The organism is Streptomyces sp. NPDC048504, assembly GCF_043200035.1.
GTDB lineage: Bacteria > Actinomycetota > Actinomycetes > Streptomycetales > Streptomycetaceae > Streptomyces.
Map to the genome: position 1 here is coordinate 54,626 of NZ_JBICXA010000023.1, position 55,571 is coordinate 110,196.

Genomic DNA, 55,571 nt, shown 5'->3' on the forward strand with positions numbered 1-55,571 from the left:
TCCCTTGCCGTGCTGCCGAGCCGAAGCCGGTAAAACCGACGAGCGCGGCACCGGAAAAGCGGGAATCGCACCACACCGTCCGACGACAGACGAGTCCCTCCGGGGCACGGGTGGTCGTGCACGCGCGGGGCGCCGTCGCCATGTCTCAACTCCCTTGCCGTGCTGCCGAGCCGAAGCCGGTAAAACCGACGAGCGCGGCACCGGAAAAGCGGGAATCGCACCACACCGTCCGACGACAGACGAGTTTCTCCGGGGCACGGGTGGTCGTGCGCGAGCGAGGCGCCGTCGCCATGTCTCAACTCCCCTAAGGTGCGACCGAGTCGAAGCCGGTGAAGCCGCTCGGGTCGTGGCGGCCGAAGGAGCCGTGTTCGAAGATGCCGTGGCCGATCTGGCCGTCCAGGCGGAAGCGGGCCGCGTGATCCGTGACGCCGTAGGCGGCGAGCGGGGTGGGTCGGGTGAGGTCGTAGGTGCGGCGGTCGGTCCAGGCGCGGCCGCGCCAGGTGCCGTGCTGCCAGTCGTCGGCGGGTGGGTAGCCGGCGCCGATCGCGAGGGGTGAGGAGGTCAGGATCTCCACGTCGAGTTCCTGCGGTTTGCGTGCGTCGCCGAGATGGACCAGGGCGCGCTCGGGGTGGCGGGTGCCGGAGCGGTAGGTGATCTCGGCCCGGGGCCAGCCGAGTTGGCGGTCGCGGTGGCCGGGGCGGACGACGGTCGCCTCGTTCAGGGTGCGGTAGCCGTCGGCGTCCTCCTGGACGATGACCATGAGGAAGCGGTCCTCGAAGCGGACCGGGCACCAGATCCAGTGGAAGCCCTCGGTGGGGTGGTCCTCGGCGAGCCGGCCGCCCTCCTCACCGGAGATGGGCCGCACGCCCCAACTCCGGTCACGGGTACCGGTCCAGCCGCCTGCGGAGACCCGGAACTCCTCGTCGCCGGCGCGGATCACGCCCTCCACACCGCCCGCCTGGACGAAGCGGCGCCCTTCGAGAGTGAGGCGGTCGCCGCGGTACTGGACGTGATGGGGTTCCCAGAGGGCGGGGAACTCCGCTGTCCAAGTGAGGTCGTACGAGAGGGAGTTGTCCTCGCAGCGGAGGCGGAGGCGGTGCAGCGGCTCCTCCACTTCGATGCGCAGCGGGCCCACGGCGAGGTGCATGCGGTCGTCGCCGAGGGCGTCCGAGGCGCGGACCGCGTGGAGTTCGTCTCCGGTGCGGAGGGTCGCGTAGGCGTCGATCACCCCGACGTTGGGGTAGACGCCGAGGCCGAGGATGAGCAGGGCGCGGCCCTCGTGGTCGAACACGTGGAAGATGCAGCGGTCGTAGGCGTTCCGGTCGCCGGTCGCGACGTGCTTCATCGACAGGGGCACCTGGTGCACGGGGTACTCGTCGAGGGGCACGGGACGGTCGTCTGCCACGGCTAACCTCCCCTGGGGACAGTGGAGGTGACGGTACGTCAGGTGACGTGTGGTCGCCATAGCCGTGACCTGTACTCCGGTGAACTCACGCTCGATTACCGGAGCCGGTGACTTGTCGACATGCCCTTCCGTTGCCTCGGTATGACCCCCACATATGCGCCGACCGGGCGTCAGCGCCGGATCTTCGTCCCCGTAGCCGCAGAATCGGTTCCCCCGGCGCCGCCGCAGCCCCAGGATCCGCCCATCTACCGTGATCTGATCCGGAGTTGGGCCGACCGGGGCCGCACCCTGCCGGGACGTCACGACCCGGAGTGGGCGCGGCTGGCGGCGCCGCCGGCAGGGTCCGCCCGGTGGGTCAGGTCGGAGGGGACCGACGGCGCCTAATCGGCGACGGGGTACTCCCGCACGAGGTTGTTCACGCCAGGGACGCCGGCAGCCGGCGGCTCGGGCCGCAGACGCGTGCCACCCTCCCCCGCGTCGTCGGCCCCTGGGCGGAGCAGTCCGGAGAGGGCGCGGCGAAGGCGCGGGAGCCGGGCGTCGCGTCGCGGCCCGAGGCTCAGGACAGACCTCCGGTGTCAGCCGGTTCGGTGGGCTTCTGGACCCGCCAAGTGGCGGGCGATGACCATCCGTTGGATCTGGTTCGTGCCCTCGACGATCTGCAGGACCTTGGCCTCGCGCATGTAACGCTCGACCGGGAAGTCCGCGGTGTAGCCGTAGCCGCCGAGGACCTGGACGGCGTCGATGGTGGCCTTCATCGCGGTGTCGGTGCAGTGCAGTTTGGCCATGGCGGCCTGCTTGGCGAACGGGCGGCCCGCGTCGCGCAGCCGTGCCGCCGCGAGGTAGAGGGCGCGGCCCGCCTCGATCTGGGTGGCCATGTCGGCGAGCATGAAGCGCAGACCCTGGAAGTCGGAGATCGGGCGCCCGAACTGCTGCCGGCCGCTCGCGTAGGCCACCGCCTCGTCAAGTGCCGCCTGGGCCAGGCCGATCGCGCAGGCCGCGATGCCGAGCCGGCCGGAGTCCAGCGCGGACAGGGCGATCGCGAAGCCCTGGCCCTCCTCGCCGAGGCGGCGCTCGTCGGGGACCCGGACGCCGTCGAAGTGGACCTGGGCGGTGGGCGAGCCCTTCATGCCCATCTTCTTCTCCGGTGCCGCGCCGCTCAGACCGGCCGCGTCACCGGGCACCAGGAAAGCGCTGATCCCGCGCGCGCCGTCCTCGCCGGTGCGGGCCATGACCGTGTAGAAGTCGGCGATGCCGCCGTGGGTGATCCAGGCCTTGGTGCCGTCGATCACCCAGTCTCCCCCAGTCTCGGCTTCGCTCGACCGGGAGGGGCCCCCATCGTCCCTGACCGCTTTTGTGCGCAGGGAGGCCGCGTCGGAGCCGGAGGAGGGTTCGGAGAGGCAGTAGGCGCCGAGGAGTCCGCCGCCGAGCATCGCGGGCAGGTGCTCGACCTGCTGCTGCTTGGTGCCGTAGTTGGCCAGCGCGTGGCAGGAGAGGGAGTGGACGCTGACGCCGAGGCCGACCGTGAGGCGGGCCGCCGCGAGTTCTTCGAGGACCTGGAGGTAGACCTCGTACGGCTGGTCGCCGCCGCCGTACTCGGAGTCGTACGGGAGGCCGAGCAGTCCCGACCGGGAGAGGAGGGTGAAGACCTCGCGTGGGAAGATTCCGGCGTCCTCTTCCTCGGCCGCCCTCGGGGCGATCTCACGCTGCGCGATGTCGCGGGCCAGCGAGATCAGATCCCGGGCCTCGTCCGTGGGCAGTTGCCGGTCCACCGGCTGCGGGGCTCGGTCGGGCATGGCGACGCTCTCCTCCCTGTCGGGCACATCGGCGGGCGTACGCCTGGGGTCGAGGCGACGTGGCCGGGTACCGCACGGATGCGGCCGCTGCTCCTACTCCCGGGTCTCGGAAGCGGCTGACCAGCGGCTCTGCGCTGTGAGTATGCCCGATCGGAGGTCTCGCGTCACCAGTTAACGACCGCTTACTTCAAGAATAGCCCGGTCGTCCGGAACTGGCCGGAAACGCTGATTCAGGCGTCCCTGCGGGCGGGCGGCGGCGCCGGGTGGGCGGGGTCCAGTTCCTCGATGGCGCGCAGGGTGCCGCCGAGGGTCTTCACGAGGATTTCGCGCATCGTCTCGCGGGAAAGGTCGGAGGTGCTGATCCACTCAAGGGTCGCGCCCTCGACGCTGCACACCCAGCCGAATAGGCCCATGCGTGCGATCCGAGAGATGTCGTTACGGCCGTACGCCCCGTCGGCGATGGTCGCGACGATCGCCGCGCGCACCCCGTCGCGGATGGCGTGCACCTCGGTGTCGAAGCCGACGCCGCCGCTCACGATCGTGCGGTACGCGGCCTGGTTGTGCTCGGCCCAGCGCAGATAGCTGTCCATCGTCCGCTGTACGCGGTCCAGTTGGGGCAGTTCGAGACCGCTCGCCGCGAAGTTCACCAGGTCGGCGACCGAGTCGTTGATGATCGCCAGGTAGTAGCCGCGCTTGGACTGGAAGTAGTAGTAGATCAGCCCTTTGGCGACATGCGCCTGCCGCGCGATGTCGTCCATGGACAGCGCGTCGTAGGACGTGTCGGCGAACAACTTCCGGCCGATGGTGATGAGTTCGGCGCGGCGCGCCAAGGAACGCTCGGTACCGCGCGCCCTGGGACGTGGGACGTCACGCTGCTGACTGATTTCCAATTTCGACTCTGGCTCTCCAACTGGGCTGGGTCAACCGCAGTATGGCAGGTCGCGTATGGGTCAGGTCACAGCAGGCCGATTTGGGTCACAAGCATCGCGATCACCACGACAAGGGTCCAGCCCACGATGTGCTCGACGATCTTCGGACCGTCGCCCCTGGGGCCGCCGGTGCGGGTACGGGTGCGGGCGGCGCTGGCTGAGTGTGCGGTCATGGTGGCTCGCAGAGGTCGGATGTGCGGTGGACTCCCCCGTTCTGTCCACCTTGCCATCCCTGTCAGGTTTTGCGCCGGAGACCTTGGTCACAGGGACCTCGGTCTCCGGCACAAGGTCAGCGCACGCCCACCGCCGCGAGGGCCTTGCGCTGGCGGGCGGTCGGGTGCGCGGGGAAGTAGAGGTAACAGACGCCGCCGGTACCGGAGGAGAGCTTGCCGGAGGCGTTGTACCGCTTGGTGCGCAGCCAGATGTTCTCCCACTCGCGCCGGTTGTAGACGCGGCGGACGGCCGGATCGCTGGGCGAGTTGGGGTCGTTGGCGATCACGTCGCCGTCGGCGGTGAAGCCGATCACGGTCATCAGGTGGCCGGAGGTGCCGTAGCCCGCGCCGGTCAGTTCGCTGCTGAGGAAGGACTGGGACGTTATGGCCGGGATGCCCGCCGCGATCAGCGTCTCCAGGTCGCCGAGCGAGCCGAGCCGGGTGACCACGCCCTGGAGGTCCTTGTACGTGGCCGCGTAGGCGGCGTTGAACGGCCAGTTGCCGCAGCCCTGGTACTGGTAGTCGTAGGTGAAGCGGGCCGCGTTGTCGACCTGCGGGTCGGCGTAGGTCGGGTCGACCCAGGCGAGTTGCTCCGGGGTGAGCCGGCCGCCCCAGTACTCGATGATCATCTGCGAGGAGGTGGGGCTGCACCAGGCCTCGCCGCCGTTGTCGTACTCCGGGTACTGGCCGACGTGGATCTCCTGCGAGTACCGCGGGACAATCAACTCCTGGGCCAGGCCCGGAGTTGACGCCGGGACCGTGAACCGGTCCGGGACGTCGGAGCCCATCGCGCCGAGCCGCCACACGGTGGGGGTGAGCTTGGTGCCGGGCTTGCGGTAGAGGGTCAGACGGAGTCGGTACGACGCGAGGCGCAGCCCTGTCGTGGCGTCGTCGATCGCGAAGGTGTCCGTCCAGATCGTGGACTTGCCGTCCGTCTGGTCGTCGACGGAGGTCCGCTTGATGTCCTGGTCGCCGGCCGCCCAGCGGCCCATCACGTACCAGGGGGTGTCCGTGCCGTCGGAGTACGTGCCGTGCAGCTCGATCTGGATCCAGGTGCCGGCCGGGGTGTCCGCGTTCCAGGAGGCGATGGTCTCCGTCGCCGGGACGGAGAGCTTGTGGACGGGGGACGTCCAGGTCGCGTACTCCCAGTTGGCGGTCTTGCCGGTGTGCGGGTCCGCGTAGTCGACGCGGCCGATGGCGGCGCCGATCGCGAGGCCCGGGCGGGGGCCCGCGACGGCCCGGGTGCCCTGGGCGGCGCCGCGGCGCCAGTCGGCGTAGGTGGTCCAGGCGTGGTTGTCGACCGTCGGGGTTCCCTCGCGGGGCCGCGCGTCGAGAAGCGTCGGCGCCCGGTCGGAGTCGGCGGTGTCGGTGGCGGTCGCGGTGTCGGCGGCCGCGGGGCCCGTACCGGCGACCACCGCGGCGGCGACCGCGGCGGCCAGGACGGTTCTGCGGGACGGCTGTTCGGCTCTGCTCATGGGCGGAAGACCCCCGGTGTTCCGAGTCGGGACAGATCCAGTCGGGACAGATCCAATGGACGACTGTGCGCCCACTATGAACACACAGGGCACTCCGCTGCCAGCACTTCGAACCTCGCCACACCCACCAATATTGGTATCGACCAGTGGTATGAGCTGGGGCGGGAGCCACCGCTCCCTACACTGTCCCGGTGACCTGCGGCATCACCCGCCCCACGACCTCCCGGGACCAGCCATGCGCGACCTCGCCCACCGTCTGAGCCGGCTGCCACCGTCCTGCGGCCTGGTCCGGCTCGTCGGCGTCGACGGGCACGCGGGGTCCGGAAAGTCCACGTTCGCCGGGCAGTTGGCCGAGGCCCTGGGCGGCGCCCCCGTCCTGCACCTGGACGATCTCGCGACCCACGACGAACTGTTCGGCTGGACCGGCCGCCTGCTGAGCCAGGTGATCACTCCCCTCAGCCTCGGCAAGACCGCCCACTACGCCCCCTACGACTGGCACGCCCGCCGCTTCGCCGCGCCCCGCGCGCTGCCGCCCGCGCCCGTGGTCCTCGTCGAGGGCGTCGGCGCCGGACGCCGGGCGGTGCGCCCGTTCCTCGCGGGGCTGCTGTGGATGGAACTGCCCCGGGAGGAGTCCTGGGCACGGGGTCGACAGCGGGACGGGGCGGAGCAGCGGGACTTCTGGGACGGGTGGGTCGAGGCGGAACACGAACACTTCGCCAAAGACCCTTCGCGCCCCCACGCGGACTTCCTGGTACGGCAGTTGGGAAAGGGATACGAGGTGCTCGCGGGGCCCTCAGGGACGGTTGGACCGGACCATGAGGTCACCCACGGTGACGGACCGCCCGCAGTGTGCTGAACTTGTGAAGACCCTTTCACTCGAACTTGCTTGAGTGCCTCAACTCGGCTTGACCCAGGGGCCGTACAGGTCTTACGTTCTGAATGTGCGGCCGGTTCGAAGCCGCCCAGAGTCGCGAAGCCCCCGGTTGTTCCCCCGTGATCGGGGGCTTCGTTCTGCTCCCAGCACGTTTTCCGGCCGCTACGAGCCGTGATTTGCTCACCCTGGGTCACCGTCCTGAGTGCGCCCCATCTGCTCCCACCTCGTCAAACGGCCTGTGCGGCACCCTTCGATGGGCGACTGCCCCGCAGGTACGATGCCCAGGGTGCGACCGACGGACGGCTGCTTCGCGCACCACGGCAACTCCCGTCCGCGGCACAGCGGTTCGACCCAGACTGCCGACGGGCGCCGGCCCGGCGGTGAATCAACGGGGGCACGGTTTGTGGGGGGACGTGATGGACTTCGGCACGCAGGGCCCCGAGGCCCCGGCCGACCTCGCGTGGCTGCGAGGCGTGGACGCCTACACGATGGGCGCTTATCCGCAGGCGGAGGAGGAGTTCCGCACCGCGGTACGGATGGATCCCGGGATGGCCGACGGCTGGCTCGGACTGCACGCGCTGCGCGTCGACACGACGACCGCGCTGCTGCGGATGTACCGGCACCGGGAACGCTTCGGGGAACAGCGCACCAGGCACCGCCGTACGCTCAACTCCTGGTACTGGCTGGGCTGGTGGGTGCAGCCCGTGCTGGAGAGCCCGCGAGATCTGCTGCTCGCGCACGCCTCGCACTGGCTGGACGGCCGCCATGTGCCGGAGCTGGACCGGGCGTTGGCGGGACTGCCGCCCGTGGACACCGACCACCAGGTCCGCTTCCTGCACGCGTGCCGCGCCTATCTGGTCAAGGACTGGGAGCAGCTGGTCCGGCACACGGATCCGCTGATCAACGACCAACTCCTGGGCATCGAGGCGGGGTTGTTCGGCGGGATGGCCCGGGTGCGGCTGGAGATGTACGGCCAGGCCGAGCCGCTCCTCTCCTCAGCGCTGATGCGCTGTCGCAGCGAGCAGCCACAGCGCAAGGAGTTGCGGTACTGGCTGGCGCGGGCCCACGAGGGCACCGGCCGTAGCGCCGCCGCGCTCCCCCTGTACCGGGCGGTGCACCGCGTCGACCCCGCGTTCATGGACACCTCGGCGCGGCTCGCGGCGATCACCGACTCCGACGGGTACGACGGCTCCGAGGACGTGACCGACCTCGCGGCGATCACGCTCTCCGGCGGGCAGGACGCGCTGGAGGGGCCGGACGGGCTCGATCCGCTGTTCGGCGCGGAGGGGCGGGATCTGAAGCTTTCGGAGCCCGGTCTTCCGCCGACCGGGCCGTTGCCCGCCGCGGGCGACTCCGTGCGGGAGAAGACCTCCAATCCGGTGCTGCCGCTGCCCACGGGGCCCACCGATCCCGTCTTACTGGAGGAGGCGCTCAACGAGCTGGAGCGCATGGTGGGGCTGGAGCCGGTCAAGCGCCAAGTCAAGGCGCTGTCCGCCCAGTTGAACATGGCGCGGCTGCGGGCCGGGCAGGGGCTGCCGGTTCAGCCGCCGAAACGGCACTTCGTCTTCTCCGGGCCCTCGGGTACCGGCAAGACCACCGTGGCTCGCATCCTCGGGCGGGTCTTCTACGCCCTCGGGCTGCTGGGCGGGGACCATCTCGTCGAGGCCCAGCGGGCCGATCTGGTCGGTGAGTACCTCGGCCAAACGGCCGTGAAAGCGAACGAGTTGATCGACTCCGCGATCGGTGGCGTCCTCTTCGTCGACGAGGCGTACTCGCTCTCCAACTCCGGTTACGGCAAGGGCGATGCGTACGGTGACGAGGCCTTGCAGGTGCTGTTGAAGCGGGCCGAGGACAATCGCGACCACCTCGTGGTGATCCTGGCGGGCTATCCGGAGGGCATGGACCGGCTGCTGGCCGCCAACCCCGGGCTGTCGTCCCGCTTCACGACTCGCGTCGACTTTCCTTCGTACCGGCCGCTTGAACTCACGTCCATCGGTGAGGTGTTGGCGGCGGAGAACGGTGACGTGTGGGACGAGGAGGCGCTGGACGAGCTGCGGTCGATCGCCGGGCACGTTGTCGACCAGGGGTGGATCGACGAGCTCGGGAACGGGCGGTTCCTGCGGACGCTGTACGAGAAGAGCTGTGCGTATCGGGATCTGCGGTTGTCCGTGTATCCCGGGACGTTGTCGCGGGATGATCTGTCGACTCTGCGGTTGCCGGATCTGATGCAGGCGTATGGCGAGGTGTTGTCCGGGCGGGGGCCGGGGCCTGCCGGGATGTGAGCGGGGCGCACTGGGTCGGTTGGATCTGTTGTGTCGCGGCTGCGGGTGCGTTGTGGCTGGTCGCGCAGTTCCCCGCGCCCCTTGGGTGGGCACGGGGAACCGGCGTTAGCCAGGCGCCGCCTGCTTCAGGCCCTCTCAGGCCCCAGCCAGGCGCCGCCGGCTTGAGTTCCCAGGCCGGACACCGCCTGCATCAGTCCTCAACTAGGCACCGCCTGCTTCAGTTCTGCCGTCCTCGGCTGTGTCGGTACCTCTCGGTGGGCCGGGTCAGTGACCTCGCCCACCAACAGCTCCAGCACATCCTCCAGGGCGACCAGCCCCAGCACTTTGCCGGAGGCGTCCGCCACCTGGGCCAAGTGGGTTGCCGCGCGGCGCATGACCGTCAGGGCGTCGTCCAGGGGGAGTTCGGCCCGGAGTGTTGTCATGGGGCGCCAGATCTGTTGGGGGACCGCCCGCTCGGATTCCTCCAGGTCCAGGACGTCCTTGACGTGGAGGTAGCCCATGAAGGCGCCCGTCACCGCCGCGATGGGGAAGCGGGAGTAGCCGGTACGGGCCGTGAGGGCGACGATCTCGCCCGGGGTCACCGAAGGGCTGACCGTCACCAGGTCCTCGCGGCGGAGGAGTACGTCGGTGACCGGGCGGGAGCCCAACTCCAGGGCGTCTTCCAGGCGTTCCTGTTCTTCGGGGTCGAGGAGGCCGGCTTGGCCCGAGTCCTCCACCAGGCGGTTGAGCTGTTCGCTGGTGAAGACGGCCTCGACCTCGTCCTTGGGTTCGACGTGGAAGAGGCGCAGGATGCCCTGGGCGACGGCGCCGAGGGCCACGGTGATCGGCCTGCAGACGCGGGCGAAGGCGACCAGGCCGGGGCTGAGCCACATCGCGGCCTTCTCCGGCGCGGCCATCGCGAGGTTCTTCGGGACCATCTCGCCGATGACGAGGTGGAAGAAGACGACCGCCGCGAGCGCGAGGATGTAGCCGAGGGGGTGGATCATGCCCTCGGGCAGGTGCATCCACTCGAAGACCGGCTCCAGAACGTGTGCGACGGTCGGCTCGGCGACCGCGCCCAGCGTCAACGAGCAGACGGTGATGCCGAATTGGGCCGCCGCCATCATCTGCGGCAGCCGCTCAAGGCCGTAGAGGACCTGTCGGGCCCGGGCGGTGTTGAGGGGTTCGATCTGGCTGCGGCGGACGGAGACGAGGGCGAACTCGGCGCCGACGAAGAAGCCGTTGGCGAGCACCAGCAGGACGGCGAAGAGGAGTTGGAGGACGGTCATCGGGCCGCCTCCATCACGTTCACGGCGGGAGTCGTGCGGACCAGGCGGACGCGTTCGGCTCGGTAGTGGCCCACCTGGCGTACCGAGAGGCGCCAGCCCGGGAGTTCGGCCTTGTCGCCGGGGGCGGGAATGCGGCCGAGGAGGTCGGCGACGAGTCCGGCCACCGTCTCGTACGGGCCCTCGGGGACGTCCAGGCCTATGCGTTGGAGGATGTCGACGCGGCAGCTGCCGTCGGCGTCCCAGGCCGGCTTGCCGTCCTCGGGCGGGGCGGCGGCGAGTTCGGGGACGTCCTGGTCGTCGTGTTCGTCGCGGACCTCGCCGACGAGTTCCTCGACGATGTCCTCCAGGGTGACCACTCCCGCCGTACCGCCGTACTCGTCGACGACCACGGCGATGGGCTGTTCGCTGCGCAGCCGGGCCAGCAACGGTTGCACGGGCAGGGTCTCGGGGACCAGCACCGGGGACTTGGCGATGCTGGTGACGGAGGTGCGCAGGCGGTCGTGCGAGGGAACGGCCAGCGCGTCCTTGAGGTGGACCATGCCGACGATCTCGTCGATCTTCTCGCGGTAGACGGGGAAGCGGGACAGACCGGTGGCGCGGGTCAGGTTGACCACGTCCTCGGCGGTCGCCGACGACTGCAGCGCGCTGACCTTCACGCGCGGGGTCATGACGTGCTGCGCGGTCAACTCGCCCAGCGACAGCGTCCGTACGAAGAGATCGGCGGTGTCCTGCTCCAGCGTGCCGGCCTGCGCCGAGTGCCGGGCCAGGGAGACGAGTTCGCCGGGGGTGCGGGCCGAGGCCAGCTCCTCGGTGGGCTCGACGCCCAGCGCGCGGACGAGCTTGTTGGCGACGGTGTTCAGCGCGGCGATCACCGGGCGGAACAGGCGGGCGAAAGTGTGCTGTGGTGCGGCGACGAAGCGTGCGACCTGGAGCGGTCGCGACACCGCCCAGTTCTTGGGCACGAGCTCGCCGATCACCATCTGCACGGCGGAGGCCAGCAGCATGCCGACGACCACGGCGACGCCGGAGACGGCGCCCTCGGGGATGCCGATCGCGCTGAACGGGCCGTGCAGCAGCTCCGCGAGGGCCGGTTCGGCGAGCATGCCGACGACCAGGGAGGTGATGGTGATGCCGAGCTGGGTGCCGGAGAGCTGGAAGGACAGCTCCTTGAGCGACTCGACGACCGTGGCGGCCCGTCGGTCGCCCTCGGCGGCGGCCTTCTCGGCCTCGGGACGCTCCACGGTGACGAGTCCGAACTCGGCCGCGACGAAGAAGCCGTTGGCCAGAATCAGCAGCATCGCCCCTCCGAGGAGCAACAAGGGGATGGTCATGCCGCCGCCTCGATATGTCGGGAGGGGGCGGCGCAGGTACTACAGGACGATCCGTCCATCGCTGGAGGGAGTCACTCCTCGGGTCGCAGGGGGCCTCTGAAGACAGGGGGGAACATCGGTGGCGGAGGCGAGAAGGAAAAACGCCACCGACAACAGATTAATCAAGACATGGCCCTCTACGGCAGATCCCTCAGCGACCGGTCCTCGGCGAGCGCCCGCAGACTGCGCGCGTCGGCGATGGCCCGCTGCTTGGCGATACCGGGCTGGATGCCGAGCACGGGCAGGCTGGTGCCGTCGCTGAGATTGAGGAAGACCCAGGGGTCGCCGGGGCGCAGATTCACCTGGAGGATCTCGGCCCACGCCAGCCGGCGCCTGCTGACGATGTTCACGACGGTGACACCGGACTCGTCGGCGACGACCTTCACGCGCGCGAGGAGGGCCAGCACGGCGAAGAGGAGGGCTCCGGTGAGGACGAAGCTGAGCTTCTCCCCCGGGGTGAGCTGCTCCAGGAGCATCGCGACGGTCGTGATGACGACGAAGATTGCGATGCCCGCGGTGAGCAGCACGGCACGGGTGCGGCCAGGCCGGAACGTGACCGGCAGGGCGGGGAGTTCGGACATGATCGGCGTGATCCTCGGCGTGTTCCTCAGAGACGGCAGGCGTGGATGGCCGTCGTCAGGATGGCCCGGGCGCCGATGTCGTACAGGTCGTCCATGATCCGCTGCGCCTCCTTGGCGGGGACCATCGCGCGGACGGCGACCCAGCCCTCGTTGTGCAGCGGGGAGACGGTCGGGGACTCCAGGCCGGGGGTGAGCGCGACGGCCTTCTCCAGCTGCTCGACCCGGCAGTCGTAGTCCATCATCACGTACGTCCGGGCGACCAGGACGCCCTGGAGGCGGCGCAGGAACTGCTGGACCTTGGGCTCGGCGGTGTCGTCGGTCTCGCCGCCCGTACGGCGGATGACGACGGCCTCGGACTTCATGATCGGGTCGCCGAAGACCTCAAGTCCCGCGTTGCGCAAGGACGTTCCGGTCTCGACGACGTCCGCGATGACCTCGGCGACGCCGAGTTCGATGGCGGTCTCGACGGCTCCGTCGAGGTGGACGACGGAGGCGTCGACGCCGTTGTCCGCGAGGTACTTGGCGACGATGCCCTCGTACGAGGTGGCGACCGTCTTGCCCTTGAGGTCCGCGAGGGTGTTCGCGGCGCCCGGCTTGGAGGCGAAGCGGAACGTGGAGCGGGCGAAGCCGAGCGGGAGGATCGGCTCGGCGCTCGCGCCGGAGTCGATCAGCAGGTCACGGCCGGTGATGCCGATGTCGAGGCGGCCGGAGGAGACGTAGATCGCGATGTCGCGGGGGCGGAGGTAGAAGAACTCGACCTCGTTGACCGGGTCGACGATCCGCAGTTCCTTGGACTCCCGGCGCTGCTGGTAGCCGGCCTCATGCAGCATGTCCGCCGCAGGTCCTGACAGGGAACCCTTGTTGGGGACGGCGATGCGCAGCATGAGGTCGGCTTCCTTCGCGTGAAATGGGGTGAGTGTCGGAACTGGGTTTACAGGTGGGCGTAGACGTCGTCCAGCGAGATTCCGCGGGCGACCATCATCACCTGGACGTGGTAGAGCAGCTGCGAGATCTCCTCGGCGGCCGCCTCCTTGCCCTCGTACTCGGCGGCCATCCATACTTCGGCGGCCTCTTCCACGACCTTCTTGCCGATGGCGTGGACGCCCTTGCCGACCAGTTCTGCGGTGCGGGAAGTGGCGGGGTCGCCGCTGGCGGCCTTCTGCTGGAGCTCGGTGAACAGCTCCTCGAACGTCTTATTGGACATGATGCCGTCCACCCTATGGCAAACAATCGTGGGCTTAACGCCACGGTTCAGATACTGAGCGGAGCGTGGCCGCCGTCGCGACGGCCGCGGTCACCGCCTCGTGCCCCTTGTCCTCGTTCGAGCCTTCCAGGCCGGCCCGGTCGAGGGCCTGCTCCTCGGTGTCGCAGGTCAGGACGCCCATGCCGACGGGGACGCCGGTCTCGACCGAGACCTGGGTAAGGCCCTGGACCACGCCCTGGCACACGTACTCGAAGTGCGGGGTGCCGCCCCGGATGACGACACCGAGGGCGACGATCGCGTCGTAGCCCCGGCCCGCCAACACCTTTGCCACGACCGGGAGTTCCCAGCTGCCGGGGACCCGGAGCAGGGTCGGCTCGTCGATCCCCAGGTCGTGCAGGGCGCGCAGGGCGCCGTCCACCAGACCGTCCATCACCTTTTCGTGCCACTGTGCCGCGATGACGGCGACCCGCAGGTCTCCGACGTTGCGTACGGACAGTTCCGGTGCGCCCTTGCCGCTCACGTTCTCTTGTCTCCTAGAAGTGCGATGAAGTGCGACTGCTCGACTACTGGTTGCCGCAGGTGGACACGGGGGCCGTGTCCAGCCAGGGCAGGTCGTGCCCCATCCGGTCCCGCTTGGTGCGCAGGTAGCGGAGGTTGTGCTCGCCCGCCTGTATCGGCATCGGCTCGCGGCCGGTGACCTTGAGGCCGTGCCGGACGAGCGCGTCGGTCTTGTCGGGGTTGTTGGTCATCAGGCGCAGGCTGCGGACGCCGAGGTCCTCCAGGATCTGCGCGCCGGCGCCGTAGTCCCGGGCGTCGGCGGGCAGGCCGAGCTCCAGGTTGGCGTCGAGGGTGTCGCGGCCGCGCTCCTGGAGTTCGTACGCCCGGAGCTTGGAGAGCAGGCCGATGCCGCGCCCCTCGTGGCCGCGCAGGTAGACGACCACTCCCCTGCCCTCCTCCTGGATGCGCTCCAGGGAGGCCTCCAGCTGGGGACCGCAGTCGCAGCGCAGGGAGTGGAAGACGTCGCCGGTGAGGCACTCGGAGTGGACGCGGACGAGGACGTCCTCGCCGTCGCCGATCTCGCCGTGGACGAGGGCGACGTGCTCGACGCCGTCCACGGTGGAGCGGTAGCCGTAGGCCGTGAACTGGCCGTGGCGGGTGGGGAGTTGGACCTCGGCCTCGCGGCGGACGGTGGGTTCGGCGGTCTGCCGGTAGGTGATCAGGTCCTCGATGGAGATGATCGTCAGGCCGTGCTTGCGGGCGAAGGGGATCAGTTCGGGGAGGCGGAGCATACGGCCGTCCTCGCCCGCGATCTCGACGATCGCGCCGGCCGGGCGCAGGCCCGCGAGGCGGGCGAGGTCGACGGCGGCCTCGGTGTGGCCGTTGCGGACCAGCACGCCGCCGGAGCGGGCGCGCAGCGGGAAGATGTGGCCGGGGCGGACGAGGTCGTCGGCCTGGGCGTTGCCGCTCGCGAGGACCTGAAGCGTGGTCGCGCGGTCGGAGGCCGAGATACCGGTGGTCACCCCGTGAACGGCGGATGCGTCCACGGAGACTGTGAACGCGGTTTTCATCGACTCTGTGTTGTCCTCGACCATCTGCGGGAGCCGGAGCCGGTCCAGTTCGTCCCCCTCCATGGGGGCGCAGATCAGGCCGCGGCACTCGCTCATCATGAACGCGATGATCTCAGGGGTCGCCTTCTCGGCGGCGATGACGAGGTCGCCCTCGTTCTCGCGGTCCTCGTCGTCGACGACCACGACGGGGCGGCCGGCCGCTATGTCCGCGACGGCCTGCTCGACCGGGTCGAGGGAGAAGTCCTCGAAACCGTCGGTGCTGTACAGGATCGGTGCCGCTGTCATGCCGGCGCTCCTTCCAGGACGGGCTGCGGGGTCTTGCGGGAGCGCAGCCACCAGTCGCGCATGCCCCACAGGACGAGTGCGCCGTAGATGACGTAGACGAAGCCGGAGAACGCGAAGCCGTTGGCGAAGTTGAGGGGGACGCCGACGAGGTCGACGAGGAGCCAGGCGAACCAGAACTCGACCATGCCGCGGGCCTGGGCGTACATCGCGACGACGGTGCCGACGAAGATGTAGGCGTCGGGCCACGGGTCCCAGGAAAGGGACGGGTACGCCTTGAAGAGGGCCGCTACCGCTACGGTCCCGACGGCGGCGGAGCCGGCCAGGATCGCGCGCTCGCGCCAGGTGGCGAAGCGGGGGGTGATGTGGCCGTCGGCGGAGCCGTCCCCGCCCCGGTTCCACTGCCACCAGCCGTAGACCGCGACGACCATGACGACGACCTGCTTGCCGGCGCTGCCGGAGAGGTGGGCGGTGGCGAACGCGGCGAAGAGGATCACGCCGGAGACGAACTGGGTGGGCCAGCTCCAGATGGACCGCCGCCAGCCGAAGGCGAGGCCGATCAGTCCGATGACGTTGCCGATCATGTCCGACCACTTGATGTGCTGGCCGAACAGGACGAAGGCCTCGGAGTTGAGCCAGTTCACGGGGTCACCTCACGCGCGCCCATCAGCCGCTCCACGTACTTGGCGATGACGTCGACCTCAAGGTTGACCGGGTCGCCGGGCTGCTTGAGGCCGAGCGTGGTCAGACCGAGGGTGGTGGGGATGAGGCTGACGGTGAAGTAGTCCGGGCCCGCGTCGACGACGGTGAGGCTGATGCCGTCGACGGTGATGGAGCCCTTCTCGACGACGTAGCGCGTGAGGTCGGCCGGGAGCGAGATCTTGACGATCTCCCAGTTCTCGGACGGCTTGCGCTCGATCACCTCGCCGGTGCCGTCGACGTGCCCCTGCACGATGTGGCCGCCGAGGCGGGCGCCGAGAGCCATGGGGCGTTCGAGGTTGACGCGGGAGCCGACGGCGAGGACGCCGAGGCTGGAGCGGTTCAGGGTCTCGGCCATGACGTCGGCGGTGAACTCGTCACCCTCGTGCTCGACGACGGTGAGACAGACGCCGTTCACGGCGATGGAGTCGCCGTGCTTCGCGCCCTCGGTGACGATGGGGCCGCGCAGACGAAAGCGGGAGGCGTCGTCGAGACTCTCGACGGCGGTGACCTCACCCAGCTCTTCGACGATTCCGGTGAACACTTCCCGGGTCCTCCTGCCTCATAGGGCACGGACTCCGGGGCCTGTCGAAGACGACAGAAAGAAACGAACGGAAGCACCTTGAGCGACGCCGGACAGAACCCGTCCACATCAGGACGAGCCGATACGGCGGCGCGCACGAATGCCCGCCCGCCGCGCACTGCCTCCCATCCGGACTTTAACCGTCGGTCCAGGAATTCCACCTGGTCAACCGGCCGCTGAACAACACGGACGGGTCGCGGACTGTAACCGCCGGTTCGGACTTTCACCGACCCCGGAGTGCGCTGCTTCTGGTACACGGCCAGTGTGCCACGCCCGGCAAGGGTCCATCCAGGTGAAGGGTGTGGGCTGGCTCACAGACAGTGCCGCTGGACTTCTCAAGCGGCCCCTACCTGCTGGATCATCTGGTCTAGTCCTTTTCGGATCTCCGGAGGGGACTCCCCTGGACCGGTCCGGCGGTGGTGACGACGGCCCTTGCCCACCGCCGGGCCACTCAGGCCAGGTGCGACCGCGCGCCCGGCCGACTATCCGAACAACTCGCCCTGCGCGCCGTCCTGAGCGGTCAGCAGCGCGCCGCGCAGCACGGCGGCGCCGCCGAGGACGCTCGGGCGCACCTCCGCGGGCAACGGGGACATGCGGACGATCCGCTCGGCGACCCGTACGGCGAGTTCGTCACCGCCGGCCTGCCCGACCTCGCCGCCGAGGACCACACACCCGGGGTCCAGCAGCGCGACGACCGAAGCGACCCCGAGGGCGAGGCGGTCGGCGAGGGCGTCCAGGAAGCGGGCGGCGGAGGTATTGCGGGGGCCGGTGTCCCGCAGGGGGTTCGCCCGACCGGCGTCGACGCTCGCGTCCGGGTCGTTCCCGGCGTCGGCACCGACGCCCGAGTCACCTACATCGGGGACACCCTCGGCATCGACGCCCGAGTCACCCACATCGGGGGCGTCCTCGGCACCGACGCCCGACTCACCCACATCGGGGGCGTCCTCGACATCGACGCCCGCGTCACCCCCGACGCCGATACCGCCCACCTCCGCGACAGCCCACCGCACCACCCCCGCCGCACCGGCCCCCTCCCCCGCACCGTCGGCGCCCGACACCCCGCGTTCCCGGGCCAGTTCAAGCACCGCTCCCGCGCCCGCCAGCGAGTGGAAACCCCCTTCGCAGTCCGTCGATGAAGGGAGCCCCCGCGTCCCCGGCACGGGAAGAAAGCCGAGCTCGCCCGCACCCCCCGACGCACCCCTGCGCAACGTCCCGTCCAAGACCACCGCCGCACCGATCCCCATCCCCAGCCACAGCAGCACGAACGTGTCCCGGTCGTGGGCCGCCCCGTCGCGCTGCTCCGCCAGCGCCGCGAGGTTGGTCTCGTTCTCGACGACGATGCGGGTGTCGGGGAGGCGTTCGTGGAGGGCGGCGACCAGGCGGCGGTGCCAGGCGGGAAGGCCGGTCGTGTTGCGGAGTTCGCCGGTGATCGGGTCGATGAGGCCGGGGGCGCCGACGCACACCGTGTGGAGGTGTTCCGCGCCCGCCTCCTTCGCCGCGCGTTCCACCAGCGCCACGGCCTGTTCGACCGCCGGGCCCGTGCCCGAGTCGTCGTCGATCGGTACCGACGCCTCCGCGAGCACCCGGCCGACCAGGTCGGAGACGAGCACGGAGACGCCCTCCAGGCGGACGTCCAGCGCGGCCAGGTACGCGCGGTTGCCGACGATGCCGTACAACCGGGCGTTCGGGCCGCGCCGTTGCTCCCCGGATTCGCCGACCATCTCGATCAGTCCGGAGGCCGTGAGGCGTTCGACGAGGTCGGCGACGGTCGGCCGGGAGAGTCCGGTGAGCTGCTTCAACTGCCCTGCCGTCAGCGGGCCTTCCTGCTGCAGCAGTCGCAGGGCGAGCCGGTCGTTGATGGCCCGGGCGGTGCTCGGGGATGCGGGCATGCCGGGAATCCTCCCAGATCGAGGGGGTGCGGCGGGCGGCCGGTAATTCTCTTTCTATCAGGCAGGGTTCCTGATAGTTTACCCGGCGCGAGCGGGACGAGAACACGCGAGCAGGGACTTTGACGGCGGCGGGGACGCGCACAGCAGGAGGGGCCGACAATGAGCGAAGTGGTCTACGACCGACACGAGGTGAAGCGTGCCCGGTACGCCGTGGCGGCCGTCTTCGCCGTGCACGGCGCGGTCACCGGCTCGTTCGCGACCCGGGTGCCGTGGATCCAGGAGCACGCGCACGTCGCCGCCGGCTGGCTCGGGTTCGCCCTCGCCTTCGGGGCGTTCGGCGCCTCCTGCTCGATGCCGCTGGCCGGCTGGATCACCCACCGCTTCGGCAGTCGTACGGCACTGCGCGGCCTGATCGCCATGTGGACCATGTCCCTGGTGCTGCCCTCCCTCGCGCCGAACCTCGTCACCTTGTGCCTGGCGATGTTCACGTACGGCGCGAGCGCGGGCATGGCCGATGTCGCGATGAACGCGCTCGGCGTCGAGATCGAGCGTCTCCTCGACAAGTCGATCATGTCGGGGCTGCACGGCATGTGGAGCGCGGGCGCCCTGATCGGTTCGGCGGGCGGCACCCTCGCCGCGCACCTCGGTTCGGACGCGCGCGTGCACCACCTCATCGCGGCCGCGGTTCTCACCGTGCTGGGCGTGACCGCCTGCCACTGGGTGCTCGACATCCCCCCGGGCGAGAAGGAGGAGGCGCCACCCCGGTTCACGCTGCCGCCCAGGTCCGCGCTGCTCATCGGCGCGGTCGGCTTCTGCGCGGTGTTCGCGGAGGGGGCGAGCCTGGACTGGTCGGCGGTGTTCCTGAAGGACCAGTTGGGCACGTCGGCCGGGCTCGCGGCGGCCTCGACGACCGGCTTCATGCTGACGATGGCGGTGGCCCGGCTGGTGGGCGACGGGGTCGTCAACCGCTTCGGCTCGGTACGCACGGTCCGCGCGGGCGGGGTGCTGTCCGTGTTCGGCGGGCTGCTGATCGTCCTCGCGGAGAACCCCGCGCTGACGATGGTCGGCTTCGCGCTGCTCGGTCTGGGCATCGCCGTCGTCGTCCCGCTCTGCTTCGCGGCGGCGGGCCGCAGCGGTCCCAACCCGAGCCAGGCCATCGCGGGCGTCGCGACGATCACCTACACCTCGGGGCTGGTCGCGCCGAGCCTGATCGGCGGAGTGGCGCAGGCGACGAGCCTGGTCGTGTCGTTCTGCCTGGTCACGGTGTTGGCGGGCGGCCTCGTGGTCTTCGCCGGCGTGCTCCGCGCCGGGGACCGCGACCGCCCGAAGGTCAGCCCGCCGAGCGCAGCAGTGTCCGGCCCACGGCCCTGAACCCCTCACTCCAGGGCGCGGGCCGCAACGTCCCCGCGTCCAGCCGGACCAGGACCCGAGTGCCGGTCGCGTACGTCGTCGATCCGTCCACCGAGCAGAACCGGAAGCCGTACGTCAGTCCCGTCGTCCCCAGCCGGTCGAGCCAGAGGTGCACGGCGTACGCACCCGGCCTGGTGACCGGTGCCTCGTAGCTGATCAGCAGTTCCTTCACCACGTTGCAGGCGTCACCGGCGCTCGCCCAGTCGCCGTCGAAGCGGACCCCGTGCCCCTGCCACAGCTCGGTCCAGGCCCGCTCGACGAGGAGCGGGTAACGGGCGTTGTGCAGCATGCCGAGTGCGTCGAGGTCGTCGAAGTGCACGGTGACGGCGACGAGTTGGCCGTGGGACAGGACGGTGGCGGGCGGGCTTTCGACGGTCACGGCGGGACTCCCGAGCGGTGCTGGTGGGGCGGTGGAGACTGTGGGGACGCCCCATTCTAAGCGACCGCTCAGGAGCCCCTGTTCGGGAAGGCCCTGGTCAGACGGGCCTACGAGGGCGGCCTAAGGGGTGAGCCGGTCAACCGGCGATCGAGTCCAGCTGCTCGGCCGCCGGACGCAGCGCCCACAGGTCACCGCCGGGGGGCGCCTCCAGCTTCGGTACGGCGGCCTTCGCCTTCGCGTCCCCCGCGTCGGCCGCCGCGTGGACGACGTCGCTCGCCGCGTACCGGTAGAACTCCAGCTCCGGATGCGACCACGCGGCGGCCCCGGTCGCGGCGGGCAGCAGATAGTCCACCGCCTTCAACAGGCCCTGCCCGTCCGGCCCTTGATAGGTCCACAGGTTCACGCCCACGTGCCGGCCGATGGCCGCGAGCCGGGTGTACGCGACCAGGTCGAAGGTCGAGTAGTGCCAACTCCGCGTCCGCGCAAGCTCCTGCGGCTGGCTCCCGTCGCCCGCGATCTGCGGGTCGATGCGCTTGGCGCGCGCGTCCAGCACGGTTCGCCTGGCCAGCGCCGTGTCGCCGGTAGCGTAGGCGAGGGCGGCCAACTCCATGTCGTAGAAGGTGCCGTGGTTGTTCGCGGCGGCGCCCTCCTCCTTGCCGAAGGCGCTGTTCTTCAGCCAGCCGAGGAACTCGGAGTTCCAACTGGCCATCGCCGTACGGTCGTTCCTCGTCCAGCCGGGGGCACCGGTGCTGAGGATCGCGATGGCGTCCACGACGCTGGTGTACGACTGGGAGAAGTCGATGATGCCGATGGCGCGGCCGTCGTACTTGCACGGGATGAACTGGGCGTGGTCCAGGTTGGGGTTCATCTTCGTGGCCGGGTCGAGGAACCAGGTGCGCAGGACCTGGTCGGCCTGCTGCGCGTAGCGCTTGTCGCCGGTGTAGTACCAGGCGAGCGCGAGGTCGTACGTCGAGTCGAAGACCTTCTCGACGTCCTGGCGGTCGGTTCCCGTGTCGACCTCGGGGTTGCGTTGCCCGTCGCGCTGGACGTACGGGCAGCCCCAGGGGTTGTCGGCGGTCGGGGTGGTCGTGGGCCACCAGTAGGGCGCCTGGCTCAGGTAGTCGTGAACGTCCCCGCCGGGGGCGGGATTTGGTTTGTCCACGACCGTCCAGGGGCCCTGGTGCAGCCAGTTGTCGGCGCGGGTCGTCAACTGCTTGAGCACCCGTCCGAGTTGGGGATCGCCGCGGTCCAGGCGGAGCTTGGTCTGTTGGAGGCGGGTGCCGTCGAGGACGGCGGTGCGAGGGACGGCGGGTGCCGTGCGCGCGGAGGCGGAGGGGACGAACACGGCTGTCAGCGTTGCCGCGGCCACCAGCAGAACACTCAGTCGGGGTCTTCTACTCACCGATCAACTCCGATCAGATATATGAACGCAGTTCATGAGTGGAACCGTGCGAGCGTAGAACCACCAGGTAGCCGTGACAATGGTCCGGACCGATTTCACGTACAGAGAAAGCGAACCCCACCATGGACCTCGGCGTGCGCTGGAAGCTGCACGGTGACGGGCGGACGCCCGCGCCCGGAGCGGTCGTCCGCCCCGACGAACGGCTCTCCTGGCCGCGCACGTTCGGGCTCGGCGCCCAGCATGTGGTGGCGATGTTCGGGGCGTCCTTCGTGGCGCCCGTGCTGATGGGCCTGGACCCCAATCTCGCGATCATGATGTCCGGCGTCGCGACCGTGATCTTCCTGCTCGCCACCAGGGGCCGGGTGCCCAGCTATCTCGGCTGTTCGCTGTCCTTCGTGGGTGTGGCCGCGGTGATCCGCGCGCAGGGCGGGACCAGTGCGACGGTGACCGGCGCGGTGTTCGTCGTCGGGGTCGTGCTGTTCCTGGCCGGTGTCGCCGTGCAGCGGTTCGGGGCGCGGATCATCCACGCCGCGATGCCGCCGATCGTCACCGGCGCGGTGGTGATGCTGATCGGCTTCAACCTCGCCCCGGTGACCGCCGCGACGTACTGGCCCCAGGATCAGTGGACGGCTCTGCTGGTCATGGCGTTCACCGGTCTGGCCGTCGTCTGTCTGCATGGTTTCTTCTCACGCGTCGCGATCTTCCTGGGCCTGGTCTTCGGCTACGGCATCTCCTGGGCGTTCGACCGGATCTTCGGCCGCATCCACTCGATGAGCGCGAGCGGCGAGGTCACCGACCACTGGCGGCTGAACCTCTCCGCCGTCGGCAAGGCCGACTGGGTCGGGTTGCCGTCCTTCCACGGACCGTCCTTCCAGTGGTCGGCGATCCTGGTCGCGCTGCCGGTGGTGATCGCGCTGGTCGCCGAGAACGCCGGGCACGTCAAGGCAGTCGGGGAGATGACCGGCGACCCGCTGGACGACAAACTCGGCACGGCGATCTCGGCGGACGGTGTCGCCTCGATGCTGTCGACCGCCGTCGGCGGCCCGCCCAACACCACCTACTCCGAGAACATCGGCGTGATGGCCGCGACCCGCGTCTACTCCACCGCCGCCTACTGGGCCGCCGCCGGCTTCGCGCTCCTCTTCGGCCTCTGCCCCAAGTTCGGCGCGATCGTGGCCGCGATCCCGGGCGGGGTACTCGGCGGGATCACCGTCATCCTGTACGGCATGATCGGCCTTCTCGGCGCGCAGATCTGGCTCAACTCCGGTGTGGACCTGCGCAATCCGCTGAACCTGGTACCGGCCGCGGCGGGCATCATCATCGGCGTCGGCGGGGCCACCATCAAGTTCACCGACAACTTCACGCTCAGCGGTATCGCGCTGGGCACGCTCGTCGTCATCACCGGCTACCACGCCCTGCGCTTCCTCGCGCCCGCCCACCTCAAGACGGACCGACCGCTGCTGGACGAGGGGACGTCGTCGTACGACTCACCGGGCGAGACCGGTCAGCGCGCCAAGTCGTAGGCGTACGACGCCGTGAACGTGCCGGCCTCACCCCTGCAACCGTCCGACTCCCCCGGCAACTTGACCCACAGATAGCCGTCGATCCGCGCCTCCCCGGTGTCGAGAGTTGGCGCCCGGCCGATCTTCCGGCCCGCCGGGTCGCACCACTGGCCGTCGGCCGGGGCGCCGTTGCCGTTGCGGCTGGTGTCGATGACCGCGCCGAGACCCGCGGGGCCGCCGAGGGCGTCCAGGACCTGACGGTCGTAGGCGATCTCGGCCGAAGTGGCGTGGAAATTCGAGACGTTGCTGAAGATCCCGTCGGAGGAGTCGGCGGAGGCCGCGCCCGCCTGCTTCAGCAGGGCCGCCTGCTGTGCGGCCGGGTTCCAGTCGGAGTGGCCCGCGTCGTAGTACACCCGGGCCTTCGGGTCGGCGGCCTTCAGGACGCGGCCCGCCCGGGCCAACGCCTCGAAGCGGTCGGCGCGTTGGGTCTCGGAGAGACAGTCGGCCTGGGCTATCGCGTCGGGTTCGAGGACGACCACGACCTCCCTTGATCCCAGCCCCGCCGCGAAATCGTCGATCCAGCCGTCGTACGCGTCGAAGTCCTGCGCCCCGCCCTCGGACGCCCCACCACAGTCGCGGTCCGGGATCGCGTACGGCACGACGACCGGCACCCGGCCCTGCGCCGCCGCCCCCGAAGTGACCGCGCGGACCCGGGAGGTGATCGTCGACGGCGTGAAGTCGGCGAACCACACCGCCGCCGGCTGATCGGCGATCCGGGACTCTATGACCTCGGTACGGGGGTCGTCGGGGTGGTCGCGGACCCAGTCGAGGACCTGGGACTCGGGGTGGCGGTAGAGGCTCGGGGAGACGGCCGCCGACTGCTTCTTGCCGGTCTTCGCAGGAGAGGGCGCGGTGCTCCTCTTCGGCTTGGCCGAGGCGGACGCGGAGGAACTCACCTTTGTGGACACGGCAGTTGACGGTACGTCAGGCAGCGGAACCAGCAGCGTCGCGCCGGTCCCATCGGGCCTCGCCGTGTTCGCACCGCGCTCGTCGTCCAGCGCGTTGATCATCCCGGTCACGGTGCCGACCGCGACCACGACCGACGCGGCCACGACCAGCACGCTCCGCCGGGCGACCCGCCCGCGCCGCCGGACACGTGAACCTGACACGCTGCCGCCCCCTCCCGCGCACCGAACCCGTTCCCCCGTTCTGGGGAAGTGTCGGGCCCGCCGACACCTCGGCCAGCCTAGGGCTGGGACGCTGCCCCCATGGGGCAATTGGCACACTTCACCACACCCGTGGACAAGGTCGTCTCCCGGCTGCGCGCGCTCGACGAGGAACTGCCCGCGCGGGACGGGATCGCGGTGTTCAACCGCGTCTACCTCGCCGTCACGGAGGCGGTCGACCGGAGCGTCGACGCCGGGCGGTTCACCGACGCGCGGGCCGCGATCACGCTGGACGTACGGTTCGCGGAGCGGTACCTGTCGGCCGTGGACGCGGCGGCCGACGGGCGCCGCCCGCCCGCCTGTTGGCGGCCGCTGTTCCAGCTCCGCCGCCATCCCGGCGTACGACCGCTGCAGTTCGCCCTGTCCGGCATCAACGCCCACATCGGCCACGATCTCGCGCTCGCGGTCGTGGACGCCTGTCGGACGCTCGACTGCGAACCGGCCGAGCTGGAGGACGAGTTCGACCGCGTGGGCGATCTCCTCGTGTCGCTGGAGGAGCGCATCCGCGAGGAGCTGATGCCGGGGCCCGACCTGTTCCAGATCGCCGATCCGCTCACGCATCTGCTCGGCTCATGGAGTCTGGAGCGCGCCCGGGAGGCCACCTGGACGGCGGCGCGGGCCCTGTGGGCGCTGCGTGGGCTGCCCGACGTCGCCGAGGAGTTCACGGAGCGGCTGGACGCGGCGGTGGGGCTCGCGGGCCGGATGATGCTCACGCCGCTGCCCGGCTGAGGTGGCCTGATCCGATCGACGCCCGGGCCCCTTCGGAATCTCCTTGTCATCGCCTTGCGTTGACGGCACGCACCCGACTGCGAAGGAGCACCGGAATGACGACTCGGCTGGGCTTCGGCCTCCCCCAGATGCGGCAGTACTCCATCGGCACGGACGTTCCCGACGTGGCCCGCAGAGCCGAGGAGATCGGCTACGAAAGCCTGTGGGTCTTCGAGCGGGCCCTCTTCCCGGAGCCCGCCACCCAGGGCTTGTACAACATCGAGGGCCTCGCCTGGCCGGACGTGTACCGGGACGTGGCCGAGCCCCTGGTCACGCTCACCCTCGCCGCCGCGGCCACCGAGCGGGCGCGGCTGGGCACCAGCGTGCTGGTGGCGCCGCTGCGCATTCCCTTCCAACTGGCCAAGTCCCTGGCCTCGTTGGACGCGGCGAGCGGCGGCCGGGTGGTCGCGGGCCTGGGCACCGGCTGGTCGCTCGACGAGTACGCGGCCGCAGGCATCCGGCCATTCGAGGAGCGCGGCAGTGTGCTCGACGAAGTGATCGAGGTGTGCCGGGCGGTGTGGGGCCCGGACCCGGTGAAGTACGACGGCCGACTGACGAAGATCGCCTCCGCGGTGGTCGGCCCCAAACCCGCCCGACCGATCCCGATCCTGCTGGCCGCGAGCGGCAAGAAGGCCCAGCGGCGGCTGGTGGACCACGCCGACGGCTGGATTCCCGTGGCCATGGGCGCCGAGCAACTGGCCGCCGAATGGCGGGAGTTGCAGGACCTGGCGGCGGAACGTGGCCGCACGGAGCCGATCCAGAAGGTCGTGCGGGCCAACGCCGTGCACACCGGCAAGCCCTACGACGGCCCCGACCGCCAGCCCTTCCAGGGCAGCGCCGACCAGATCGTCGAGGACCTGGCGGCGCACGCGGCGATCGGCCTGGAGGAGATCCTGGTCGACCTCCAGACCACCCCGCGAGACGCCCAGGAACTCAAGGACGTCGCCGCCGAGGTGTACGAGAAGGCACGCGCGGCCGGAGTCTGAACTCCCCTCAGTCCTCCGGGAGTTCGACCGGTGCGATCGCGTCGTAGACGTCCCCCGGGCCGGGGTTCGTCGGGTCGGTCGTGCCGCCCAGCTGGTGCATGACGCCCCAGACCGCGTTCAGCGCGGTCTGGACGGCGCCCTCGGCCCAGCCCGCCGTCCAGGAGATGTCGTCGCCGGCGAGGAAGACGCCCCGCTTGTCCGCGGGCAGCCTGTCCTGCATGAAGTGGGTGAACAGGCGCCGCTGGTAGCGGTAGTGGCCGGGCAGATTGGCCTTGAACGCGCCCATGAAATAGGGCTCGTTCTCCCAGGAGACGGTCACCGGGCTGCCGATGACGTGCTTCCTGATGTCGACCTTCGGGTAGATCTCGCCGAGCGACTTCAGCATGACCTCCATCCGCTCGTTCGCGGACAGCGGCAGCCACTTGAGGCTGTCGTCGCACCAGGTGTACGAGAGGCAGATGACGGCGGGCTTGTCCGGGCCGTCGTCGAGGAGGTAAGTCCCGCGCGTCATACGGTCGGTGAGGGTCATCGACATGACGTCCCGGCCGGTCTCCTCGTCCTTGTCCAGCCAGAAGGGCCGGTCGACGGGGACGAACAGCTTCGAGGACTCCATGTAGTGGGTGCGCTCGATCGCCGTCCAGTGGTCGATCGGGAAGAGCGAGTCGTCGCAGGCGATCTTCGAGAGCAGCATCCAGGACTGGGCGGTGAAGATCGCCGCCTGGTAGGTGCGGATGTCGCCGTTCGCGTCCGTCACCGTGATCCCGTTGCCGGCCGTGCGGTGCAGCCGGGTCACGGCCGGGCGGGGTTCGCCGCCCACGTGCAGGGACGCCAGCGAGGTGCCGTAGGGCCAGTGCACGATCTTCTCGGGCTCTCGGTCCCACAGCCTGAGCGGGAGTTGCTGGGAGCCGCCGACGATGCCGCGGTGGTGGTCGTCGGCCTCGGTGTAGACGACCCGCAGGATTTCGAGGATCGAGTTGGGGAAGTCGGTGTCCCAGCCGCCGGTGCCGAAGCCGACCTGGCCGAAGATCTCGCGGTGCCGGAAGGACTTGAAGGACTCGGAGTCGCAGAGGAAACCGTAGAAGGTCTGGTTGTCGAGTTTCTCGACGAGCTTCGACCAGATCTCGCGGATGCGCGGGACGTCGCGTTCGCGCATGGCGCGGTTCATGTCGGAGAAGTCGGCGCCCTCTTCGAGGCAGGCGTTCCAGGCGTGCATCACGTCGCGGTAGACCTGCGGGAGGTCGTCGACGGTGGTCGCGTAGTGGGACTCGCCCTTGAGGTCGACGACGGTCGAAGGGGTCGCCTCCGCAAGGGGGTTGGGGAACGGCCGGGTCTCCAGGCCCACCAGGTCGATGTAGTGCTGGAGGGCGGTCGAGGAGGGCGGAAAGCGCATCGCGCCCATCTCGGCGGTGAGGGACGGGTCGCACCCGTCGAAGCCCACGGTCCGCAACCGGCCGCCGATCTGGTCGGCCTCGTAGACGACGGGCTTGAGGCCCATCTTCATCAGCTCGTAGGCGGCCACGATGCCGGACAACCCGCCGCCGATCACCGCGACTTCGGTGCCGTGCCCGGTCGCGGGTATCTGGCCGAGGCCCGCCGGGTGGGCGAGGAAGTCGTCGTACGCGTACGGGAAGTCCGGCCCGAACATGGTGATCGGCGGCTGCAGCGCGTCGGCGTGCTGGACGGCGTTGGGCACCGTGGACGTCATGGGGTACGGACTCCTAGCGGAACAAGAACAAGTACGGGAACAGCAGGGGGGATTCAGGCCAGGGACCCGTAGAGGCCGGGGCGGCGGTCGTTCAGATACGGGTTCGCCGCACGGGAGTTGGCGAGCAACTCGGAGTCGACGTCCGTGAGGAGGAGTTCCTCGCCGCGGCCGGCGCGGGTGCGGGCGACTCCGTCGGGGCCGGCGAGGGTGGAGAGGCCGTAGAAGTCGAACTCCCCTTCCTGGCCGATGCGGTTGATGTACGCCACGTACATCTGGTTCTCCCAGGCCCGCACCGGGACCAGGGACTCGGCGACGAACTGGAACGGGTGCATGTTCGCCGTCGGGACGAGGAGCAGGTCGGTGCCGGCGAGGGCGTGGGCGCGGACGGGCTCCGGGAACTCGACGTCGTAGCAGATCATCAGGCCGACGGTCAGGCCGTCCAACTCGGCCTGGACGACGGGCTGTTCGCCCGGTGTGAAGTGGGCGCGCTCGAAGTCGCCGAAGAGGTGGGTCTTGCGGTAGTTGGCGAGGCGGGTGCCGTCGGCGGAGATCAGCTGGGCCGAGTTGTACACGGCGGCGCCGTCGCGCTCGGGGTAGCCGTAGGCGATCGCGAGTCCGTGCCGGGTGGCGGTCTCGGCGACGGCGTCCGCGGAGTCGCCGTCGGCGGGCTCGGCGAGGCGGCCGATGTCGTCGCCGATCGCGTATCCGGTGAGGAACATCTCCGGCACGGCGAGCAGCCCGGCACCACCGGCCGCGGCCCGGCCCGCGGCCTCGTCGAGGACCTTGAGGTTCTCGACGACGGAGCCGGGGCGGCCGGAGCTCTGGAGGAGGGCGGTGCGCATGTGTGTTCCTCACCGGTACGAAAAGGTTGAAGAGCCACCTATCGGGGCCCACCTAGACGGTACGGCTGAGGGGCTGGGCCGGACAAGAAGGAGCTGTTGCGCGCCGGTGAGCGGTTTGTTGCGTGCGAGCGGGGTGGGGCGGCGATTCGTTGCGTGCCTGATGGGAGCCGGTCGCTCCGGTGCGACGAACGGGCTGTCAGACCCCGGGCGTAGTTTGCCGCCCATGAATCCTGACCTGATCAACCGGCTCACACCCTTCCGCGAGGAAGCACTGGGGCGCGGGATACCGCCCGAGGACGTCGAGCGGTGGATCGCTGCCGCCCGTCCGTCCGGGACCCTAGTCACCGGCGGCGACGGGCCGGTCGTCGGCAGGTTCGGCGGACCCCTGCTGCTGCCCGCCGACGCCCCCGACCCCTGGTTCCCGTTACTCGCCACCCTCGACTGCGCGGCCCTCTCCGAGGAGACGACCGGCCTTCAACTGCCGCCCGACGGCCGCCTGTTGCTCTTCGGCTTCCCCGAGATGACGTACTACGGCGGTACGGCCGGCGAGGTCGTGTACATCCCCGAGGGGACACCCGTCGAGGAGCGGAACACGAAGTACCCCTGTGTCTACGGCGAGGAGGGTGACGCGTTCGACGACACCGACACGCTCGCCGTCTACGAACAGTTCCCGCAGGAGGAACTGCGGCTGGCGCCCGACGTCTCCCTGCCGCACCACTTCCTTGCCCCCTCCCCGGAGGGCGGCGAGGAGACCGTCACGCTCCCCGGCCATCCCCGCGCCTGGGAACTGGCCGAGGCGTGGGACGAGACCTACGGCGGCATCGTCGTCGACGGACCGCTGCACATCGGCGGGTACGCCTCCCACGAGTGCACGGAGACGGACCCGGTCACGGACGCCGCGGCGGAGGCGGAACAGGCCCGCCTGCACCGGGCCGAGACCGCAGAACTGCCCGCCCCCGGGGAGTGGACCCTGCTCGCCCAGTGGGACATCGGTCTCACCGGGCGGGAGGGCTCCACCCTGCACTGGGTGATCCCGCGACGGGACCTGGCCGACCGCCGCTTCGACCGCGCACACGTGTCGTTCTTTTGGAACCCCTGATGCTTCTGGAACCCCTGATGGCAGCGCCCCAAAGGGGCGCGGGGAACTGCGCGACCAGCCACAACGGACCCGCGGCCGACGCACGGACCTCCCAGCGGAGCACTAACGCCGGGGCACCGCGAACACCGTAAGGACGGCCGCGTGGTCCGACGGCCAGCAGTTACCAGACACATCCGGCCAGGGGCTAGGCGTACCGACCACGAACGTCCGCGAGTCGAGCAGGGTCAGCCCCCGGTACAGGACGTAGTCGATACGGTCCTGCGGCTCAGCGCGCCCACTGCCGTCCTCGTTCACCGGGTGGATCGGCGACCAGGTGTTCCCGGGGTCGGCAACCGGGTCCGGGTGGACCTCCCGGTAGGAGTCCCGCAACCCCGCGTCCGCCGCGGCCTTCGTCACCGGCCACTCCACATCCGGCCAGTCCAGGTGCGAAGGGCTGTTGAAGTCACCGACCAGCACCACGGGGACGGCGTCGTCGGAAACCTCCGCGATCCGGCCGAGGGCATCCCGCATCTGGGCGAGCCGTACGTCCTCGTGGGCGATGAGGTCGGCGGCCGGGAGCCCGTCGTAGGCGGATTCGTAGGGGCCGTAGGGCGTGTAGTCGAGGTGGCAGGTCCACAGGTCGACCTCGCGGCCCTCCGCTACGGCGATCCTCACCCCGGCCGCGCCGTAGAAGCCGACGTCCGGGTCGCCGAAGCGGGCCGTGATCGGGTGGCGGCTGATCACGCCGAGGTTCTCGCCGGCCCGGTGGTGGTGCCAGCCGAGCGCCTCGGCGAGTTCCTCGGCGGCGGTGCCGCCCGTCTCCTGGAGGCCGACCACGTCCGCGCCGGTCTCCGTGATGGCCTTCAGCTGCTTGGCCCGGTGGTCGTCGACCTTGCTGCCGCCGAGCCAGAGGTTCCAGGTCAACACGCGTAGCTCGTACGGCCGTTCGCGCGTCACCATCGCGCGCAGGGCCGCCGGGGTGACCCCGACGAGGCTGTCGCGCACGGTCCGGCCGGGGGCCGCGTCGATCGGGGCCAGCGACGGCACCGCGAGGACCGCACAGCCGGCCGCCTCGGCGGAGCTGACGCCGGTCTGGGTGTCCTCGACGGCGACGCAGGCCGCCGGGTCGACGCCGAGGGCGCGGCAGGCGGCGAGGTAGGGGTCGGGGGCGGGCTTGGTGCGCCCGGTGTCGTCGGCGGTGACGGAGACCGCGAAGCGGCTCGCGCCGAGGGCGTCGAGGACGGTGTCGGCGACCGCGCGGGGGGACGCGGTGACCAGGGCCGTGGGGACGCCGTCGCGGGCGAGGGCGTCGAGCAGGTCGAGCGCGCCGGGGCGGGGCACGGTGCCGGTGCGGACACGGGCGGCGAACTCCCGGTGCAGTGCGGCCGCGAGGTCCGCCGCCGACCCGCCCGTGGCCCGGGCGAGCCAGTCGGCGGTGTGCTCGACCGGGCGGCCGAGCACCTCCGGCTGGTCCGCGTCGGTCAGGGTCCTGCCCGCGACCTGCTCCACCGCCTCCCACCACAGCCGCTCGGTGTCGACGAGCGTTCCGTCCATGTCGAACAGGACGGCCTGGAGCGGGAGTTGGGTGTGGGGGGTCACGTTTCTCTCTTTCGGTACGGGCGCTACGGGCCGGTGTGGCCCTACGGGTTAGACGCGTTCTGCCACGAGGACCGGCCGTTCCGGCAGCGACACCCGTACGGCGACGCCGGCGCCCAGCCCCGCGGCCTCGTGCGCGGGCAGGTCGGCCTTGACCTCGGTGGAGTCGGCGAGCTGCACGGTGAGGCGGACGACCGAGCCGAGGAAGGCGGTGGCGACGACACGCGCGTCACCGGCGGCGTCGGCGTGCACGTGGATCGCCTCGGGGCGTACGAGGACGTCCACCTCCGTCAGCGCGGGCGCCTCGCCGTCGACCGGCAGCCGCTGCCCGAGCACCTCGACGGTGCCGTCGGTGAGGTGCCCCGGGAGGCGGCTCATCGTGCCGACGAACTCGGCGACGAACGCGGTCGTGGGGCGCCCGTACAACTCGGCGGGTGCGGCGCACTGTTCGAGCTTTCCGGCGCGCATCACGGCGACCCGGTCGGCGATGGACAGTGCCTCTTCCTGATCGTGCGTCACGAAGAGGGTGGTGATGCCGAGTTCCTGCTGGAGGCGGCGGATCTCCTCGCGCAGGGAGAGCCGTACCTTGGCATCGAGCGCCGACAGCGGCTCGTCCAGGAGCAGGACGCGGGGGCGCAGGGCGAGCGCGCGGGCCAGGGCGACGCGCTGCTGCTGGCCGCCGGAGAGCTGGTGCGGGAAGCGCTCGCCCTTGTCGCCGAGACCGACGAGGTCGAGCAACTCGGCGGCACGGGACCGTCGTTCGGCCGTACGGACCTTGCGCATGCGCAGGCCGAAGGCGACGTTGTCGAGGGCGTTGAGATGCGGGAAGAGGCTGTACGACTGGAAGACCATGCCGGCGTCGCGGCGATGGGCGGGGACATCGGTGACGTCCCTGCCGTCGACCAACACCTCGCCGGAGGTGGGGTGTTCGAAGCCGGCGAGCATGCGCAGGGCGGTGGTCTTGCCGCAGCCGGAGGGGCCGAGCAGGGCCAGGAACTCGCCGGGCCGGACGGTCAGGTCGAGTCCGTCGAGGGCGACGGTGGGGCCGAACTCCCGGCGCAGGCCCCGGAATTCGACGGTGGCGGCGTTGTCCGTCGTGGTCTTCTCAAGCGTGGTGGCGGTCATGGTTCATCCCCGGGACGAAGCGGTTTTGTCACGTCCGCCGACACCGGCGAGCGTGAGGAGGAGTGCCCAGGTGACGACCAGGCTGAGCACGGAGACGGCGACGGAGAGCTGGGCGTTGGACCCGCCGACGCTGTAGATCCACACGGCGAAGGGCTGGAAGCCGAGCAGCTGGGCCACGGTGAACTCGCCGAGCACCAGCGCGAGGGTGAGGAAGGACGCGTTGAGCAACGCCCCGCGCAGATTGGGCAGTACGGCCCGCACGAGCGCCTGCGGCCAGCCCGCGCCGCAGCTGCGGGCGGCCTCGACGAGGGTCTTCACGTCGATGGCCCGGAGCCCGGAGTCCAGCGCCCGGTACACGAACGGCAGCGCCATCACGACGTAGGCAAGGACGAGGATGAAGGGGAAGCTCGGGTTCTGGATGGCGACGAAGGTCTCGAACAGCGGGGTGCGCGAGAGGTAGTCGGGGCCCCACTTGAGGACGGTGGCGATACCGGCGACGAACGCGATCGGCGGCACCACCAGCGGCAGCGAGCAGATCACCTCGACGACCGGGCGCAGGCGGGGCGCGCCGAGCCGTAGCGCGACCATGGCAGGGACCATGAGGAGCAGGACCACGGCGATCGTCGCGGCGGCGAGTTCCAGCGAGAGGACCAGGCTGGAGGTGAAGCCGTCGGCGGAGACGATCTGGGTGTAGGCGTCGAAGGTGACGCCCTGGCCCGGTACATCGACCGTGAAGACGACCGACGCGGCGAGCGGGACCAGGAAGTACAGGGCGGCGAGGCAGAGGACGACCCACCGCCAGAGGTTCAGGCGTCCAGCCATCGCGCGCTCCGTCGTTGCAGGGGCAGGTACACGGCCATGACCAGGCCCGCGACCAGGACCATGTCGAGGCTGAGGGCGAGGGCCACGTTCTCCTGGCCGACCAGCACGTTGCCGGAGATGGCGTCGGCGATCTGCAGGGTGACCAGCGGGATGGAACTGCCCACCATGGCCGCGGCGGTGGCGTACGCGGCGAACGCGCTGCCGAAGAGGAGGACGAAGCCGCCGAGCAGCGAGGGCAGCAGCACCGGCAGGGCGACGTGGCGCCAGTACTGCACGCCGGTGGCGCCGTTGTTCTGCGCGGCCTCGCGCCACTGGGTGCGCAGGCCCTCCAGGGCGGGGGTGATGGTGAGGACCATCAGCGGGATGAGGAAGTAGAGGTAGACGAGGACCAGGCCCGAGAAGCTGTAGAGGTCCCAGCCCTTGTCCTTGAGGCCCAAGTGGGTCGTCAGCACACCGGCGTTGCCGAGCGTGGCGACGAACGCGAAGGCCAGCGGGACACCGCCGAAGTTGGCGAGGACGCCGGACGCGGTGAGCACGGCCTCGCGCAGCGCGCGGAAGCGGGAGGTGACGACGACCTGCGCGAGCGGCAGACCGAGCAGGGTGCCGAGGGCTGCCGAGAGCGCGGACAGCTTGACGCTGCCGACCAGCGCGGTGAGGTAGGCGCCCTTGAGTGACTCGGTCAGGTTGGCGGTGCTGTACGAAGTGGCGCCCGTCGTCTGGTTCTTGACGGTGAAGGCGCCGTTCAGCATCGCAATGGCGGGCACCCCGAAGGCGACCGCGACGAACACGAGCAGCGGGACCACGGCGATCCAGCCGGGGACGCGGCGCCGCCGCTTCACAGAAGCGGCGGCAACCACGTCGGCCCGCGTGAGCGTGGCCGTCATCCGGAGACGGCCTTCGCCCAGCCGGACGCGATGACCGTCTTGGCCTTGCTCTGCTGGGCCTCGGTCGGGAAGGCCGGCGTGCCGGAGACCTGGGGGAGCTTGGCGGCGGCGGTCTTGTCGAGCGTGCCGGCCGACTCCATGGAGGTCATCAGCACCGGACGCGCGTACCCCTTGAGCCACAGGTTCTGGCCCTCGGCGCTGTACAGGTACTCCTGCCACAGGCGGGCGGCCGCCGGGTGCGGGGCGTCCTTGTTGATGGCCTGCGAGTAGTACTGCGCGTACTGGCCGTCGCTCGGGATGGAGACCTTCCAGTCGACGCCCTTGGACTTGAACTCGTCGGCGTAACCGGCGTTCAGGTAGTCCCAGTCGATGGAGATGGGCGTCTCGCCCTTCTCGACGGTCGCCGGGGTCGACTCGACCGGCGTGTAGTTGCCGTTCTTCTTCAGCTTGGCGAAGAAGTCCAGGCCGGGCTGGATGTCGTCGAAAGAGCCCTTGTTGGCGAGCGCCGCCGCGTACACACCGCCGAAGGCCGAACCCGACTTGGTGGGGTTGCCGTTGAGGGCGACCTGACCCTTGTACTGCGGCTTCAGCAGGTCTGCGAACGTGGTCGGACAGGTCTTCACGCGCTTCGCGTCGCAGCCGATGGAGATGTAGCCGCCGTAGTCGTTGAACCACTGCCCCTTCGGGTCCTTCTGGCCCTCGGGGATCTGGTCGAAGGAGGCGACCTTGTACGGCGCGAGCAGGCCCTGCTGGGCGGCGCTCAGCGCGAAGGAGCTGCCGAGGTCGAGGACGTCGGGCGCACGGTCCTGGCCCTTGCGGGAGGTCACGGCGTTGATCTCGTCCTGGCTGGAGCCGTCCGGGTTCTCGTCCGTGATCTTGATGCCGTACTTCTTGGTGAAGCCGTCGATGATGGCGCCGTAGTTGGCCCAGTCACGGGGCACCGCGATGATGTGCAGCGTGCCCTCCTTCTTGGCCGCCTTCACCAGGGCGTCCATGCCGCCGAAGTCGGTGGCGGAGGTGGCGGTGGCGGCGTTCTTGCCGTCGGCGGTGGTCGACGAGTTGGTGGGGGCGGCGCCGCAGGCGCTGAGGGCGAGCGCGGCGACGACGGCGAGGGATCCACCCAGGACGGCGTTTCTCGGCGGGGACACGGTCACGGTCTCTCCAGGGGTGCGCACGAGGGTTAGAGCAGAGCGGAGAACTTGTCTGAACAAGTTGGCCTCAGTACGCCCGGCGATGGTGTCTTGTTCGTAAACATTGGCGAAACCGTGACCCCTTCTTCTCTGCACACTCCTGGCTGACACGGATCACCAAGGGAACTCGACTACGCTGCTCACGCTGTGCACAGTGGCCAACTCGGAGGGGAAGCATGACGGCGCGACACGAGGAGATCGCCGACGAGCTGCGCAAGGCCATCGACCGCGAGGAGTACACAGTCGGCAGCCTGTTGCCCGCGGAGACGGACCTCGCGGCGCAGTACGGCGTCTCGCGCGGCACGGTCCGCCAGGCCGTCGCGGCCCTCACCGCCGAGGGACTGATCGGCTCCCGCCAGGGCGCCCGCCGGGTGGTGCTGGCCAGCCGCCGCAGCCAGAGCTTCGCGGAACTGCGCAGCTTCGCCGAGTGGGCGCGAGCGATGGAGCGCGAGGCGACCGGGCACGTGGTCGCGCAGGAGTACCGCCCGGCCGCCGCCGAGGACGCCGTGCGCCTCCAACTCCCCGAGAAGACCCCTGTGTTGCACGTCCTGCGGGTGCGTGGCCTGGACGGCGAACCGGTCCTCCTGGAGCGGACCGTATACGCCGACTGGATCTCCCCGGCCGTCGAGGCGATCGAGCCCGACTGCCCGTCGGTGACCCAACGCCTGTACGACGACACGGGGTTGGTCTTCGCCTACGGCGAGCACGTCATCGACGCGGTGGCCGCGGGCGCGCAGGACGCGGAGCTGCTGGGCATCCGCCGGACCAGCCCGCTGCTGCGGGTCCGCCGGGTCACAACGACCCGCGAGGGACGGCCAGTTGAGTGGTCGGACGACCGCTACCGCTCGGACGCGGTGAGCTTCAGCGTGCACAACTCGATAGGGAACAACGCGCTGGCGCGCAAGACGGCGGAGTGAGAGCCTCCGGCCGCGCTGTGGGACAGTCGTAGCGAGGGGGACGGGTCCGACGTCATGGAGGTCCTGATGGAGATCGCCGCGTTGCCCCAGGTCGGCGAACAGACCACGGTCGTGGCGGCGGAGCCCGACGCCGTGTGGCGCGGCCTGAGCCAGGTGATGGGCCACTCCTCCGCGCGGGCGACCCTGTACGCACGCCTGGTCCGGGCGGCCGACCGCGAGAGCTCCGGGCCCCGGCCCCTCGCCGAGGGTTCGGCGTTCGCCGGTTTCCATGTGACCTCGGCGGTCCCGGGGCGCGAGCTGGTCGTCGAAGGCAGCCACCGCTTCTCGTCGTACGCCCTGATCTTCCACGTCGAGCGGACCGGCCCGGGGCGCTCGCTGCTGCGGGCCGAGACCCGGGCCGCCTTCCCCGGCCTGGCCGGGGGCCTCTACCGGCGGCTCGTCATCTCCAGCGGCGGGCACGTGATCGCCGTACGCCGGCTGCTGTCGGCGGTCCGCCGCCGGTCCGAGTAGCCGGCGCGGCTCAGGTCGGCGAGCCCGACGAGAAACGCCGGAGCAGCGGCGACAGCACCAGCACCGACTTCGTGCGCTCCACGAACGGCTCCCCCGCGATGCGCTCCAGCACCCGCTCGAAGTGGCGCATGTCGGCGGCGAAGACCTGGACGACCGCGTCCGCGTCGCCGGTGACGGTGGACGCGGCCACGACCTCCTGGTAGCGCTCCAGGCCGCGTCGGATGGTGTCCGGGGAGGTGTTGTGCCGGCAGTAGATCTCGACGAACCCCTCGGTCTCCCAGCCGAGCGCCGACGGGTCCACCCGTACGGTGAAGCCGGTGATGGCGCCGGTGGCCCGGAGCCGGTCCACGCGCCGTTTCACGGCGGGCGCGGACAGGCCGACGAGTTGCCCGATGTCCGCGAAGGAGCGGCGGGCGTCCTCGGCGAGGGCGTGCACGATGCGTTCGTCGAGTTCGTTCAGCACGGTGGATCGATCACTTCTCGGATGGTGCGGGTGGTGCCAGTCGGGAGCGGCGGTGGCCGTATACGAAGTAGAACACGAGCCCGACGGCCATCCAGATTCCGAAGACCACCCAGGTGACGGCCGAGAGGCTGCCCATCATCCACAGGCACAGCCCGAAGCCAACGGCGGGCAGCACCGGCGACAGCGGTACGCGGAAGGTGCGGGACATGTCCGGGCGGGTCCGGCGCAGCACCACGACGGCGATGTTGACCAGCGCGAAGGCGAACAGGGTGCCGATGCTGGTCGCGTCCGCGAGCTGGCCCAGCGGGATGGCGGCCGCGAGGACCCCGCAGAACAGGGACACGATGACGGTGTTGGCGCGGGGCGCCCCCGTCTTCGGGTGGACCTTGCCGAACACCTTGGGCACGAGTCCGTCCCTGGACATCGCGAAGAGGATGCGCGTCTGGCCGTAGAGCACGGTCAGGACGACGCTCGCGATGGCGATCACCGCGCAGCCCGCGAGCAGGGTGCCCCAGAAGGACTGGCCGGTGACGTCGCGCATGATCTGGGCGAGGGCGGCCTCGGAGTCGTTGAAGCGCCGCCAGGGCTTCGCGCCGACGGCGACGGCCGCGACGAGGACGTACAGCGCGGTCACGATGACGAGCGAGAGCATGATCGCGCGGGGCAGGTCGCGCTGGGCGTTCCTCGCCTCCTCGCCGGCCGTGGAGGCGGCGTCGAAGCCGATGTACGAGAAGAAGAGCGTCGCCCCGGCCGCGCTGACGCCGGCCATGCCCAGCGGCATGAAGTGGTCGTAGTTGCCGGACTTGAAGCCCTGGATGCCGATCGCGCAGAACAGCACCAGCGCGGCGATCTTCACGCACACCATGACCGTGTTGGCGCGGGCGGACTCCTTGGCACCGCCGAGCAGGAAGGCCATCGCGAGGAGTACGACGATCAGCGCCGGGAGGTTGAAGATGCCGCCGTCGCCGGGCGGGGCGGACAGAGCGTCCGGGATGGTGACGCCAATGGTGCCGTCGAGCAGTTCGTTGAGGTACTCGCCCCAGCCGACGGCGACGGCGGCGACCGAGACGCCGTACTCCAGGACCAGGCACCAGCCGCAGATCCAGGCGATCAGCTCACCCATGGTGGCGTAGGCGTACGAGTACGAGGAACCGGCTACCGGGATGGTGCCCGCGAGTTCGGCGTAGGAGAGGGCCGAGAAGAGGGCGGTGAGGCCGGCGATCACGAAGGAGAGGGTGACGGCGGGGCCTGCCTTGGGGACGGCTTCGCCGAGGACGACGAAGATGCCGGTGCCGAGGGTGGCGCCGATGCTGATCATCGTCAGCTGCCAGAGCCCGAGTGAGCGCCGCAGCGAGCCTCCCTCGCCCTGACCGCCCTCGGCGACCAGGAGTTCCACGGGCTTGCGGCGCATCAGACGCGCACCGAGCCCCGGGGACGGCTCGGCGGTCTGGCTGCGGTGATGCGGGGGTGCGCCTTGGTCGAGCACGCGGGGGCTCCTTGTCGCTGCCGGGCAGGGCGGCAGCGACCGGCGGCACGGGGCTCCGCCGAGCGGGGGTCCTGCCGCGCTGGGTACAGCGCTTGACCCTACGAGCCCGGGCGTCCTGGTCGTAATGCGGCAACCTTGCGCGTCTCCGCAAGATCGTTGCGTTCGTGGGACGCGGGTGTTGATTCGTTGCGTGGTGGGTGTGGGGCGTCGCGGGGTGGGTTGCTGAGCAGTGCGGAGTGAGTTGCAGAGCAGGGGGGAAATGAGTTGCAGGGCGGTGGGGGGGTGAGTTGTTGAGCGGTGCGGGGTGACTGTTGGCCGTTGGCCGTTGCGCGAGGCATGTCATGGAGCCCCGTTGCGGTGCACTGTCCAGCCCTCGCCGATGCGCGGTTCGGCTGTCGGCGAAGCCCTGGTCAGCCCTCGCCCACGCCTGGTTCGGCTTGCGTCGATGCCCTGTTCAGCCCTCGTCCGGCTCCCCCGCGAGGGCCCGCGCCGCGGCCAGGTCCTCCTCGTCGAACCCGATCCGCCCGGGCTGCCCGAAGACCTCCGCCTGCGCGTCGATCCAGCGGGTGTGCGCCTCCCACGCGGCCTGCTTGCTCATGCCGAGCGCGGCGCCGATCTGCGTCCAGGACGCACCGGCCTCGCGGGCCGCGCGGACGGTGAGCTGACGGCCGTAGGCGGCCTTGCGGGCGACGACCTCGGTCAGGGCGAGCAGTTCCAGCGTCTCGGCCTTGTCGAGCGCCTCGGCGTCGCTGCCGAAGCCGGCGAGGGACTCGCGGGTGCGGAGGTGGTCGAGGCGGGCGACGGCGGTGAGGAGGGTGTGCTCGGGTTCGATGCCTTGGGGTGTGGTCATGGGTGCAGCGTTGCGTCAGGGCTGCTTGACGTCAAGGGGGCCTGACGGCAGTTCCTTGACCAGGAACACACAGGGGTCGGCATGCTCGTGCCGCACGCCCTCGGCGTCGAGGTGTGCGTGACGGTCGACGTACGTGACCGTGGGCCGGTAGCCGAGCCGCGCGTACAGCGCCGCGGCACGCGGGTTGCCGTCACCGACGCCCAGGCCCATGACGTCGATGCCGCGTCGGCGAGCCAGCCGCTCGGCCTCGCGGACCAGGGCGGCACCGATGCCCCGCGAGCGGAGCGACTCCGGCCAGACGAACAGGCCGTTGATCTCCGGGCAGCCCGCCGGCACCTCGGGCGCCGCACACCCCGTCCAACGGACCTCCGCGTGCCCGACCGGCCGCCCGTCCAGCCACGGGATCAGATAGGTGCTCTCACCGGCCTCCTGTCGCGCGAACCGAGCCCGGTGGTTTCCGTCGATGCTGTACGACGGCATGAAGCGATCCAGTACGACGATGTCCTCGGCCCTGCAGGCGGCGATCTCCATGCCCTGCACGGTAGGACCCCGGACCTGCCGATGGCCCCCGAATATCCCGGACGCCGGAACAACAGGGGCCGCAGCAAAGCGAGTTGGTCAGCTCCAGCTGGCGTGCAGGGGCTTGCCCTCCGCGTAACCCGCCGCGCTCTGGATGCCGACGATCGCGCGCTCGGCGAACTCCTCCAGGGAGCCCGCGCCGGCGTACGTGCAGGAGGAGCGGACGCCCGCGATGATCGAGTCGATCAGGTCCTCGACGCCCGGGCGGGCCGGGTCGAGGAACATGCGGGAGGTGGAGATGCCCTCCTCGAACAGCGCCTTGCGGGCGCGGTCGTAGGCCGACTCGTCCGACGTGCGGTTGCGGACCGCGCGGGCGGACGCCATGCCGAACGACTCCTTGTAGAGGCGGCCGTTGGCGTCCTGCTGGAGGTCGCCCGGGGACTCGTACGTGCCCGCGAACCAGGAGCCGATCATCACGTTCGACGCACCGGCCGCGAGCGCCATGGCGACATCGCGCGGGTGCCGGACCCCGCCGTCGGCCCACACGTGCTTGCCGTACTTCTTGGCCTCGGCGGCGCACTCCATGACGGCGGAGAACTGCGGCCGGCCGACGCCGGTCATCATGCGCGTGGTGCACATCGCGCCGGGTCCGACGCCGACCTTGATGATGTCGGCGCCCGCCTCGACGAGGTCCTTGACGCCCTCGGCGGCGACGATGTTGCCGGCCACGATGGGGACCTGCGGGTCGAGGGCCCGCACCTGCTTGATCGCGCTGATCATCGACTCCTGGTGGCCGTGCGCCGTGTCGATGACGAGCGTGTCGACGCCCGCGTCCAGCAGCTGCTTGGCCTTCTGCACGAAGTCGCCGTTGATGCCGACGGCGGCCGCGATGCGCAGCTTGCCGTCCGCGTCGACGGCCGGCGAGTACAGCGTGGCGCGCAGGGCGCCCTTGCGGGTGAGGATGCCGGCGAGCTTGCCGTCCTGGTCGACGGCGGGCGCGTAGCGGCGGTTGGCCGCGTCCAGCTTGTTGAACGCCTCGCGCGGGTCGATGTCGGCGTCGAGCAGCAGCAGGTCCCGGGACATGACCTCGGCGAGCTGCGTGAAGCGGTCCACACCGGTGAGGTCGGCGTCGGTGACGACACCGACCGGGCGCTGGCCCTCGTCCACGACGACACCGGCGTTGTGCGCGCGCTTGGGCAGCAGGGCCAGCGCGTCGGCGACGGTCTGGTGCGGGGCCAGCCGGATCGGGGTGTCCAGCACGAGGTGGCGGCTCTTCACCCAGGACACGACCTCGGTGACGACCTCGATCGGGATGTCCTGCGGGATGACGACGAGGCCACCGCGCCGGGCCAGCGTCTCGGCCATCCTGCGCCCGGCGATGGCGGTCATGTTGGCGACGACCAGCGGGATGGTGGTACCCGTGCCGTCCGGGGAGCTGAGGTCCACACCCTGACGCGAACCGACCGCGCTGCGGCGCGGCACCATGAAGACGTCGTCGTACGTCAGGTCGTACGGGGGCTGGATGTCGTTGAGGAAACGCACGTGCTGCACATCCCAGTCGATCGAGGTGACCCCCGGACAGGTCAGCCAGGGGGAAGAGCACGTACTTCATTGTCCCATGTCGGGCGCGATGCCACGCCTCGGACCATCGTCCAGGCAGGCCGACGGCACCCCTGGAGGAACACCCAAAACGAACCCGTGATTCACACGTGGGCAACTTTTGGGACACCCCGCGTATCGAACGGGCATGACTTCCCACCGCACGGTGCTCGGGACGGCGCTGGCCGCCGTGGTGCTCGCCCTCGCACCAGGATCCGCGGCCCTGGCCGCCAGCCCCTCCCCCTTGCCGACGCAGTCCTACGCCACGATCGAGGCGGACAAACAGCTCAACGTGGGGTCGGCGGCGCAGACGGTCCACGTGGGCTGGCAGTTCGACAACGGCGGGGCGAATGTTCCCCTGCAGACGAACGAGACGCTCGTCGTCGACGCCCGGGACCTGGCCGGCATCGCGAGTGTCGCGGTCGACGACCCGAGGTGCACGACCGCCGGGCAGGTCCTCACCTGCGTCAACAAGGACGTCGCCCAGCCGCCGTACGTCGACTTCACCGTGCGGGCGGACACGGGCGCCGCCGTCGGCGCCACCGGCACACTCAAGTACGCCGTCAGCGCGGACCACGGCACCGGCGCCACCGCGCGGGCGAAGGTGGTCGTCGGCGCCCCTGGCCTGGTCGTCGGCAAGGTGCCGGACGTGACGCACGCCAAGATCGGCTCCCGGATCGAGCTTCCGCTGCGGCTGCGCAACACCGGCGACCTGGCCACCGACCGGCGCGTCGTGCTGCGCTGGGAGTCGCTGGGCGGGCTGGTCTTCGACCGGAAGTTCTCCAACTGCGCCTACGGCGACGGCGACGACCCCGTCGAACCCGGCAGCCAGGCGTCCGTCACCTGTGTCTTCACCGCCTCCGTGGCCGCGGGCGCCACCGTCGAGCTGAGCGGCCCGCTGACCGCGACGGTCGGCAAGCACGTCCTGACCGCCGTGACCGACTACTCGGCCGAGCTCCTGAAGCCCGGCGTGGACCCGGGTGGCGGCAGCCACCCGGGCACCGGGCCCGCGCTCACCCTGGTGCCCGCCTCCGGTGCGGGAGACGGTTTCGAGAGCGGTGCCACCGGCCGGGCCGACGTCTCGACCGACAGCTCCGCGGATCTCGCGGCCACCACCTCGGTGACACCCCGCCGCACGGCCGGCGAGTGGACCCTGACCCTGAACGCCGTGAACCACGGCCCGGCCTCCGCGTACGGCGTCGGCACCAAGGCCGTCGCCCTGGTCGACGTGGTCCTGCCCAAGGGCACGGTCGCGACCGGCAACGCCTTCGAGGAGGGGGAGGACACGCCCTACGGCGAGTGCTTCCTCTGGGTCGGCGACACGAAGACGGCACCTTTCGCGGCGGGCCACCGGCACTACGTCTGCCCCGTGCCGCGCGGTGTCGCCGCCGGGAAGAGCCGGCTGTTCGTGCTGTGGGTTAAGCCGGCCAAGGACTACACCGACGCCAAGGGCACGGCGACCGTACGCCCCGGCCCGGCGGGCATCGCCCTCCACGACCGGAACACCGCCGACGACAGCGTGACGTTCGCCTTCGACAAGGCGGCCACCTCACCGACGTCGAGCGCCTCCACGTCCGGCACGGGCCCCGTGGCCCTCGTCGCCACCGCGGCGGGCGGGACCGCGGTGCTGGGCTCGGCGGCCCTGCTCGTCGCCCGCCGCAGGCGCAACTCCCGCTGACGCGGCCCACGTTCGGTACGGGGAACGCGAACCCGGATCAGTACAGGAAGCGATGCAGCGGAGCCGACTCGGTCAGCAACATCGTGAGCCGGTGGGCGAGGCGCTGCCACGCCTCGTCCTGCCCGTAGCTGAGCCTCACGTCCTCGCCGCCGCCCGCCTCGATCGCCGCGAAGAGCGTGGCCGTGTCGGCGTCGGGCGTGAGGTCCACCAGGGACAGCACCCGCGCCAGCGCGCCGACCAGGCCGACGGCGGTCTTCTCGGGGGTCAGGACGGTGCCGCGGACGGTGGCCACGACGCCCGAGGGGTCCGGCAGGTCCGGCGGTGCCACGAGGAGTCCGGACAGCTCGCGCAGCAGCGCGTACAGCAAGTCCGTTTCCTCCGTGGGCAGTTCGACGATGCGCAGGCCCTCGTGTTCCCAACGGCCGTTCGGCGTCCACACCTTGGGTCCCCGCGCCACCGCGTCGGCCAGCGCCTCCCGCACCCGCCTGAAGACGGCGAGCCCGTCCGCGAAGAGCGCGTGCCCACTCGCTCCGCCCACGGACTCTGCCAGGGGCGCCAGCAAGTGCTCTTCCACCCGGTCGCACTGCGCTTCGAGGTCCGGGTCCACGACCACGAGACGAACCGACGTGCGCTGCTCCTGTTGCTCCATACCGAACACTCTGCCAGCCGCCTCGGACAATCGGGCTAGCGCCCGGCTCCGCCCAGCGCGAGCACGACGGAGAGGTTCGCTGTGCGGTCGACCGCGTCACCGAAGACGTCGACAGCGGTCTCCCACTCGTCGGGCCGTGCCTTGGCGTACGACTGCCAGTTCCGTACGACGACCAGCAGCCCCTGCTCCACCGCGCCCTCGGGCCACACGGTGTGGTCGCCGAGGCTGTCGGCGAGGGCGTCCCAGTTCCGGCCGAACCAGTCGGGCAGGGACAGCGCGCGGGCACAGCGGTCCATCAGGCCGGCCTTGTCCGTGACCCCGTCGAGGTCCAGCGTGACCGCGAGCTCCGTCATCTCAGTACCGTCCTGAACGACTTGTAGTGATCATCGGTGTAGTAGATCTCGCCGTCCCGCCCGGTGACAATGCGCCGGGCCCCGCGATCGCGCGAGCCCGGCGTCCTGACGGTGTATTCGTGGTAGTAGCCGCGCTTTTGCTGCGGCAGCAGCTTCTCGTAGTTCCCGAAGACGACCCCGTCCTTGGCGTACGGGAAGGGTCCGCCCTTGTCGATGAGAGCGACGGTCTGCCGTGCCTCGGCGGGGAGTTGGGAAAGTTTGACCGTTGCGGTGCCGGTACCGCTGGTGGCCGTGGAAGAACAGCCCACCGGCAGCAGTACGGCCAGACAGACGAGAAGCACCCGGGAGACGAACCGCAGCAGCATGCGCCCGATGCTGCCACGGCCGTCCCCTAATGGCCTGCTGTCAGATCCCGTCGGGGTCCGTCCGGCTGAGCGCCGACTTCGGCGGCGACCCGGCCGTCATCAGATAGTCGGCCGCCGCGGTGTCCGTCACCAGGCTGGTGACCAGACCTGACCGCAGCACCGCGTCGATCGCCGCCGCCTTCCGCTGCCCGCCCGCGATCGCGACGACCTCGGGGATACGGCGCAACTGATCCGCCTTGACGGTGATGCACCGCTCGCCCAGGTCCCGGCCGACCCGGCGGCCCTCGGCGTCGAAGAGGTGCGCGGACGTCTCCGCGGCGACACCGAGGGACGAGTAGTGCGCCCGCTCCTCGTCGCTGAGCATGTCGTAGACCGTCGAGATGCCAGGCTCCCAGGAGCCGATGGAGACGCAGGCGACCGTGACCTTGTCGAAGTACTCGAAGGCCCGGGCGATGCCCGTCTGGTGGCGCAGCGCCTCCGCGGTGGCCGCGTCCGGCAGCAGCATCGGCGCGTAGATGGGGTGGGCGTCGCCGCCCGACACCTGCGCGGCCCGCCGTACGGCCTCGACCGAGCCGCGCTCGGCGGTCCCGGCGTCGTACACGCCCGTCAGCTGGACCACCGTGCAGGGCGGCAGCCGGTCGAGGGCGGCCGCCATGTGGATGGTGGACCGGCCCCACGCGAGGCCGAGCACATCGCCCTCGTTGACCAGCTCGCCGAGCAGGTCGGCCGCGACCTCCCCGAGGTTCTCGGGATCGGGCGACTCCTCGCTGACCTCGGCCGGGGACTCGACCACGACGGCGTGCCTCAGGCCGTACCGGGCACGCAGCGCGTCCGAGCGCTCCGCGTCCAGTTCGGCCGGTACTCGGATCTCGATCCGTACGAGATCCCGTTCGAGAGCGGTCTCCAGGACCCGGGCCACCTTGAAGCGGCTGACGCCGAACTCCTCCGCGATCTGGATCTTGGACTTGCCCTCAAGGTAGAAGCGGCGGGCCATGGCCGCCGCCTGCACCAGCTCTGCGGGTCCCATCCGCATGGCTGACCGGCCCGCCGACATACCCGACACGGCGATCTCCTCACTGCTGTTCACACTCTGGATTCGCCGTTCATCCTCGCAGATCCGGCGCACTTGATCAGCCTTGATGGCCGCCGTTCACATACCTGCCGCTCAGTGGTCGCACGCCCAGGATGCCTTGCCGGTGGCCCCCTCCGCCTGTGTGCGCAATGCACGTACCGCCGCGGCCGGGTCGGATGCCCCGTAGACCGCCGAACCGGCGACGAACACGTCCGCGCCCGCGCCCGCGCAGCGCTCGATCGTCGAGGCCGAAACTCCTCCGTCGACCTGCAGCCACAGCTCCAGTCCGTGCTTCTTGATCAGCTCCCGGGTCCGGCGGATCTTCGGCAGCATGATGTCGAGGAACGACTGGCCACCGAAGCCCGGCTCCACGGTCATGATCAGCAGCATGTCGAGTTCGGGGAGCAGATCCTCGTACGGCTCGATCGGCGTCGCGGGCTTCAGCGCCATGGACGCGCGCGCTCCCTTGGCCCGAATCTCACGGGCCAGCCGCACCGGCGCACCGGCCGCCTCGACGTGGAAGGTGACGGAGGAGGCACCCGCCTCGACGTACTGCGGCGCCCAGCGATCGGCGTCCTCGATCATCAGATGGCAGTCCAGCGGGGTGTCCGTCGCCCGTGCCAGCGACTCTACGACCGGCACGCCGAGCGTGAGGTTCGGGACGAAGTGGTTGTCCATGACGTCCACGTGGAGCCAGTCGGCTCCCTCTACCGCCTTCGCCTCTTCGGCCAGGCGGGCGAAGTCGGCGGACAGGATGCTGGGGTTGATCTGCACGGCCATGCCCCAAGCCTGCCATGCCCTCCGGGGGTTGGCCGCATCGGTCCGTTGTGGATGCCGTGGGATTTCGGGTGCCGGTTCACTGTGGCTGGGCGCGCAGTTCCCCGCGCCCCTTACCGGCGTCGCCCTGGACGGGGTGGAAAGCGTGCCGTAGGGACAGAGTCGGTTGCGTCGCCTGCGCGGCATCTCAGCAGTGGTCGTGGGCGGCTGGCTGTCCAGTCGGCTGTTCCTCGACCCTGTCTCCGGGGTTGCCCTGGGCATCGGCGTGCACCGCTGCGTCGGGGCCCCGCCGGCCCGCGTGGAGGCGCTCTCCGCACTGCCCGCTCCCTCCGCCTGACCCGGGGTGCGAGAATCCTGCACTTCACCGGCCTGCAGCAGCGGGCAGGGCACCTCAGCGCAGAGGGAGATGGCATGGGCATGGGACAGCCGTTCGGCTCCTACCAGAACGAGATCTACCTGAACGGGCTCGGCGGCATCGTGCCGTCCTACCCCATGGCCTTCGCGGAGCTGGAGGACCGGGCGAGCTCCGCGCTGCCGCCCTCCGTGTGGTCGTACGTCGCGGGCGGCGCCGGCGACGAACGCACCCAGCGCGCCAACGTCACCGCCTTCGACCACTGGGGCCTGGTCCCCCGCATGTTCGTCGGCGCCGCCGAACGCGACCTGTCCGTCGACCTGTTCGGGATGCGACTGCCCTCCCCCGTCTTCATGGCACCGATCGGCGTCATCGGCCTGTGCGCCCAGGACGGCCACGGCGACCTGGCTACCGCGAGAGCCGCCGCACGCACCGGAGTTCCGATGGTCGCCTCCACCCTGACGGTCGACCCGCTGGAGGAGGTCGCCGGCGAATTCGGGGACACTCCGGGCCTCTTCCAGCTCTACACCCCCACCGACAAGGACCTCGCCGCAAGCCTCGTCCACCGCGCCGAACAAGCGGGCTACAAGGGCATCGTGGTCACCCTGGACACCTGGGTCACCGGCTGGCGCCCCCGCGACCTGTCCACCGCCAACTTCCCCCAGCTGCGCGGCCATTGCCTCGCCAACTACACGAGCGACCCGGTCTTCCGCGCCCGCCTCCCCCGCACCCCGGAGGAGGACCCCCAGTCCGCGGTCCTCCTCTGGACCCAGCTCTTCGGCAACCCTCTCACCTGGGACGACCTCCCCTGGCTACGGTCCCTCACCGGCCTCCCCCTGATCGTCAAGGGCATCTGCCACCCCGAGGACGTGCGCCGCGCGAAGGACGGCGGCGTGGACGGCGTCTACTGCTCCAACCACGGCGGCCGCCAGGCCAACGGCGGCCTCCCCGCCCTGGACGCGCTGCCCGCCGTGGTCGACGCGGCGGACGGCCTCCCGGTCCTGTTCGACTCCGGCATCCGCAGCGGCGCCGACATCGTCAAGGCCATCGCCCTGGGCGCCACCGCCGTAGGCATCGGCCGCCCGTACGCCTACGGCCTCGCCCTCGGCGGCACGGACGGCATCGTCCACGTCCTCCGCTCACTCCTCGCGGAGGCCGACCTGATCATGGCGGTCGACGGCTATCCCGCACTCGCCGACCTCACCCGGGAGGCACTTCGGCGCTTGGTGTGACGCCGCGCGCCCGAGCGGGCCGGGAAGCGCTGCGGCAGGCTGGGCGGTTGGCGAGGTCGAGGCCGAGATCAGGCGGCTTGTCCGAGTCGGCCGCGTACACCACGCTGAGCCCGGAGCACGAGGACTGGCGGCGAGCCCGGATCGCGCACCGATGAGTTTCCCGCGCCGCGCCGGTCTGCACGCGCGAGACCGACTCACGGAAGGCCGGCGCCATGCGCAAACTGATCTACGGCATGAACCTGACCCTGGACGGCTACATCGCCGCGGCCGGCGACGACATCGGCTGGAGCGGGCCGCCGAGCGACGAGCTGTTCCAGTGGTGGCTCGACCACGAGCAGGCGAGTGGCCTGTCGCTGTACGGGCGCAAGCTGTGGGAGACGATGAGCTCCTACTGGCCGACCGGCGACCAGCAGCCGGGCGCCGGCCCGGCGGAGATCGAGTTCGCGCGGAACTGGCGGGACACGCCGAAGGTGGTGTTCTCCTCGACGATCGACAAGGTCGACTGGAACACCCGCCTCGTCACCGGCGACGCGATCGCCGAGATCACCCGGCTCAAGGCCGAGGACGGCGGCCCGATGAACATCGGCGGCGCGACGCTCGCCGGGGCGGCCATGCGCGCGGGGCTGATCGACGAGTACGCGATCGCCACCCATCCGGTCCTGCTGGGCGGCGGCACACCGTTCTTCACCGCGCTGGACAACTGGGTGAACCTGAACCTGGTGGAGACGCGGACGCTTCCCGGCGGTGTGCTCCTGGCCAGGTACGAGACGAGGCGCTGAGCAGCGGCACGTGAGATGTCGACATCAGCCGCGAGACCCCACACGCGGCCGGCAGGTCACCCGGTCCGGCGGATGAGCGCCAGGTACATCGCGTCGGTCCCGTGCAGATGCGGCCACAGCTGTACGTCGGGGCCCGCGCCGAGTGCCGGGACGTCGGGCAGGAGCGGGCGGGCGTCGATCAGTTCGGTGTGCGGGTACTGCTTGAGGATGTCGTCGACGACGGCCCGGGTCTCGGCGAGGTGCGGTGAGCAGGTCGCGTAGCCGACGACACCGCCGACGCGCACGGATTCGAGCGCGGTGCGCAGCAGATCGCGTTGCAGGGGCGCGAATCCTTCGAGGTCCTCCGGGCGGCGCCGCCAACGGGCCTCGGGCCGCCGACGCAGGGCGCCCAGCCCGGTGCACGGCACGTCCATCAGCACGCGGTCGAAGCTGCCGGGACGCCACGGCGGCCGGGTCCCGTCGGCGGCGATGACCTGGTACGGCCCCGGGTTCCCGGCAAGCGACTTCGCCACGAGTCCGGCCCGGTGCGGCGCCTTCTCGGAGGCGAGGAGCATCGCCCCGCGCTCGGCGGCCACGGCGGCGAGCAGCGCGGCCTTGCCACCGGGTCCGGCGCACCCGTCGAGCCACTTCTCGTCCGGCCCGTCGAGAGGCGCGTTGGCGAGAGCGAGCGCGACCAGCTGACTGCCCTCGTCCTGCACCCCCGCACGCCCTTCCTTCACCGCTGCTACGGCCCCGGGCTCACCGCCCTCGCTGAGCCGCACGGCATACGGCGACCAGCGCCCGGGCACCGCGGCCTCCTCGCGGAGCAGCTCCTCGGTGGTGGACCGGCCGGGCCGGGCGACCAGGGTCACCTCGGGCCGTTCGTTGTCGGCCTCCAGCAGGTCCTCGATGCCGGCGCGTCCGCCGCCGAGGGAGTCCCACAGCGCTGAGACGACCCAGCGCGGGTGCGAGTGCACGATGGCGAGGTTGTCCTCGGGGTCGTCGTCGTAGGGCGGCGCGACCCGCTCGATCCAGGTGTCGAGGTCGTCGTTGGCGACCTTGCGCAGGACCGCGTTGACGAACTTGGCCCGCCCGTCGCCGAGGACGACCCGGGCGAGTTCGACGGAGGCGGACACGGCGGCGTGCGTCGGGATCCGCGTCCCGAGCAACTGGTGCACGCCGAGGCTCAGCACATCCAGCACCGGCGGGTCGACCTCACGCAGCGGCCGGTCGACACACGAGGCGATGATCGCGTCGTAGGTTCCCTGTTTGCGCAGCGTCCCGTACACCAGCTCGGTCGCGAGCGCGGCGTCCCGGGCGTCGAAGTCGCCCTTCTCACGCGCCTTCCGCAGCAGCGGCGGCAGGACGAGGTTGGCGTACGCGTCCCGCTCGTCCACGGCCCGCAGCGCCTCGAAGGCGAGGAAACGGACGGGGTCCTTCTGCGGCCGACGGTAGGGCTTACCGGGCTTACGGGGTCGCGGGGACTGCTCACTCACGAAAAAGGTGCTCCGGATTTCTGGCCGAGATGTGCACCCAGCGTACGTCGCACCGCGGTGCGTGTGCGCGGGACGTCAGGCGCATGGGGGTGCCGTGGGTTCCGGGGTCTGGAGGTCCCGGGGTCTGGAGGTCCCGGGGATGTGGCGGGTTCTGGGTGCCGGGGTGCCCGGGTACCCGGGTTGCCCAGGTGACCAGGTTGCCGGGAGTGCTGGGGTGCTGAAGGCCCAGCGGTCCCGAGGCGCCGGGGTGCCGAGGTGCCGAGGTGCCGAGGTGCCGAGGTGCCGAGGTGCGGAAGGCCCTGCAGTGCCGGGGTGCCGAAGTGCCGAGGTGCCGAGGTGCGGAAGGCCCTGCAGTGCCGGGGTGCCGAAGTGCTCAGCCGTGCCAGGAGTGCCCGAGGGCCCGGAGTGCCCAAGGTGCCAGGGTGCCGAGGGTCCAGCGGTACCCGGAGCGCCCGAGGGCCCGGGGTACCCCGGGCCTAGGAGGTCCCGAGCGCCCCGACGCTCTCCCCCGCCCCGATCCGCGCCCCGCGCGCCCAGTCCGCCGCCCGCATCGGCTTCTTGCCCTGCGCCTGCACCCACAGCAGCTCGACGGCGTACGAACCGGTGCCCACGTACACATTGTTCTTGCCGACGGCCAGCAACCCGGGCGCGAGGTCGGTGCGCTCCGGCACGGGCGCGACGTGGATGAGCTTGAGCCGCTCACCGCGGAACACGGTCCAGGCGCCGGGCGCGGGGGTGCATCCGCGCACCACCCGGTCCACCCGCAGCGCGGGAGCCGTCCAATCCACCTGCGCGTCCTCGACGTTGATCTTCGGGGCGAGGGTGATGCCCTCGTTCGGCTGCGGTACGGCCTTCAGGGTGCCGTCCTCGATGCCGTCCATGGTCGCGGCGAGCAGACCCGAGCCGGCGAACGCGAGACGGGTGAGCAGGTCGCCGCTGGTGTCGGTGGGGCGGATCTCCTCGGTGACGGTGCCGTAGACGGGACCGGAGTCGAGGCCTTCCTCGATGAGGAAGGTGGAGGCGCCGGTGATCTCGTCGCCGGACATGATGGAGTGCTGCACGGGGGCGGCGCCGCGCCAGGCGGGGAGCAGCGAGAAGTGCAGGTTGACCCAGCCGTGGGCGGGGATGTCGAGGGCGACGCGGGGCAGCAGGGCGCCGTAGGCGACGACGGGACAGCAGTCGGGCGCGATCTCCCGCAGCCGCTCCAGGAACTCCGGGTCGCGCGGCCTGCCGGGCTTCAGCACCTCGATGCCCGCCTCCTCGGCCCGCTCGGCGACGGGACTCGCCACCAGCCTGCGCCCACGCCCGGCCGGCGCGTCGGGCCGCGTGACGACGGCGGCCACCTCGTGCCGCCCGGAGGCGATCAGGGCGTCCAGGGCGGGAACGGCGACCTCGGGGGTACCGGCGAAGACGAGCTTCATGGGAGGGTTCGGGCCTCTCGGGCGGAGGTGGGCGGGCAGCGCACCAGTCTATGGCGCGCCCCGGCAGGAGCGCCCGGCGGCTCACACCCGTCAACTCGCCGACAACTCACCGGCGCCCGCAGCGCACGCCGGTTCAGCGGGGGCGTACGCATATGCCCCTACGCCCCCTTCGCGTGACCAGCGGAGCGCACAGGCGTTGGTCAAGAAAGAGTTGACCTCCTTGGGCCGCATTCACGCGGCCCGATCCTTTTCAACGCCGGTTCGAGAGGCTTGTTCATGGCCGACCACGCAACCCACGACGCCCAGGCTCGGGCCAGCCTGCACTTGCTGGTGCGGGACATCGAGCGGGTCCGCCGGCAGGTGGACGCACTGCGCACGCTCACCGCCCAGCTGGGCAACGTCTACCGCCCGCGCCGCTCCGGCCCGTCCACGGGCTTCGTCGTCTACGGACGTGCTCCCGCCCCGACGGTCCGTCTCGCGCAGGAGCTGCGGGACAGTGTCGAGACCCTGGTCACGGCCGCCGTGGACTTCGACCGCTCACTCGGCTTCTCGTGGGACGCGGTGGGCTCCGCCCTGGGTGTCACCAAGCAGGCGGTCCACCGCCGCTACGGCGCCCGCCGCGCCGCGACCCAGGCCGCGGCCGACGCCGAGCGCACGACGGAGGCGGCGACGACCCGCCCGGTGGGCGTGAACACGGGCCTCCCCACCATGCCCACGATGCCCGCCCTCCCCACGGTCCCCGCGGCCCGCTCCATGCCGACCCAGCCCACGGCAGGCAGCCCCACTCTCCGCGACGAGGCCAGGCCCACGGCCTTCCCGGGCCCCCGCAACGGCTGACCCCACCCCGAACCTCACCTGCCTCCCGGCCAAAACCCGGGAGGCAGCGGCATGCAACAACCAGCTCGCCCGCAGCCCACCACGCACGGCCGGCCACCGACGACGAGACCCCCCACGGCAAAGGTCCACATCTCAGCCAGCCGCAAACGCCGGGAACGCGGGCGCACACACATCCGACAGCCACCGACGGCGAGAACCCCGACGCCATAGGCCCACCCCTCACGAACCCTGAACGGCCGGCCGCCGACGACGAGAACCCCGACGGCAAGGGTCTACTCCTCAGCGAGCGGTGAACAGCCGCCCCAGCGACAAGAACCTGACGGCAAAGGCCCACCCCTCAACGAACGCTGAACGGCCGGCCGCCGACGGCGAGAACCTCGACGGCAAAGGTCCACCTCTCAACGAGCGGTGAACGGGCGGTGCGTGGGTGGGAGACACCCCCGAGGCCGAAGGCCGAGGGGCTCACCCGATATCCGGCGGATCAACACGCACCCGCACCACATCCCCCCCACCCCGAGCCATCCGAGCCGCCTGCGCAGCCTTCAACGCCGCAGCCAACGCCCCCCCACTCCCCGGCCGCACCCGAACCAACGCCCGCACCCACTCCTCCCCCACAGGCGGATCCCCCACCCGCCGAGCGCGCCCCGTCGAAGCAACCGGCACCACCATCGGAACCGGCCCCAACACCTCAGCATCCGGCGGCAGTTCAACGGCGGCAAGAAACTCCGCGACAGCCCCCGCACCCCCCGCCACCGCCGCCATCCGAGACACCGGCGGAAACCCCAACTCCCCCCGCTCCGCAAGCTCCCGCACCGCATGCCCGACGGGATCCCACCGCACCAACGCCTGCACAGGCCGCAAGGTGGGTTCCGCAACCACGACCACAGTCCCCCCACCCCCCTGTGGCCGCACCAGCGAACTCGCCGCGATCCACCGCCGCAACGCGTCCTCCCCGGCCCGCAGATCGGGCCGCCCGAGCATCGCCCACCCGTCCAGCAACAACGCCGCCGCATACCCACCGTCGGCGACCGGCTCGGCCCCCGGCGTACTCACGACCAACGCGGGCGTCCCCGGCACGGTGTCGAGCACCTGCTCCCGCCCGGACGTCCGCACCGGCACCGCGGGAAACGCCCGCCCCAACTCCTCCGCTGTCCGCCGCGCCCCCACGATCTGGGCCCGCAACCGGAACCCCCCGCACTCGGGACAGTGCCAGGAGTTCTCCTCGACCCCGCACCACCCACAGCGCAGCACGCCCGCGTCCTGCCCCTCCAACGGCCCGGCGCAGTGCCGACACCGCGCGGCGGCCCGGCACTGCGCGCACGCCATCCGCGGCACATACCCGCGCCGAGGCACCTGCACCAGCACGGGCCCGTGCTTCAATCCCTCCCGCACCGCCTGCCACGCCAACGTCGGCAACCGCGCGGCCCGGGCGGCCTCGTCCCGCGCCAAGTCCCCGTCCCCCACGGTCCGTACGAGCGGCGCGGCCACCCGCACCTGGTCCCGCGACGCGACCAACGGCCGAGCCCACCCGCTCTCCACGAGCTGCGCCGCCTCCACGGTGCAACTCCAACTCCCCAACAGGAACCCGCACTTGTCCAACGCGGCCCGCAGCAACAGCACGTCCCGCGCATGCGGCTGCGGCGCATGCGGCTCGCTGTGACTCCCGTCCCCATCGTCCCAGATCGCGACAAGCCCCAGATCCTGGACGGGCGCGAACATCGCGGCCCGCGTCCCGACGACCGCACGCACGGCCCCCCGCCGCACGGCCAGCCACTGCCGATACCGCTTCTCGGGCCCGGCATCGGCGGTGAGCAGCGCATGCCGCCCCTCCCCCAACAGGGCGGTCAACGCGGCATCGACCCGCCCGGCGGCCCGCCCGTCCGGTACGACGACGAGCGCCCCGCGCCCCGAGGCGAGCGTCGCGGCGACGGCCCGCGCGATCTCCTCGCTCCACTCGGGCCCCGGCAGCGCGTTCCACACAGCCCGCGGCGCGCCCCCCGAGGCCAGCGCCTCCAGAAACCCGGCCCCCCGCTCGTACCGCACCCAGGACCCCGCCTCGGGCACCTCGGGCGGCGGCAACGGCGCAGGCGACGGCTTCTGCTCGGCCCGAGCACTGCGCGGCGGCACGGCGAGCTGCAGCACATCGGCAAGGCTCCCGGCATACCGATCGGCAACGGCCCGGGCGAGCCCCAGCAGTTCCGCACTAAGCACCGGCTCGGGCGACACGACCTGCGCCAACGCGGCAAGCGGCCCCGAGTAATCGGAATTGGCCAGCCGCTCGACAAGAAACCCGTCGATAAGCCCCCCGCCCTCACGCCGCCCGTCCCGCACCCGATGCCGCCCGGCCCCGAACCGCACCCGCACCCGCACCCCGGGCTGCGCATCGGCGTCAAGTTCCTCGGGCACCGCATAGTCGAAGTACCGATCAAGATGCAGCACCCCTTTGTCGACGAGCACCCGCGCGACGGGCAACTCCCCGGCCAACGCGGCCCCCCGCCACGTCCGCGGCTTGGCCTTCGGCCCCTTCGCCTGCCGCACGCTCTCCCGAATCAGCGCAAGCTGCTCAGGCGGCGCACCCTCCGCCCCGCCGTCCCGTTCCCCGTCCTTGCTGCTCACCCTTGCATTCTTACCAAACGCCACTGACAACGGCCGACCGCCGCCGTTCGCACTCGGCCTTCTAGCCCTCGGCCAAGAGCCTGCCGATGAGGTCTTCCGCGAAGGCCATGTCCTCGTCCGGGTCACCGCCCCGGAACCGTCCCCCGGCCTCCGAGGCGGCGAACCCGAGCATGAACGTGGACAGCAGCCGCTCGGCCCGCGGAATCCGCTCCTCCTGGAGACCGGCGGCGCGCAGGGCGCCGTAGACCGCGTTGCGCGGCCCGACGGCCTCCGGTGTGACCGCCGGCCGTTG

At 70.9% G+C, this 55,571-nt stretch carries 53 protein-coding genes and 1 riboswitch (1 of these 54 cut by a window edge); of the genes, 14 read left to right on the forward strand and 39 right to left on the reverse strand.

All coding sequences use genetic code 11. The features are described 5' to 3' along the window. Positions 1–304: 304 nt before the first annotated feature. The 5 genes from ACGFY9_RS42775 to ACGFY9_RS42795 form a co-directional block, all read right to left on the reverse strand. Complete coding sequence (locus ACGFY9_RS42775; protein ID WP_393763624.1) at positions 305–1,405, reverse strand: hypothetical protein; 1,101 nt, start codon at positions 1,403–1,405, stop codon at positions 305–307. Between the two features lie 575 nt (positions 1,406–1,980). Next, a complete protein-coding gene (locus ACGFY9_RS42780; protein ID WP_393763626.1) occupies positions 1,981–3,198 on the reverse strand; it encodes an acyl-CoA dehydrogenase family protein in 1,218 nt (405 codons plus the stop codon). Positions 3,199–3,428: 230 nt separating this feature from the next. Then, positions 3,429–4,088, reverse strand: coding sequence for a TetR/AcrR family transcriptional regulator (locus ACGFY9_RS42785; RefSeq protein WP_393763628.1), 660 nt, complete (start codon positions 4,086–4,088; stop codon positions 3,429–3,431). 65 nt (positions 4,089–4,153) lie between these two features. Next, the gene (locus ACGFY9_RS42790) at positions 4,154–4,300 is read right to left on the reverse strand and encodes an SCO1431 family membrane protein (RefSeq protein ID WP_393763630.1); all 147 of its coding nucleotides are present in this window, start codon (positions 4,298–4,300) and stop codon (positions 4,154–4,156) included. Between the two features lie 116 nt (positions 4,301–4,416). Continuing rightward, complete coding sequence (locus ACGFY9_RS42795) at positions 4,417–5,814, reverse strand: peptidase C39 family protein (RefSeq protein WP_393763632.1); 1,398 nt, start codon at positions 5,812–5,814, stop codon at positions 4,417–4,419. A gap of 235 nt (positions 5,815–6,049) precedes the next feature. Between ACGFY9_RS42795 and ACGFY9_RS42800 the strand changes: the two genes are divergently transcribed. Both ACGFY9_RS42800 and ACGFY9_RS42805 read left to right on the forward strand, forming a co-directional pair. After that, on the forward strand, positions 6,050–6,670 hold the full coding sequence (locus ACGFY9_RS42800) for a uridine kinase (protein ID WP_393763633.1): 621 nt from the start codon (positions 6,050–6,052) through the stop codon (positions 6,668–6,670). A gap of 434 nt (positions 6,671–7,104) precedes the next feature. After that, a complete protein-coding gene (locus ACGFY9_RS42805) occupies positions 7,105–8,970 on the forward strand; it encodes an AAA family ATPase (protein ID WP_393763635.1) in 1,866 nt (621 codons plus the stop codon). Between the two features lie 197 nt (positions 8,971–9,167). Here ACGFY9_RS42805 and ACGFY9_RS42810 read toward each other — a convergent pair whose 3' ends face one another. The 10 genes from ACGFY9_RS42810 to ACGFY9_RS42855 form a co-directional block, all read right to left on the reverse strand. After that, entirely contained in the window at positions 9,168–10,238 is a 1,071-nt protein-coding gene (locus ACGFY9_RS42810) for a hemolysin family protein (RefSeq protein ID WP_393763637.1), read from the reverse strand. After that, on the reverse strand, positions 10,235–11,569 hold the full coding sequence (locus ACGFY9_RS42815; RefSeq protein WP_393763639.1) for a hemolysin family protein: 1,335 nt from the start codon (positions 11,567–11,569) through the stop codon (positions 10,235–10,237). Before ACGFY9_RS42815 ends, ACGFY9_RS42810 begins: the two co-directional genes overlap by 4 nt. Before the next feature lie 176 nt (positions 11,570–11,745). Continuing rightward, positions 11,746–12,189 carry a PH domain-containing protein gene (locus ACGFY9_RS42820; protein WP_393763640.1) on the reverse strand — a complete coding sequence of 148 codons (444 nt, stop codon included), beginning with the start codon at positions 12,187–12,189 and terminating at the stop codon, positions 11,746–11,748. Positions 12,190–12,215: 26 nt separating this feature from the next. Beyond that, positions 12,216–13,073 carry an ATP phosphoribosyltransferase gene (gene hisG, locus ACGFY9_RS42825; protein WP_033282334.1) on the reverse strand — a complete coding sequence of 286 codons (858 nt, stop codon included), beginning with the start codon at positions 13,071–13,073 and terminating at the stop codon, positions 12,216–12,218. Between the two features lie 47 nt (positions 13,074–13,120). After that, positions 13,121–13,393 (reverse strand): phosphoribosyl-ATP diphosphatase, encoded by a 273-nt coding sequence (locus ACGFY9_RS42830; protein ID WP_393763642.1) that lies wholly within the window; start codon positions 13,391–13,393, stop codon positions 13,121–13,123. 34 nt (positions 13,394–13,427) lie between these two features. Beyond that, a complete protein-coding gene (gene ribH, locus ACGFY9_RS42835; RefSeq protein WP_019059681.1) occupies positions 13,428–13,913 on the reverse strand; it encodes a 6,7-dimethyl-8-ribityllumazine synthase in 486 nt (161 codons plus the stop codon). A gap of 43 nt (positions 13,914–13,956) precedes the next feature. Beyond that, positions 13,957–15,246, reverse strand: coding sequence for a bifunctional 3,4-dihydroxy-2-butanone-4-phosphate synthase/GTP cyclohydrolase II (locus tag ACGFY9_RS42840; protein ID WP_393763644.1), 1,290 nt, complete (start codon positions 15,244–15,246; stop codon positions 13,957–13,959). Then, positions 15,243–15,887, reverse strand: a complete 645-nt coding sequence (locus ACGFY9_RS42845; RefSeq protein ID WP_393763645.1) for a nicotinamide riboside transporter PnuC — start codon at positions 15,885–15,887, stop codon at positions 15,243–15,245. The genes ACGFY9_RS42840 and ACGFY9_RS42845 overlap by 4 nt, the downstream gene beginning before the upstream one ends. Further along, a complete protein-coding gene (locus ACGFY9_RS42850) occupies positions 15,884–16,486 on the reverse strand; it encodes a riboflavin synthase (RefSeq protein ID WP_033282331.1) in 603 nt (200 codons plus the stop codon). The genes ACGFY9_RS42845 and ACGFY9_RS42850 overlap by 4 nt, the downstream gene beginning before the upstream one ends. A 150-nt stretch (positions 16,487–16,636) precedes the next feature. Next, positions 16,637–16,770, reverse strand: a riboswitch (FMN riboswitch). Positions 16,771–17,007: 237 nt separating this feature from the next. After that, positions 17,008–18,414 (reverse strand): ROK family transcriptional regulator, encoded by a 1,407-nt coding sequence (locus tag ACGFY9_RS42855; RefSeq protein WP_393763647.1) that lies wholly within the window; start codon positions 18,412–18,414, stop codon positions 17,008–17,010. A gap of 159 nt (positions 18,415–18,573) precedes the next feature. Between ACGFY9_RS42855 and ACGFY9_RS42860 the strand changes: the two genes are divergently transcribed. Continuing rightward, positions 18,574–19,785 (forward strand): MFS transporter, encoded by a 1,212-nt coding sequence (locus ACGFY9_RS42860; RefSeq protein WP_393763649.1) that lies wholly within the window; start codon positions 18,574–18,576, stop codon positions 19,783–19,785. Here the strand turns inward: ACGFY9_RS42860 and ACGFY9_RS42865 are convergent. Both ACGFY9_RS42865 and ACGFY9_RS42870 read right to left on the reverse strand, forming a co-directional pair. Next, positions 19,745–20,203 (reverse strand): acyl-CoA thioesterase, encoded by a 459-nt coding sequence (locus tag ACGFY9_RS42865; RefSeq protein WP_393763650.1) that lies wholly within the window; start codon positions 20,201–20,203, stop codon positions 19,745–19,747. The two genes, ACGFY9_RS42860 and ACGFY9_RS42865, sit on opposite strands and share 41 nt — an antisense overlap. Positions 20,204–20,339: 136 nt before the next feature. Then, positions 20,340–21,605: an alginate lyase family protein gene (locus tag ACGFY9_RS42870; protein ID WP_393763652.1), complete on the reverse strand. Its 1,266-nt coding sequence runs from the start codon at positions 21,603–21,605 to the stop codon at positions 20,340–20,342. Between the two features lie 122 nt (positions 21,606–21,727). Between ACGFY9_RS42870 and ACGFY9_RS42875 the strand changes: the two genes are divergently transcribed. Further along, positions 21,728–23,128 (forward strand): uracil-xanthine permease family protein, encoded by a 1,401-nt coding sequence (locus ACGFY9_RS42875; protein WP_393763654.1) that lies wholly within the window; start codon positions 21,728–21,730, stop codon positions 23,126–23,128. On the opposite strand, the gene ACGFY9_RS42880 is transcribed toward ACGFY9_RS42875, so the two are convergent. Next, a complete protein-coding gene (locus ACGFY9_RS42880) occupies positions 23,110–24,228 on the reverse strand; it encodes a glycoside hydrolase family 6 protein (protein WP_393763814.1) in 1,119 nt (372 codons plus the stop codon). The two genes, ACGFY9_RS42875 and ACGFY9_RS42880, sit on opposite strands and share 19 nt — an antisense overlap. Before the next feature lie 147 nt (positions 24,229–24,375). Here ACGFY9_RS42880 and ACGFY9_RS42885 point away from each other — a divergent pair, with 147 nt between their 5' ends. Both ACGFY9_RS42885 and ACGFY9_RS42890 read left to right on the forward strand, forming a co-directional pair. Continuing rightward, a complete protein-coding gene (locus ACGFY9_RS42885; RefSeq protein ID WP_393763655.1) occupies positions 24,376–25,062 on the forward strand; it encodes a DUF5995 family protein in 687 nt (228 codons plus the stop codon). A 95-nt stretch (positions 25,063–25,157) separates the two neighbouring features. Then, on the forward strand, positions 25,158–26,087 hold the full coding sequence (locus ACGFY9_RS42890; RefSeq protein WP_393763657.1) for an LLM class F420-dependent oxidoreductase: 930 nt from the start codon (positions 25,158–25,160) through the stop codon (positions 26,085–26,087). Positions 26,088–26,094: 7 nt separating this feature from the next. Here ACGFY9_RS42890 and ACGFY9_RS42895 read toward each other — a convergent pair whose 3' ends face one another. Then, positions 26,095–27,792 (reverse strand): flavin monoamine oxidase family protein, encoded by a 1,698-nt coding sequence (locus ACGFY9_RS42895; RefSeq protein ID WP_393763659.1) that lies wholly within the window; start codon positions 27,790–27,792, stop codon positions 26,095–26,097. Positions 27,793–27,845: 53 nt separating this feature from the next. Continuing rightward, positions 27,846–28,634, reverse strand: coding sequence for a carbon-nitrogen hydrolase family protein (locus ACGFY9_RS42900; RefSeq protein ID WP_393763661.1), 789 nt, complete (start codon positions 28,632–28,634; stop codon positions 27,846–27,848). A gap of 223 nt (positions 28,635–28,857) precedes the next feature. Between ACGFY9_RS42900 and ACGFY9_RS42905 the strand changes: the two genes are divergently transcribed. Further along, positions 28,858–29,733 carry a DUF1963 domain-containing protein gene (locus tag ACGFY9_RS42905; protein WP_393763662.1) on the forward strand — a complete coding sequence of 292 codons (876 nt, stop codon included), beginning with the start codon at positions 28,858–28,860 and terminating at the stop codon, positions 29,731–29,733. Between the two features lie 102 nt (positions 29,734–29,835). On the opposite strand, the gene ACGFY9_RS42910 is transcribed toward ACGFY9_RS42905, so the two are convergent. The 5 genes from ACGFY9_RS42910 to ACGFY9_RS42930 are packed head-to-tail and all read right to left on the reverse strand — an operon-like array spanning position 29,836 to position 35,293. Next, positions 29,836–31,311, reverse strand: coding sequence for an HAD-IA family hydrolase (locus ACGFY9_RS42910; protein WP_393763664.1), 1,476 nt, complete (start codon positions 31,309–31,311; stop codon positions 29,836–29,838). A gap of 48 nt (positions 31,312–31,359) precedes the next feature. Next, the gene (locus ACGFY9_RS42915) at positions 31,360–32,433 is read right to left on the reverse strand and encodes an ABC transporter ATP-binding protein (RefSeq protein WP_393763666.1); all 1,074 of its coding nucleotides are present in this window, start codon (positions 32,431–32,433) and stop codon (positions 31,360–31,362) included. A 3-nt stretch (positions 32,434–32,436) separates the two neighbouring features. Beyond that, entirely contained in the window at positions 32,437–33,255 is an 819-nt protein-coding gene (locus tag ACGFY9_RS42920) for an ABC transporter permease (RefSeq protein WP_393763668.1), read from the reverse strand. Then, entirely contained in the window at positions 33,240–34,139 is a 900-nt protein-coding gene (locus tag ACGFY9_RS42925; protein ID WP_393763670.1) for an ABC transporter permease, read from the reverse strand. Before ACGFY9_RS42925 ends, ACGFY9_RS42920 begins: the two co-directional genes overlap by 16 nt. Then, positions 34,136–35,293, reverse strand: coding sequence for an ABC transporter substrate-binding protein (locus ACGFY9_RS42930; RefSeq protein WP_393763671.1), 1,158 nt, complete (start codon positions 35,291–35,293; stop codon positions 34,136–34,138). The genes ACGFY9_RS42925 and ACGFY9_RS42930 overlap by 4 nt, the downstream gene beginning before the upstream one ends. 212 nt (positions 35,294–35,505) lie before the next feature. On the opposite strand from ACGFY9_RS42930, the gene ACGFY9_RS42935 reads away from it, so the two are divergent. Both ACGFY9_RS42935 and ACGFY9_RS42940 read left to right on the forward strand, forming a co-directional pair. Further along, positions 35,506–36,246 (forward strand): GntR family transcriptional regulator, encoded by a 741-nt coding sequence (locus ACGFY9_RS42935; RefSeq protein WP_393763673.1) that lies wholly within the window; start codon positions 35,506–35,508, stop codon positions 36,244–36,246. 66 nt (positions 36,247–36,312) lie between these two features. Next, on the forward strand, positions 36,313–36,756 hold the full coding sequence (locus ACGFY9_RS42940) for a hypothetical protein (protein WP_393763675.1): 444 nt from the start codon (positions 36,313–36,315) through the stop codon (positions 36,754–36,756). Positions 36,757–36,766: 10 nt separating this feature from the next. On the opposite strand, the gene ACGFY9_RS42945 is transcribed toward ACGFY9_RS42940, so the two are convergent. The 5 genes from ACGFY9_RS42945 to ACGFY9_RS42965 form a co-directional block, all read right to left on the reverse strand. Next, positions 36,767–37,219: an Lrp/AsnC family transcriptional regulator gene (locus tag ACGFY9_RS42945; protein ID WP_019059706.1), complete on the reverse strand. Its 453-nt coding sequence runs from the start codon at positions 37,217–37,219 to the stop codon at positions 36,767–36,769. A gap of 10 nt (positions 37,220–37,229) precedes the next feature. Beyond that, the gene (locus ACGFY9_RS42950; RefSeq protein ID WP_393763677.1) at positions 37,230–38,705 is read right to left on the reverse strand and encodes an amino acid permease; all 1,476 of its coding nucleotides are present in this window, start codon (positions 38,703–38,705) and stop codon (positions 37,230–37,232) included. A gap of 454 nt (positions 38,706–39,159) precedes the next feature. Further along, complete coding sequence (locus tag ACGFY9_RS42955) at positions 39,160–39,555, reverse strand: hypothetical protein (RefSeq protein ID WP_393763678.1); 396 nt, start codon at positions 39,553–39,555, stop codon at positions 39,160–39,162. A gap of 15 nt (positions 39,556–39,570) precedes the next feature. Further along, positions 39,571–40,086, reverse strand: a complete 516-nt coding sequence (locus ACGFY9_RS42960; protein WP_393763680.1) for a GNAT family N-acetyltransferase — start codon at positions 40,084–40,086, stop codon at positions 39,571–39,573. Positions 40,087–40,173: 87 nt separating this feature from the next. Further along, positions 40,174–41,616: a GuaB1 family IMP dehydrogenase-related protein gene (locus ACGFY9_RS42965; protein ID WP_393763816.1), complete on the reverse strand. Its 1,443-nt coding sequence runs from the start codon at positions 41,614–41,616 to the stop codon at positions 40,174–40,176. A 205-nt stretch (positions 41,617–41,821) separates the two neighbouring features. Here ACGFY9_RS42965 and ACGFY9_RS42970 point away from each other — a divergent pair, with 205 nt between their 5' ends. Next, positions 41,822–43,351 (forward strand): hypothetical protein, encoded by a 1,530-nt coding sequence (locus ACGFY9_RS42970; protein WP_393763681.1) that lies wholly within the window; start codon positions 41,822–41,824, stop codon positions 43,349–43,351. Positions 43,352–43,388: 37 nt separating this feature from the next. On the opposite strand, the gene ACGFY9_RS42975 is transcribed toward ACGFY9_RS42970, so the two are convergent. The 5 genes from ACGFY9_RS42975 to rpe all read right to left on the reverse strand — a co-directional run bounded on the left by ACGFY9_RS42975 (position 43,389) and on the right by rpe (position 46,570). Next, positions 43,389–44,000 (reverse strand): hypothetical protein, encoded by a 612-nt coding sequence (locus ACGFY9_RS42975; RefSeq protein WP_393763683.1) that lies wholly within the window; start codon positions 43,998–44,000, stop codon positions 43,389–43,391. Positions 44,001–44,035: 35 nt separating this feature from the next. Further along, on the reverse strand, positions 44,036–44,353 hold the full coding sequence (locus ACGFY9_RS42980) for a barstar family protein (RefSeq protein ID WP_393763685.1): 318 nt from the start codon (positions 44,351–44,353) through the stop codon (positions 44,036–44,038). Continuing rightward, positions 44,350–44,718: a ribonuclease domain-containing protein gene (locus ACGFY9_RS42985; RefSeq protein WP_393763687.1), complete on the reverse strand. Its 369-nt coding sequence runs from the start codon at positions 44,716–44,718 to the stop codon at positions 44,350–44,352. The genes ACGFY9_RS42980 and ACGFY9_RS42985 overlap by 4 nt, the downstream gene beginning before the upstream one ends. A 40-nt stretch (positions 44,719–44,758) precedes the next feature. Next, on the reverse strand, positions 44,759–45,805 hold the full coding sequence (locus ACGFY9_RS42990) for a sugar-binding domain-containing protein (protein ID WP_366434325.1): 1,047 nt from the start codon (positions 45,803–45,805) through the stop codon (positions 44,759–44,761). Between the two features lie 78 nt (positions 45,806–45,883). Continuing rightward, positions 45,884–46,570: a ribulose-phosphate 3-epimerase gene (gene rpe / locus ACGFY9_RS42995; RefSeq protein ID WP_393763689.1), complete on the reverse strand. Its 687-nt coding sequence runs from the start codon at positions 46,568–46,570 to the stop codon at positions 45,884–45,886. Between the two features lie 163 nt (positions 46,571–46,733). On the opposite strand from rpe, the gene ACGFY9_RS43000 reads away from it, so the two are divergent. The 3 genes from ACGFY9_RS43000 to ACGFY9_RS43010 all read left to right on the forward strand — a co-directional run bounded on the left by ACGFY9_RS43000 (position 46,734) and on the right by ACGFY9_RS43010 (position 48,930). Further along, positions 46,734–46,904: a hypothetical protein gene (locus tag ACGFY9_RS43000; protein WP_393763826.1), complete on the forward strand. Its 171-nt coding sequence runs from the start codon at positions 46,734–46,736 to the stop codon at positions 46,902–46,904. 80 nt (positions 46,905–46,984) lie between these two features. Then, the gene (locus ACGFY9_RS43005) at positions 46,985–48,151 is read left to right on the forward strand and encodes an alpha-hydroxy-acid oxidizing protein (RefSeq protein ID WP_393763818.1); all 1,167 of its coding nucleotides are present in this window, start codon (positions 46,985–46,987) and stop codon (positions 48,149–48,151) included. Positions 48,152–48,363: 212 nt separating this feature from the next. Continuing rightward, the gene (locus ACGFY9_RS43010; protein ID WP_393763691.1) at positions 48,364–48,930 is read left to right on the forward strand and encodes a dihydrofolate reductase family protein; all 567 of its coding nucleotides are present in this window, start codon (positions 48,364–48,366) and stop codon (positions 48,928–48,930) included. Between the two features lie 56 nt (positions 48,931–48,986). Here ACGFY9_RS43010 and ACGFY9_RS43015 read toward each other — a convergent pair whose 3' ends face one another. Together ACGFY9_RS43015 and fmt are read right to left on the reverse strand one after the other, a co-directional pair. After that, a complete protein-coding gene (locus ACGFY9_RS43015) occupies positions 48,987–50,405 on the reverse strand; it encodes an RsmB/NOP family class I SAM-dependent RNA methyltransferase (protein ID WP_393763693.1) in 1,419 nt (472 codons plus the stop codon). Between the two features lie 476 nt (positions 50,406–50,881). Continuing rightward, positions 50,882–51,826: a methionyl-tRNA formyltransferase gene (fmt, locus tag ACGFY9_RS43020; protein ID WP_393763695.1), complete on the reverse strand. Its 945-nt coding sequence runs from the start codon at positions 51,824–51,826 to the stop codon at positions 50,882–50,884. A 276-nt stretch (positions 51,827–52,102) separates the two neighbouring features. Here fmt and ACGFY9_RS43025 point away from each other — a divergent pair, with 276 nt between their 5' ends. After that, positions 52,103–52,663, forward strand: coding sequence for a hypothetical protein (locus ACGFY9_RS43025; RefSeq protein WP_366495475.1), 561 nt, complete (start codon positions 52,103–52,105; stop codon positions 52,661–52,663). 462 nt (positions 52,664–53,125) lie between these two features. Here the strand turns inward: ACGFY9_RS43025 and ACGFY9_RS43030 are convergent, their stop codons facing one another. Continuing rightward, positions 53,126–55,279, reverse strand: a complete 2,154-nt coding sequence (locus tag ACGFY9_RS43030; RefSeq protein WP_393763697.1) for a primosomal protein N' — start codon at positions 55,277–55,279, stop codon at positions 53,126–53,128. 61 nt (positions 55,280–55,340) lie between these two features. Then, a protein-coding gene (locus ACGFY9_RS43035; protein WP_393763699.1) for a TetR/AcrR family transcriptional regulator crosses the window boundary here: on the reverse strand, positions 55,341–55,571 show its end. It continues 300 nt past the right edge of the window; 231 of the gene's 531 nt are visible here — the last part of the coding sequence; its start codon lies beyond the right edge, outside the window; its stop codon occupies positions 55,341–55,343.

Bases quoted from the DNA above. Each gene is read 5' to 3' on its own strand.
- ACGFY9_RS42900 (WP_393763661.1), bottom strand. From the start codon at position 28,634: ATGCGCACCGCCCTCCTCCAGAGCTCCGGCCGCCCCGGCTCCGTCGTC.
- ACGFY9_RS43005 (WP_393763818.1), top strand. From the start codon at position 46,985: ATGGGACAGCCGTTCGGCTCCTACCAGAACGAGATCTACCTGAACGGG.
- ACGFY9_RS42935 (WP_393763673.1), top strand. From the start codon at position 35,506: ATGACGGCGCGACACGAGGAGATCGCCGACGAGCTGCGCAAGGCCATC.
- ACGFY9_RS42820 (WP_393763640.1), bottom strand. From the start codon at position 12,189: ATGTCCGAACTCCCCGCCCTGCCGGTCACGTTCCGGCCTGGCCGCACC.
- ACGFY9_RS42980 (WP_393763685.1), bottom strand. From the start codon at position 44,353: ATGACGGAGCTCGCGGTCACGCTGGACCTCGACGGGGTCACGGACAAG.
- ACGFY9_RS42975 (WP_393763683.1), bottom strand. From the start codon at position 44,000: ATGGAGCAACAGGAGCAGCGCACGTCGGTTCGTCTCGTGGTCGTGGAC.
- ACGFY9_RS42905 (WP_393763662.1), top strand. From the start codon at position 28,858: ATGAATCCTGACCTGATCAACCGGCTCACACCCTTCCGCGAGGAAGCA.
- ACGFY9_RS42805 (WP_393763635.1), top strand. From the start codon at position 7,105: ATGGACTTCGGCACGCAGGGCCCCGAGGCCCCGGCCGACCTCGCGTGG.
- fmt (WP_393763695.1), bottom strand. From the start codon at position 51,826: ATGAAGCTCGTCTTCGCCGGTACCCCCGAGGTCGCCGTTCCCGCCCTG.
- ACGFY9_RS42985 (WP_393763687.1), bottom strand. From the start codon at position 44,718: ATGCTGCTGCGGTTCGTCTCCCGGGTGCTTCTCGTCTGTCTGGCCGTA.
- ACGFY9_RS42795 (WP_393763632.1), bottom strand. From the start codon at position 5,814: ATGAGCAGAGCCGAACAGCCGTCCCGCAGAACCGTCCTGGCCGCCGCG.
- ACGFY9_RS42800 (WP_393763633.1), top strand. From the start codon at position 6,050: ATGCGCGACCTCGCCCACCGTCTGAGCCGGCTGCCACCGTCCTGCGGC.
- ACGFY9_RS42915 (WP_393763666.1), bottom strand. From the start codon at position 32,433: ATGACCGCCACCACGCTTGAGAAGACCACGACGGACAACGCCGCCACC.
- ACGFY9_RS42970 (WP_393763681.1), top strand. From the start codon at position 41,822: ATGACTTCCCACCGCACGGTGCTCGGGACGGCGCTGGCCGCCGTGGTG.
- ACGFY9_RS42875 (WP_393763654.1), top strand. From the start codon at position 21,728: ATGGACCTCGGCGTGCGCTGGAAGCTGCACGGTGACGGGCGGACGCCC.
- ACGFY9_RS42855 (WP_393763647.1), bottom strand. From the start codon at position 18,414: ATGCCCGCATCCCCGAGCACCGCCCGGGCCATCAACGACCGGCTCGCC.
- ACGFY9_RS42885 (WP_393763655.1), top strand. From the start codon at position 24,376: ATGGGGCAATTGGCACACTTCACCACACCCGTGGACAAGGTCGTCTCC.
- ACGFY9_RS42860 (WP_393763649.1), top strand. From the start codon at position 18,574: ATGAGCGAAGTGGTCTACGACCGACACGAGGTGAAGCGTGCCCGGTAC.
- ACGFY9_RS42815 (WP_393763639.1), bottom strand. From the start codon at position 11,569: ATGACCATCCCCTTGTTGCTCCTCGGAGGGGCGATGCTGCTGATTCTG.
- ACGFY9_RS42955 (WP_393763678.1), bottom strand. From the start codon at position 39,555: ATGACCACACCCCAAGGCATCGAACCCGAGCACACCCTCCTCACCGCC.
- ACGFY9_RS42895 (WP_393763659.1), bottom strand. From the start codon at position 27,792: ATGACGTCCACGGTGCCCAACGCCGTCCAGCACGCCGACGCGCTGCAG.
- ACGFY9_RS42810 (WP_393763637.1), bottom strand. From the start codon at position 10,238: ATGACCGTCCTCCAACTCCTCTTCGCCGTCCTGCTGGTGCTCGCCAAC.
- ACGFY9_RS42780 (WP_393763626.1), bottom strand. From the start codon at position 3,198: ATGCCCGACCGAGCCCCGCAGCCGGTGGACCGGCAACTGCCCACGGAC.
- ACGFY9_RS42790 (WP_393763630.1), bottom strand. From the start codon at position 4,300: ATGACCGCACACTCAGCCAGCGCCGCCCGCACCCGTACCCGCACCGGC.
- ACGFY9_RS43010 (WP_393763691.1), top strand. From the start codon at position 48,364: ATGCGCAAACTGATCTACGGCATGAACCTGACCCTGGACGGCTACATC.
- ACGFY9_RS42890 (WP_393763657.1), top strand. From the start codon at position 25,158: ATGACGACTCGGCTGGGCTTCGGCCTCCCCCAGATGCGGCAGTACTCC.
- ACGFY9_RS42925 (WP_393763670.1), bottom strand. From the start codon at position 34,139: ATGACGGCCACGCTCACGCGGGCCGACGTGGTTGCCGCCGCTTCTGTG.
- rpe (WP_393763689.1), bottom strand. From the start codon at position 46,570: ATGGCCGTGCAGATCAACCCCAGCATCCTGTCCGCCGACTTCGCCCGC.
- ACGFY9_RS42830 (WP_393763642.1), bottom strand. From the start codon at position 13,393: ATGTCCAATAAGACGTTCGAGGAGCTGTTCACCGAGCTCCAGCAGAAG.
- ACGFY9_RS42960 (WP_393763680.1), bottom strand. From the start codon at position 40,086: ATGGAGATCGCCGCCTGCAGGGCCGAGGACATCGTCGTACTGGATCGC.
- ACGFY9_RS42840 (WP_393763644.1), bottom strand. From the start codon at position 15,246: ATGACAGCGGCACCGATCCTGTACAGCACCGACGGTTTCGAGGACTTC.
- ACGFY9_RS42940 (WP_393763675.1), top strand. From the start codon at position 36,313: ATGGAGATCGCCGCGTTGCCCCAGGTCGGCGAACAGACCACGGTCGTG.
- ACGFY9_RS43025 (WP_366495475.1), top strand. From the start codon at position 52,103: ATGGCCGACCACGCAACCCACGACGCCCAGGCTCGGGCCAGCCTGCAC.
- ACGFY9_RS42920 (WP_393763668.1), bottom strand. From the start codon at position 33,255: ATGGCTGGACGCCTGAACCTCTGGCGGTGGGTCGTCCTCTGCCTCGCC.
- hisG (WP_033282334.1), bottom strand. From the start codon at position 13,073: ATGCTGCGCATCGCCGTCCCCAACAAGGGTTCCCTGTCAGGACCTGCG.